This window comes from Stenotrophomonas sp. YJH_SMC_65, assembly GCF_059369475.1.
Genome location: NZ_JCAFSR010000004.1, coordinates 222,750 through 277,853, shown reverse-complemented (window position 1 = coordinate 277,853; position 55,104 = coordinate 222,750). Strand labels below are relative to the sequence as shown.

The 55,104-nt window shown below is 68.3% G+C and carries 51 protein-coding genes and 2 riboswitches (2 of these 53 running past the window's edge); of the genes, 28 read left to right on the top strand and 23 right to left on the bottom strand.

Going from position 1 to position 55,104, the window contains the following annotated elements; genetic code table 11:
* Positions 1-457, bottom strand: partial view of a transporter substrate-binding domain-containing protein gene (locus AC5P7A_RS09405; protein WP_014648602.1) — the 5' portion only. Its footprint begins 260 nt before the window's first position; the window shows 457 of its 717 coding nt (coding positions 1-457); it begins with the start codon at positions 455-457; its stop codon lies beyond the left edge, outside the window.
* An 82-nt stretch (positions 458-539) separates the two neighbouring features.
* On the opposite strand from AC5P7A_RS09405, the gene AC5P7A_RS09400 reads away from it, so the two are divergent.
* Positions 540-911 (top strand): VOC family protein, encoded by a 372-nt coding sequence (locus tag AC5P7A_RS09400; RefSeq protein WP_014648601.1) that lies wholly within the window; start codon positions 540-542, stop codon positions 909-911.
* 65 nt (positions 912-976) lie between these two features.
* Here AC5P7A_RS09400 and AC5P7A_RS09395 read toward each other — a convergent pair whose 3' ends face one another.
* Complete coding sequence (locus tag AC5P7A_RS09395) at positions 977-1,816, bottom strand: arylamine N-acetyltransferase (protein ID WP_164077591.1); 840 nt, start codon at positions 1,814-1,816, stop codon at positions 977-979.
* A 203-nt stretch (positions 1,817-2,019) separates the two neighbouring features.
* Between AC5P7A_RS09395 and AC5P7A_RS09390 the strand changes: the two genes are divergently transcribed.
* Positions 2,020-4,557 (top strand): methyl-accepting chemotaxis protein, encoded by a 2,538-nt coding sequence (locus AC5P7A_RS09390; RefSeq protein ID WP_262093637.1) that lies wholly within the window; start codon positions 2,020-2,022, stop codon positions 4,555-4,557.
* Between the two features lie 92 nt (positions 4,558-4,649).
* On the opposite strand, the gene AC5P7A_RS09385 is transcribed toward AC5P7A_RS09390, so the two are convergent.
* The 5 genes from AC5P7A_RS09385 to AC5P7A_RS09365 all read right to left on the bottom strand — a co-directional run bounded on the left by AC5P7A_RS09385 (position 4,650) and on the right by AC5P7A_RS09365 (position 12,946).
* Positions 4,650-7,172 (bottom strand): PepSY domain-containing protein, encoded by a 2,523-nt coding sequence (locus AC5P7A_RS09385; protein WP_495220081.1) that lies wholly within the window; start codon positions 7,170-7,172, stop codon positions 4,650-4,652.
* A gap of 638 nt (positions 7,173-7,810) precedes the next feature.
* The gene (locus tag AC5P7A_RS09380; protein ID WP_126411418.1) at positions 7,811-8,374 is read right to left on the bottom strand and encodes a TlpA family protein disulfide reductase; all 564 of its coding nucleotides are present in this window, start codon (positions 8,372-8,374) and stop codon (positions 7,811-7,813) included.
* On the bottom strand, positions 8,371-10,752 hold the full coding sequence (locus AC5P7A_RS09375) for a protein-disulfide reductase DsbD family protein (RefSeq protein ID WP_053494579.1): 2,382 nt from the start codon (positions 10,750-10,752) through the stop codon (positions 8,371-8,373). The genes AC5P7A_RS09380 and AC5P7A_RS09375 overlap by 4 nt, the downstream gene beginning before the upstream one ends.
* Positions 10,749-11,087 carry a divalent-cation tolerance protein CutA gene (gene cutA, locus AC5P7A_RS09370; protein ID WP_014648595.1) on the bottom strand — a complete coding sequence of 113 codons (339 nt, stop codon included), beginning with the start codon at positions 11,085-11,087 and terminating at the stop codon, positions 10,749-10,751. Before cutA ends, AC5P7A_RS09375 begins: the two co-directional genes overlap by 4 nt.
* A 68-nt stretch (positions 11,088-11,155) precedes the next feature.
* On the bottom strand, positions 11,156-12,946 hold the full coding sequence (locus tag AC5P7A_RS09365) for an endonuclease (protein WP_014648594.1): 1,791 nt from the start codon (positions 12,944-12,946) through the stop codon (positions 11,156-11,158).
* A gap of 311 nt (positions 12,947-13,257) precedes the next feature.
* On the opposite strand from AC5P7A_RS09365, the gene AC5P7A_RS09360 reads away from it, so the two are divergent.
* From AC5P7A_RS09360 to AC5P7A_RS09350, 3 genes are all read left to right on the top strand, one after another.
* Entirely contained in the window at positions 13,258-13,545 is a 288-nt protein-coding gene (locus AC5P7A_RS09360; RefSeq protein WP_005411227.1) for a co-chaperone GroES, read from the top strand.
* An 81-nt stretch (positions 13,546-13,626) separates the two neighbouring features.
* Positions 13,627-15,276, top strand: a complete 1,650-nt coding sequence (groL, locus tag AC5P7A_RS09355) for a chaperonin GroEL (RefSeq protein WP_005411226.1) — start codon at positions 13,627-13,629, stop codon at positions 15,274-15,276.
* 134 nt (positions 15,277-15,410) lie between these two features.
* A complete protein-coding gene (locus AC5P7A_RS09350) occupies positions 15,411-16,022 on the top strand; it encodes a DUF6445 family protein (protein ID WP_032958237.1) in 612 nt (203 codons plus the stop codon).
* 92 nt (positions 16,023-16,114) lie between these two features.
* On the opposite strand, the gene AC5P7A_RS09345 is transcribed toward AC5P7A_RS09350, so the two are convergent.
* A complete protein-coding gene (locus AC5P7A_RS09345) occupies positions 16,115-17,278 on the bottom strand; it encodes a serine hydrolase domain-containing protein (protein WP_069117774.1) in 1,164 nt (387 codons plus the stop codon).
* A 67-nt stretch (positions 17,279-17,345) separates the two neighbouring features.
* Positions 17,346-18,275, bottom strand: a complete 930-nt coding sequence (locus tag AC5P7A_RS09340) for a pepsin/retropepsin-like aspartic protease family protein (RefSeq protein ID WP_495220080.1) — start codon at positions 18,273-18,275, stop codon at positions 17,346-17,348.
* 106 nt (positions 18,276-18,381) lie between these two features.
* Here AC5P7A_RS09340 and AC5P7A_RS09335 point away from each other — a divergent pair, with 106 nt between their 5' ends.
* The 7 genes from AC5P7A_RS09335 to AC5P7A_RS09305 all read left to right on the top strand — a co-directional run bounded on the left by AC5P7A_RS09335 (position 18,382) and on the right by AC5P7A_RS09305 (position 23,833).
* Entirely contained in the window at positions 18,382-19,089 is a 708-nt protein-coding gene (locus tag AC5P7A_RS09335; protein WP_014648590.1) for a response regulator transcription factor, read from the top strand.
* A gap of 32 nt (positions 19,090-19,121) precedes the next feature.
* Positions 19,122-20,420 carry a sensor histidine kinase gene (locus AC5P7A_RS09330; RefSeq protein ID WP_014648589.1) on the top strand — a complete coding sequence of 433 codons (1,299 nt, stop codon included), beginning with the start codon at positions 19,122-19,124 and terminating at the stop codon, positions 20,418-20,420.
* Positions 20,421-20,492: 72 nt separating this feature from the next.
* Positions 20,493-20,993, top strand: coding sequence for a MarR family winged helix-turn-helix transcriptional regulator (locus AC5P7A_RS09325; RefSeq protein ID WP_111206766.1), 501 nt, complete (start codon positions 20,493-20,495; stop codon positions 20,991-20,993).
* A complete protein-coding gene (locus AC5P7A_RS09320) occupies positions 20,990-21,730 on the top strand; it encodes a DNA alkylation repair protein (RefSeq protein WP_180835833.1) in 741 nt (246 codons plus the stop codon). Before AC5P7A_RS09325 ends, AC5P7A_RS09320 begins: the two co-directional genes overlap by 4 nt.
* Positions 21,731-21,778: 48 nt before the next feature.
* Entirely contained in the window at positions 21,779-22,117 is a 339-nt protein-coding gene (locus tag AC5P7A_RS09315) for a DUF6616 family protein (RefSeq protein WP_014648586.1), read from the top strand.
* A 90-nt stretch (positions 22,118-22,207) separates the two neighbouring features.
* Entirely contained in the window at positions 22,208-22,465 is a 258-nt protein-coding gene (locus tag AC5P7A_RS09310) for a hypothetical protein (RefSeq protein ID WP_014648585.1), read from the top strand.
* Positions 22,466-22,759: 294 nt separating this feature from the next.
* A complete protein-coding gene (locus AC5P7A_RS09305) occupies positions 22,760-23,833 on the top strand; it encodes a 3-deoxy-7-phosphoheptulonate synthase (RefSeq protein WP_014648584.1) in 1,074 nt (357 codons plus the stop codon).
* 262 nt (positions 23,834-24,095) lie between these two features.
* Here the strand turns inward: AC5P7A_RS09305 and AC5P7A_RS09300 are convergent, their stop codons facing one another.
* Complete coding sequence (locus tag AC5P7A_RS09300) at positions 24,096-24,713, bottom strand: trimeric intracellular cation channel family protein (protein WP_005411215.1); 618 nt, start codon at positions 24,711-24,713, stop codon at positions 24,096-24,098.
* Between the two features lie 82 nt (positions 24,714-24,795).
* Positions 24,796-24,901: riboswitch (glycine riboswitch) on the bottom strand.
* Between the two features lie 13 nt (positions 24,902-24,914).
* Positions 24,915-25,004: riboswitch (glycine riboswitch) on the bottom strand.
* A gap of 40 nt (positions 25,005-25,044) precedes the next feature.
* On the opposite strand from AC5P7A_RS09300, the gene AC5P7A_RS09295 reads away from it, so the two are divergent.
* From AC5P7A_RS09295 to AC5P7A_RS09285, 3 genes are all read left to right on the top strand, one after another.
* A complete protein-coding gene (locus AC5P7A_RS09295; protein ID WP_495220079.1) occupies positions 25,045-25,320 on the top strand; it encodes a GIY-YIG nuclease family protein in 276 nt (91 codons plus the stop codon).
* Positions 25,321-25,464: 144 nt separating this feature from the next.
* Positions 25,465-25,896, top strand: coding sequence for a nuclear transport factor 2 family protein (locus AC5P7A_RS09290; RefSeq protein ID WP_227863671.1), 432 nt, complete (start codon positions 25,465-25,467; stop codon positions 25,894-25,896).
* Positions 25,897-25,899: 3 nt separating this feature from the next.
* Positions 25,900-26,316 carry a hypothetical protein gene (locus tag AC5P7A_RS09285; RefSeq protein ID WP_049408667.1) on the top strand — a complete coding sequence of 139 codons (417 nt, stop codon included), beginning with the start codon at positions 25,900-25,902 and terminating at the stop codon, positions 26,314-26,316.
* 87 nt (positions 26,317-26,403) lie between these two features.
* On the opposite strand, the gene AC5P7A_RS09280 is transcribed toward AC5P7A_RS09285, so the two are convergent.
* Positions 26,404-27,684, bottom strand: coding sequence for an NAD(P)/FAD-dependent oxidoreductase (locus AC5P7A_RS09280; protein WP_227863670.1), 1,281 nt, complete (start codon positions 27,682-27,684; stop codon positions 26,404-26,406).
* Between the two features lie 123 nt (positions 27,685-27,807).
* On the opposite strand from AC5P7A_RS09280, the gene AC5P7A_RS09275 reads away from it, so the two are divergent.
* Both AC5P7A_RS09275 and AC5P7A_RS09270 read left to right on the top strand, forming a co-directional pair.
* Positions 27,808-28,587 carry an NYN domain-containing protein gene (locus AC5P7A_RS09275; protein WP_014648580.1) on the top strand — a complete coding sequence of 260 codons (780 nt, stop codon included), beginning with the start codon at positions 27,808-27,810 and terminating at the stop codon, positions 28,585-28,587.
* Positions 28,588-28,699: 112 nt separating this feature from the next.
* Positions 28,700-29,320 (top strand): glutathione S-transferase family protein, encoded by a 621-nt coding sequence (locus tag AC5P7A_RS09270; RefSeq protein ID WP_014648579.1) that lies wholly within the window; start codon positions 28,700-28,702, stop codon positions 29,318-29,320.
* Positions 29,321-29,416: 96 nt separating this feature from the next.
* On the opposite strand, the gene AC5P7A_RS09265 is transcribed toward AC5P7A_RS09270, so the two are convergent.
* Positions 29,417-31,594: a primosomal protein N' gene (locus tag AC5P7A_RS09265; RefSeq protein WP_495220113.1), complete on the bottom strand. Its 2,178-nt coding sequence runs from the start codon at positions 31,592-31,594 to the stop codon at positions 29,417-29,419.
* A 412-nt stretch (positions 31,595-32,006) separates the two neighbouring features.
* On the opposite strand from AC5P7A_RS09265, the gene AC5P7A_RS09260 reads away from it, so the two are divergent.
* The 4 genes from AC5P7A_RS09260 to sppA all read left to right on the top strand — a co-directional run bounded on the left by AC5P7A_RS09260 (position 32,007) and on the right by sppA (position 37,194).
* Positions 32,007-33,011 (top strand): hypothetical protein, encoded by a 1,005-nt coding sequence (locus AC5P7A_RS09260; protein ID WP_014648577.1) that lies wholly within the window; start codon positions 32,007-32,009, stop codon positions 33,009-33,011.
* On the top strand, positions 33,004-33,585 hold the full coding sequence (locus AC5P7A_RS09255) for a DUF3106 domain-containing protein (RefSeq protein ID WP_134809344.1): 582 nt from the start codon (positions 33,004-33,006) through the stop codon (positions 33,583-33,585). The genes AC5P7A_RS09260 and AC5P7A_RS09255 overlap by 8 nt, the downstream gene beginning before the upstream one ends.
* Before the next feature lie 206 nt (positions 33,586-33,791).
* Positions 33,792-35,156, top strand: a complete 1,365-nt coding sequence (locus tag AC5P7A_RS09250; protein ID WP_046432753.1) for an MATE family efflux transporter — start codon at positions 33,792-33,794, stop codon at positions 35,154-35,156.
* A 115-nt stretch (positions 35,157-35,271) separates the two neighbouring features.
* Positions 35,272-37,194, top strand: coding sequence for a signal peptide peptidase SppA (sppA, locus tag AC5P7A_RS09245; protein ID WP_032958263.1), 1,923 nt, complete (start codon positions 35,272-35,274; stop codon positions 37,192-37,194).
* Between the two features lie 98 nt (positions 37,195-37,292).
* Here sppA and AC5P7A_RS09240 read toward each other — a convergent pair whose 3' ends face one another.
* Entirely contained in the window at positions 37,293-37,505 is a 213-nt protein-coding gene (locus AC5P7A_RS09240) for a hypothetical protein (protein WP_126411411.1), read from the bottom strand.
* 111 nt (positions 37,506-37,616) lie between these two features.
* Here AC5P7A_RS09240 and AC5P7A_RS09235 point away from each other — a divergent pair, with 111 nt between their 5' ends.
* Positions 37,617-38,393 carry an SDR family oxidoreductase gene (locus tag AC5P7A_RS09235; protein ID WP_014038643.1) on the top strand — a complete coding sequence of 259 codons (777 nt, stop codon included), beginning with the start codon at positions 37,617-37,619 and terminating at the stop codon, positions 38,391-38,393.
* Between the two features lie 94 nt (positions 38,394-38,487).
* Here AC5P7A_RS09235 and AC5P7A_RS09230 read toward each other — a convergent pair whose 3' ends face one another.
* The 9 genes from AC5P7A_RS09230 to AC5P7A_RS09190 form a co-directional block, all read right to left on the bottom strand.
* Positions 38,488-39,201, bottom strand: coding sequence for a hypothetical protein (locus AC5P7A_RS09230; RefSeq protein ID WP_041864295.1), 714 nt, complete (start codon positions 39,199-39,201; stop codon positions 38,488-38,490).
* Positions 39,202-39,235: 34 nt separating this feature from the next.
* On the bottom strand, positions 39,236-39,925 hold the full coding sequence (locus tag AC5P7A_RS09225; RefSeq protein ID WP_014648571.1) for a hypothetical protein: 690 nt from the start codon (positions 39,923-39,925) through the stop codon (positions 39,236-39,238).
* A gap of 43 nt (positions 39,926-39,968) precedes the next feature.
* Positions 39,969-40,559 (bottom strand): L-threonylcarbamoyladenylate synthase type 1 TsaC, encoded by a 591-nt coding sequence (gene tsaC / locus AC5P7A_RS09220; RefSeq protein WP_080053022.1) that lies wholly within the window; start codon positions 40,557-40,559, stop codon positions 39,969-39,971.
* A 127-nt stretch (positions 40,560-40,686) separates the two neighbouring features.
* Positions 40,687-43,179, bottom strand: a complete 2,493-nt coding sequence (locus tag AC5P7A_RS09215) for a DNA topoisomerase I (RefSeq protein ID WP_126411408.1) — start codon at positions 43,177-43,179, stop codon at positions 40,687-40,689.
* A gap of 193 nt (positions 43,180-43,372) precedes the next feature.
* Entirely contained in the window at positions 43,373-44,302 is a 930-nt protein-coding gene (locus tag AC5P7A_RS09210; protein WP_014648568.1) for an RDD family protein, read from the bottom strand.
* A gap of 49 nt (positions 44,303-44,351) precedes the next feature.
* On the bottom strand, positions 44,352-45,116 hold the full coding sequence (locus AC5P7A_RS09205; protein ID WP_014648567.1) for a pilin: 765 nt from the start codon (positions 45,114-45,116) through the stop codon (positions 44,352-44,354).
* 39 nt (positions 45,117-45,155) lie between these two features.
* Positions 45,156-45,629: a DUF494 family protein gene (locus AC5P7A_RS09200; RefSeq protein WP_005419622.1), complete on the bottom strand. Its 474-nt coding sequence runs from the start codon at positions 45,627-45,629 to the stop codon at positions 45,156-45,158.
* Positions 45,630-45,672: 43 nt separating this feature from the next.
* Entirely contained in the window at positions 45,673-46,800 is a 1,128-nt protein-coding gene (gene dprA, locus AC5P7A_RS09195; protein ID WP_227863667.1) for a DNA-processing protein DprA, read from the bottom strand.
* 129 nt (positions 46,801-46,929) lie between these two features.
* A complete protein-coding gene (locus AC5P7A_RS09190) occupies positions 46,930-48,060 on the bottom strand; it encodes a LysM peptidoglycan-binding domain-containing protein (protein ID WP_032958270.1) in 1,131 nt (376 codons plus the stop codon).
* Between the two features lie 126 nt (positions 48,061-48,186).
* Between AC5P7A_RS09190 and def the strand changes: the two genes are divergently transcribed.
* The 5 genes from def (at position 48,187) to AC5P7A_RS09165 (ending at position 54,220) form a co-directional block, all read left to right on the top strand.
* Positions 48,187-48,699 (top strand): peptide deformylase, encoded by a 513-nt coding sequence (gene def / locus AC5P7A_RS09185; protein ID WP_014648564.1) that lies wholly within the window; start codon positions 48,187-48,189, stop codon positions 48,697-48,699.
* A gap of 120 nt (positions 48,700-48,819) precedes the next feature.
* A complete protein-coding gene (fmt, locus tag AC5P7A_RS09180; RefSeq protein ID WP_053494589.1) occupies positions 48,820-49,743 on the top strand; it encodes a methionyl-tRNA formyltransferase in 924 nt (307 codons plus the stop codon).
* Between the two features lie 3 nt (positions 49,744-49,746).
* On the top strand, positions 49,747-51,078 hold the full coding sequence (rsmB, locus tag AC5P7A_RS09175; RefSeq protein ID WP_111206758.1) for a 16S rRNA (cytosine(967)-C(5))-methyltransferase RsmB: 1,332 nt from the start codon (positions 49,747-49,749) through the stop codon (positions 51,076-51,078).
* Between the two features lie 23 nt (positions 51,079-51,101).
* Positions 51,102-52,811, top strand: coding sequence for an ArnT family glycosyltransferase (locus AC5P7A_RS09170; RefSeq protein WP_049439261.1), 1,710 nt, complete (start codon positions 51,102-51,104; stop codon positions 52,809-52,811).
* 152 nt (positions 52,812-52,963) lie between these two features.
* A complete protein-coding gene (locus tag AC5P7A_RS09165) occupies positions 52,964-54,220 on the top strand; it encodes an O-antigen ligase family protein (protein ID WP_014648560.1) in 1,257 nt (418 codons plus the stop codon).
* A gap of 30 nt (positions 54,221-54,250) precedes the next feature.
* On the opposite strand, the gene AC5P7A_RS09160 is transcribed toward AC5P7A_RS09165, so the two are convergent.
* Positions 54,251-55,057, bottom strand: coding sequence for a glycosyltransferase family 2 protein (locus AC5P7A_RS09160; protein WP_014648559.1), 807 nt, complete (start codon positions 55,055-55,057; stop codon positions 54,251-54,253).
* Here AC5P7A_RS09160 and AC5P7A_RS09155 point away from each other — a divergent pair.
* Positions 55,056-55,104: the start of a CDP-glycerol glycerophosphotransferase family protein gene (locus tag AC5P7A_RS09155; RefSeq protein WP_495220078.1), read on the top strand. Its footprint extends 1,010 nt past the window's final position; only the first 49 of its 1,059 coding nucleotides appear in the window; the start codon lies at positions 55,056-55,058; the stop codon falls past the right edge of the window. The genes AC5P7A_RS09160 and AC5P7A_RS09155 overlap by 2 nt on opposite strands.

Below are 55,104 nucleotides of genomic sequence, written 5' to 3'. Positions count from 1 at the left end.
CAGCGGCCGACGTCTCGGCCCGCTCGATCATGGCGTGGCGCAGTTCGCGGCTGAGGAACAGGTCGTAGGCGGCGCCACGACCGACCGCGATGCGCAGGCCATCGCGGTCCAGGTCGGCCACCTGCTGCGCAGGGCTGTCCTCGCGCACCAGGTAGGTGCCTTCGATCTCCACATAGGGGGCGCTGAAGGCGATGCGGTCGGCGCGCGCCGGATCGATGGCCAGGAAGGCCAGGTCCCAGGCATCCTTGCTGGCTGCAGCGACCACCGCGGCCGCGGCGTCGTGGCAGGTGAAGCGTGCCTGCACGCCCATGCGCTGCGCCAATGCCGTGGCCAGTTCCAGTGACGGCCCGCGCGGTGAGCGCGCGTCCCCCTGCGCCAGTACTGGATTGCCCAGGTTGATGGCCACGCGCAGGAAGCCCAGCGGTGCCAGCGCACCACGATGATCGGCCAGGGACATGCAGGACTCCGCGGGGAAAGGGCGGTCCAGCATGCCAGTACGGACCTGCAAGGCAGTGTCAGCATCCGGTTATCCTGCGGACATGAACCCCATCCTGCACGTCGAGATACCGGTCACTGACCTGGGCCGGGCCATCACGTTCTACCAGCACTGGCTGCAGGTGGCGGTGGACGAACCGATCCTGCTGCACGACTGCAGGATGGCTTACCTGCCGTTTGCCGATGAGGCCACCGGTGCCAGCATGGCGCTGGTGCGGGGGGCCGACTATCTGCCCTCCGTCCACGGTGCGCGCATCTACATCGGGGTTGATGACCTGGATGCCAGCCTCGAGCGTGCGCTGCAGGCCGGGGCCGAGCTGCGCTTCGGCCCGGCCGATGCCGGTGACTGGCGCGTGGCCGAGATCGCCGACAGCGAAGGCAATCGCATTGCGCTGCAGGCGCGCGTGGTTCTTTAGGGCCGAGCCCATGCTCGGCTGCTGTTGACCCAGCCGCCAACGCTCATCCGAGCATCGGCCCGGCTCTACACCGTGGCCGCGCGCGAGCGCTGCAGCCAGTCGTTGATCGCCGGGTCCAGCCGTGGGTCGTCCGGCAGCTGCATGCCGAAGCGCTGCTGCAACACCTCGCGCACGTCGCCCACATCGCGCAGCGGACGCTTGTCCGGTGCCTGGCCGGGACGGTACTCGGTGTAGTTGCCACTGCCGATGGTGCGTCGCCAGTCCGGCCCGGTCAGGGATGCGCGCAGCTGGCCGGGGAAACTGGAATCGGGATGGGTGCACACGTACCAGTTGCCCACGACGTTGTCGATCGGTGCCGGCGCGTGCAGGTCGAAGCGATACATCGCCCGCCAGCCATCGCCGGACTCGGCGGACAGCACGAAATCCCCCTCGCCGGGCAGGCGCTGCAACAGGAAGCGCTCGTGGGGCGTGGCCTGCGGCTGCGGATCATGCAGCCGCAGCGGCACGGTCGGGGTCAGGCTGCCGAAACCGGCATCCACCAGCCAGTCATCGCCGTCCACCTGCACGCGCAGCAGCAGGTGGGTGCGTGCGGTCAGTTCGCCGTCCTGGGCGGCCAGCAGCACGCGCGCGCTCAACGGCTGTGCATCGAAGCCCAGCGCCTGCAGCAGTGCCAGCAGGCCGCCGTTGAGTTCGAAGCAGTAGCCGCCACGACGGTCGTCGAGCAGCTTGCGCTGCACGCTGTCCAGGTCGATCGGTACTGCATCGCGCAGCAGGCAGCTGAGGGTTTCGAACGGCAGCAGTGCGTTGTGGCGCTGCTGCAGCAGGGTCAGGCCCGCCAGCGTCAGCGGTGGCAGTGCATCCAGCTGCAGGCGTTGCAGGTAGCGGGGGACATCGAGCGTCGTCATGCGCGCGCCGGGCGGGGGAGGGAGATCTACTGTGCTCTCCCAACCGGGGTTGAGGTCAAGCATTGCGCGGGTGTCATCCCCCCGTCGCCTGTGCCGGGTACAAAGGCCGCGTCCGCCAGCAATCGGTGGGAGTGAACCAGGAGCGCCCTAAAGTTGCGCCATTTCCCGCCGATACAGGTGCGTCCTTCCGCCTGGAGCCTGTCATGTCGGCCGTCGTCCCCCACCTCCGGTCCCTGCGCATGCGGCTTGCCGCACTGCGCTCGGCGTCCCCCGGCCTGCTGCTGTGGCTGCAGCCGCATCGGCTCAGTGTGGCCAGCAAGCTCAAGGCGACCCTGTGGGTCTGTGGGCTGGGCCTGATCGCGATCGCCGCCGTCTACGCCTGGACCGGCCATGCCAGCACGCAGGCGGCGCGCAGCCAGGCCAGCTACCAGCACGGCAGCGATCTGGCCGCGAGCGTGGCCACGCAGGTGGCCGAGGCGCGTCGTCTGCAGACCCAGTATGCACGTAGTTTCGACGATGCCGACCGCGCGCAGCTGCTGGCGACGCAGAAGGCGCTCCAGGCCGATCTTCAGGCGCTGCGCGCGATGCCGATGGATCCCGGCCGGCGCGAGGCGCTGCAGGCACTGACCGAAGCCGCCGGCGCGTTCTCGCAGGGTGTGGCCGCCCTGTTCGAACGCGTCGATGAGATGGGTCGTGGCGATGCCGGCCTCGCCGCGCAATTGCAGCAGGCCGCCGACGCCCTGCAGGCGCAGGTGGATGCGTTGCAGCGGCCTTCGTTGGCGTTGTCCCTGCAGAAGATGCGCCGCCAGGAGGCACTGCTGCTGCTCGATGGCGACTCCACCCATGCCGACCGTGCGAGCGAAGAAAAGCTGCCGTTCGATCTCGCACTGGTGGGCCTGCCGACCGATGCGCAGGATGCCCTTCGTAACGGCATGGAGGCCTATCAGGCCGCATTGCTGGGCTATACCGCCGCCCGCGTGGGCCTGGATGTAGAGGCGCAATCGCTGCTGGATACCGCCGCCGGCGTGGCGCCGGCGCTGGCCGTCTTCCAGCAGGCCCAGGTGGCGGCGCTGGCCAAGGCACAGGCGCGCCAGCAGGCCGGCGCACGCACCATGAGCGTGCTGTTCGCGGTGACCCTGCTGCTGGTCGCCGGTGTGTTGATCACCAGCCTGGTGCTGGTGCGGCGTGCGGTGCGCCAGCCGATCCAGGACACCCTGCGCTTCGCCAGCGACGTCGCCGACGACCGACTCGACACCACCCTGCGCGTCTACAACGCCAACGATGAAATCGGCCAGCTGGCGCAGCGCCTGGTCGACATGCAGCAGCGCCTGCGCGCGCGCATCGAGGCCGAGCGTGCCGTGGCGCGCGGCAACACCCGTGTGCGGCAGGCATTGGACAGTGCGCAGACCGGGCTGATGGTGATCGATGCCGAGGGCCGGGTGGCCTACGTCAATCCGGCACTGCTGCAGCAACTCGAGCGCGAGGCCGAAGATCTGGTGGGCAGCGATGCCGTGGGCCTGCATCCGGCGCTGGCCAGCCTGGCCGGCGCGCGCCAGCGCGAGGAGCGCGAGATCGGCCATGCCGGCGTGCGCTACCAGCTGATTGCCAACCCCATCATCGACGAAGGGCAGTTCCTCGGCGTAGCGGTGGAATGGCGCAGTCGTGCGCTGGAGACGCTGCTGGAAACCGAGGTCGCTGCCCTGGTCGATGCTGCAGCACGCGGCGACCTGCATGGCCGTATCGTGCTGGAGGGCAAGCAGGGCTTCGTGCGCACCTTGTCGACCAGCATCAATCGCCTGCTGGCCACCTTTGAAACCAACCTTGGTGACCTGCAGGCACTGCTGGCTGCGCTGGCCCGCGGCGACCTCAGCGTGCGCATGGAGGGGGACCTGCAGGGCGTGTTCGCGCGCATGCGCGACGATGCCAATGCCACCGTCGCGCAGCTGGGCCGCATCGTCACCCGCATCCAGCAGGCCACCTCCAGCCTGGATACCGGCGTTGGCGAGATCGTCGCCGGCCATCACGATCTGTCGCAGCGCACCGAGCAGCAGGCCGCCAACCTGGAAGAGACCGCGGCGTCGATGCAGGAGCTGACCGATACCGTCGGCCGCAACGCCGATGCCGCAGGCCGCGCCGATGCACTGGTGCAGGGCGCGGCGGCGGTGGCCCAGCGGGGTGGCGAGGCGGTCGGCCAGGTGGTCGCGACCATGCATGGCATCAGCGAAGCCTCGCGACGGATCGGCGACATCACCCAGTTGATCGACGGCATCGCCTTCCAGACCAACATCCTTGCCCTCAATGCGGCGGTGGAAGCGGCGCGTGCCGGCGAGCAGGGCCGCAGCTTCGCCGTGGTGGCCGCCGAAGTGCGCCTGCTGGCGCAGCGCAGTGCCGAGGCGGCCAAGCAGATCAAGGGGCTGATCGAGGATTCGGTGGCGCGTGTCGGCCAGGGCAACCAGCAGGCCGCGCAGGCCGGCACCACGATGGGCGAGATCGTCGGCAGCGTGCAGCAGCTGGCCGAGCTGCTGGCAGGTATCCGCAGTGCGTCGCAGGACCAGCATGCGGGCATCGCTCAGGTGAACCAGACCATCGTGCAGATGGAAGCCAGCACCCAGCGCAACGCCAGCCTGGTGGAAGAGGCCGGTGCCTCCACGGCGCAGATGCAGGCGCAGGTGCGTGCCTTGGCAGAAGCCGTGGGCGCGTTCCGCTTGCAGTCGATGCCGCAGGCGCGCGCGGCGGCCTAGTCAGCCGAGCGTGGGCTCGGCGCTACATCGGCTGCACGAACACTGTAGAGCCGAGCCCATGCTCGGCTCACACCAGCGTTCGGCGGCAGGAATCAATACACGTCGCGGCGGTAGCGCCCGTTTTCCAGCAGCGTTTCCACCGCTTCATCACCCAGCGCGGTTCGCAGCACCTGGTCCACGCCTTCGGCCATGCCCTGCAACGACCCACAGACATGGATCACCGCACCGCGCTGCATCCAGTCGCGCAGCGCATCGACGGCCGCACGCAGGCGATCCTGCACGTAACCACCCTCGCCATCGCGCGAGAACGCCAGGTCCACCCGCGTGAGATGGCCATTGGCCTGCCAGGCTTCGATCTCGTCGGCGAACAGGAAGTCGTGTGCGCGCTGGCGTTCACCGAACAGCAGCCAGTGCCCGCGCTCGCCTGCGTGGGCAGCTTCGCGCAACAGGCTGCGCAGCCCGGCGATGCCGGTGCCGTTGCCGATCAGCACCATCGGCGCGCCGCTGACGCGATGGAAACCGGGGTTGCGATGCACGCGGGCGACGATGCCGGCACCGATCGGTGCATGCAACGACAGCCAGCCCGAGCCCAACCCGGCGCGACCGGAGGCGTCATGCACCAGCCGCACCACCAGCTCCACCACGCCGTCATCCGTGCAGGAGGCGATCGAATACTCGCGGCTGGGCAGCAGCGGCAGCCCGGCCAGCCACAGGCAGGCATCCTGCACCGCCAGCGCGGCATCGGCCTCGGGCAGCTCGCGTTCACTGGCCAGCGCCAGCAGCGTGCGCGGATGGCCATCGACCAGCAGGGGCTGCAGCGGATCCAGACCGTGTCCCTTCAGCACGGCACCGGCATGCCGCGCGTTGTGGCGGGGTGCGATGTGCAGGATGTCACCCGCCTGCCACTGCACGTCGGCCGGTGCGGCAAGACGGATACGCCAGATGGCTCCGCCGACGCTGCCCGGGTTGAGGTGGTCGCGGCCGAGCAGGCGCCACTCATGCATCTGCGTAGCCGCAGGCAGCACGCTGTCATCGGTGACGATGCCGGTGAGCGTACCCAGCTGCTGCTGCCATTGGCGCAATGCCGGCACCGAAGCGGCATCGACATCGATGCGCTCGAACAGCGGGCGCGCGCCGTTGCCGATCAGCCAGCCATCGAACTGGCGGCCGAAGCCGCAGTAATGCGGGTACTGGCGGTCGCCCAGCGCGAGCAGGCCGAACTGCAGGCGCGACAGGTCCAGGCGTTGTGCGAGCAGCAGCCGCGCCGCGCGGCGCGTGGCATCCGGTGGCTCGCCGTCGCCGAACGTGCTCAGCACGAGCAGCGCCTGGGAGGTGGCCTGCAGCGTCGCGGCATCGACGCGGGCCAGCGACTGCACCTGCACCGCATGACCGGACGCCTGCAGCTGCGCGGCCGCACGCCACGCCAGTTGTTCGCCCAGTCCGCTCTGGCTGGCATGCACCACCAGCCACGGCGGACCACGGCCATCGGTGGTCGTGGCCGGCAGCGCGCGGCGCAGCCCTCGCGCTGCACGCTGGCTGCGGCGGCGGTCCAGGTACAGCATCCAGCCGGTGATGAATAACAGGCTCATGCCCAGGCTGCTGAGCATCACCACCACGCGCCCGGGCACACCGAAGTAGCTGCCCGAATGCAGCGCGAACACGCTGGTGGCCAGCTGTCCGCCCGCGCCCTGGCGTGCGTACGGGCGGGCATCGAGAACCGCGCCGCTGGCCGGATCGAGCTGCAGCAGGTCATGCGCACGGTCGTGGTGGCCGCCGCGCTGCGACGGATCACCGGCCATCACCCGCACGTTCAGCGCCTGCCCCGGCTTCTCCGGCAGGCGCAGGTCGATGAAGCCGGTGCGCACGCCGGGTAGCGCGTACAGCGTGGCCTCGATGCGATGGACGTCCAGTGCCGCGTCGGCGGCAACCGTGTGCTTTGCCGCCGGCGCCACACCGAGCAGCGTGTTGGCCGCGTTGCGGTACCAGTCAAACGACCACCACAGGCCGGTCAGCGCACTCATCAGGTAGATCAGCAGCACCCAGGTGCCGACCACCGAGTGCAGGCTCCACAGGAAGCCTCGGCCGCTGCGCGTCCACTCCACCGCCAGCCAGCTGCGCCAGTGCCACCAGCGTCGTGGCCAGCGCAGGTAGAGACCGGACAGGGTGAAGAACAGCAGCGCGATTGCACAGCTGCCGGTGATCCACTTGCCGCGCTCACCGGCAGCGAGGTGGCGATGCAGGTCCTCGACGACGTCGAAGAATGCCTGCCCGCGCAGGGCGCTGAAGCGCTCGCCGCTGTACGGATCGAAGTACACCCAGTGTTCCTTGCCGCCGGCAAAGCGCGCGACCGACGGCCGCTGTCCGGTGGCATCCACGCGCAGGCGTTGCAGGGGGCGCTCGCTGCCAGCCTGCAGCAACGGCACCAGTTCGCTGAGTGCAAGGGGATGCTGGCCGTCCGCATGGTGCTCGGCGATCTCAGCGAAGCCAGGATTGGCCGCGCGCAGCAGCTCGTCCTCGAAGGACAGCATGGCACCGCTGAGGCCCATCAGGGCCAGGACGGCACCGGCGGTAATGCCCAGCAGCCAATGCAGTTGGAACAGGACGTTCTTGAACATCGAAGGAGAGGGGCCCGGGAGGCTGCCGCCCGCATCCTGCGCAACAGCAAATGAGAATTAGTCGCGGAATTCTCCGCGGCGCCCCGGCTGCGGTCAAGCAGGGGTTGCCGGCCGGGCTGCGCCCGGCACCCGCGGTAGTGCCGGCCTGGCCGGCAACCTCAGAAGCAACAGCCGAAGCAACAGCGGGTTTCCTGTGAGGAAGCGGGGCGGGTCCGGTTGCGGGGGACGGCGCAAGTACGTCCCTGTAGCCTTGGCCGCGGCATCCATGCCGCGGACACCCCCTCAACCGGACCCACCCCGCCTTCGACAGTTCCTGCGATCTGTCGGAACGAGGTTCTGCTTTGGTGGGTGCCGACCGTTGGTCGGCACGGGGTCTGATTCCGTTCTGAATATCGATATCTGACAGATGTGTCGACCAAGGTCGACACCTACCAACAGCCGCCGGAATCTGTCGAAGGTGGGGCGGTGTGGCTGTGCAGGACCGTTGGCGCCATGGATGGCGCCATCGAGCCCCCACGGACGGGTTTACGGCGTGTCCTGCACAGCCACAGCGCCCCGCCATCCCACGGAAAGCCCGCTTTGGCTGTTGCCGTTGCATTGAGCAGGGTGCAGGGCTCCAAGCCCTGCAAAAAACACCCTCACTTCACCCAGCCGTCGATCTCGCCGTGGGCGAACGGCCCCAGCTTTGCCTTCACCCGCCGCCCCTGTGCATCGAACAGCACGCTGTAGGGCAGCAGGCCCTGCGTATTGCCCAGTTGCACGCTGGCATCGCCTGGCCCCGGCGTCTCGACCACGATCGGGTAGTCCACCGGTACCCGCAGCAGGAAAGCGCGCACGTCGTCCGGGGCATCCAGCGCAATGCCCAGCACCTGCACACCGTTGTCGCCCTGGGCTTCGGCGAAGCGGGCCAGTTCGGGCATCTCTTCCACGCAGGGCGCACACCAGCTGGCCCAGACATTGATCAGCAGCGGCCGGCCGGCGAAGCGGGCGCGCAGGTCCAGCGGTTGTTCCGCCAGGTCCGGCAGGATCAGCGCCGGCAAGGGATCACCCACCTGCAGGGCAGGCTTCACGGCCGTCGCTGTGGAAGCCGTCGTTGGCGCGGCCGGTGCAGACGGGCCGGGTGAGAATCGATGCCCGGCCCACAGGCCGAGGCCGGCGGCCAGCACCGCTGTCCACAGCAGCGCTGGCCGTTGCCACTTCATCGTGCGGTGCGCAGCAGCGCTTCCTCGACCACCGCCTGGGTCAACAGGGTCGGCAGCACGGTCGGCGGCGCCCCCGGGCCGTACACCACGTACAGCGGCACGCCCACGGCCTTGTGCTCTTCAAGGAACGTGGTGATCTGCGGGTCGACGTTGGTGTAGTCACCGCGCATGTACACCGCGTTGGTGCGCTTGAGCAGTTCCTTGAACTCCGGCCGCGACAGCACGGCACGTTCATTGGCCTTGCAGCTCACGCACCAGTCGGCAGTCATGTTGACGAACACCACGCGGTTGTCCGCACGCAGGCGGTCCAGCAACTGCGGCGAATACTCGACCACGTTCTCGCTGGCGGCCTGTGCGGCCCGCGCCGGTGGTGCCAGCTGGGTCACGCCCCAGGCAGGAACCAGCGCGCCGATCGCCAGCAGCACGCCGAGCAGGGTCACCGCACGCGAGCCGGTCCAGCGATTGCGCTCGAACAGCCACAGGCCGAAGGCGAACAGCAGCAGGCCACCCAGCACCAGTGCCATGCCGTCCACGCCGCGCTGTTTGCCCAGCACCCACAGCAGCCACAGCGCGGTGGCATACATCGGGAAGGCCAGCACGTGCTTGAGCGTTTCCATCCACGGGCCGGGCTTGGGCAGGCGGCGTGCCAGCGCTGGCACGAAGCCGATCAGCAGGAACGGCAGCGCAAGGCCCAGGCCGAGGAACAGGAATACGGTCATCGCCTTCAGCGGCGGGGCAATGAACGCGTAGGCGATCGCCCCGCCCATGAACGGGCCGACGCAGGCGCTGCCGACCAGGCAGGCCAACGCACCGGTGAAGAAATCGCCGGCCGGCCCGCTGCGGCTGGCCAGCGACTGGCCGAGGTTGCCGATGCCACCGCCGAGGGTAAACACGCCGGACAGGCTCAGGCCCACCGCGAACATGATGTAGGCCAGCGCCGCCACCACGCCCGGGTGCTGCAGCTGGAAGCCGATGCCGACGGCGTTGCCGATCGCGCGCAGGCCCACCATCAGCGCGCCGATCACCGCGAACGCGACCAGCACGCCCAGCGTGTACCAGAGGGCATGGCTGCGTGCCCGCTCAGGGCTTTCGCCACTCTGCGCCAGGCTCAGCACCTTCAGCGACAGGATCGGCAGCACGCAGGGCATCAGGTTCAGCACCAGGCCACCGGCCAGCGCCAGCAGCAGCACCCACACGAACGAACGGTCCGGGTTCGGGGTTGTCGCCGGTGGGCGCGTGCGCAGTGCGTTGCCATCGCGCGCGTCGGCGGCGAACTCATTGCGCGCACCCTCACTGCCGCTGGCGGCGGGAGTGGCAATGCCGTCGTTGGGGACGGTCGGCAGCAGGCGCAACGGTGCGCCGTTGGCGGATTCACGTGGCACGCCGGCGGCGGGCAGCGGGCTGATCACCTCGTTGCGCGCTGGCGCCTGGTCAATGCTGGCGGACAGCTTGCCAGCGGGAATCGACAGCTTCACCCGGCGGGTCATCGGCGGGTAGCAGATGCCATCGGTCTGGCAGCCCTGGAAGGTCACCACCAAGGTGCTGTCGACGGCATCAGTGACAGTGCGGCGCAGCGGCAGCGGCACTTCCACCTGGTTGAAGTAGACCGAGACATCGCCGAAGTGCTCGTCGCGATGCGATTGCGCGGCCGGCCAGCGCGGCTTGCCGGCCAGCACGCCGGCGCTGCCTTCCAGCTTCAGCGAGGTGCGGTCGCGATACAGGTAATAGCCGGGCGCTGGGCTGAAGCGCAGCAGCAGGGTGTTGCCGTCACTGGCGATGGCATCGAAGCCGAACGCCTGTTCCGACGGCAGCGGCAGGGCCTGGCTGTTGTTGGCCGCGCCCGGCAGGCGCAGGCCACCGCTGTTGCCGGCACCGGCCAGCGGGTTGTTGAACGGGTTGGCCGCACCGGCACGCGCGGCAGGCACCGCCGCCGCCGCACCGGCGCCCGGCAGGGTGACCTGCACCACGCGCTTCTGCGGCGGGTAGCAGACACCGGCATCGGCGCAGCCCTGGTAACGCACTTCCAGGCTGATGGTGCCGGCAGCCTCGGACGGCGTGCCGGGCAGGGTGGCCTGCAGGCGCTCGCGATAGGTCTCGACTTCGCCGAAGAAATCGTCGTGGTGCTTGTCGCCCTTGGGCATCTGCAGCGCGCCGGCATTGAAGGCCGGGTCGGCCTTGACGCTGGTGCGGTGGCGATAAAGGTAATAGCCCGGTGCGATCTTGAACTGCAGTTGCACCTGGCCCCGTTCGGGGGCACTGGCGGTCAGCGCGAACGCCTGGTCCACCGGCAGCAGGTCCTTCTCATCCAGCGCGAAGGCCGGCAGCGAGAGCCACAACAGGGCGCACAAGGCGGCGCCGCGCGCAAACAGAGTCTTCAATCAGTGTCCTCCCGGGTCTGTGCCCGGATCCAGTCCAGATACGCCGGCAGGCCGGCCCGGGTTTCGACCGCGATGCACTCCGGGAGTTCATACGGATGCAGTGCGACGATCCGGGCAATTGCGTCATCGACGCGGCTCGCGGTGGTTTTCACCAGCAGCTGCAGTTCGGCGTCGGTGGTCACCTCCCCCTGCCAGCGGTAGGTCGACTGCGCGCCATCGAGGCGGGTCACGCATGCCGCCAGGCGCTCGCCGACCAGCGCGTGCGCGATGCGCTCGGCACTGGCCCGGTCCGGGCAGGTGGTCAACAGCAGCAGGACGGGATCGACGGTCGACATGACCGCCGAGTATAGGGCCGCCGCCGGGTCAGGGCCCGGCGGCGGCAGTGGACCGCTGCGTTGCGCGGTCAGTTGGCCAGCTGGCAGGTGGCCGGCTTGGCCGAGGTGAACAGGGCCGGGGTTGCCCACTCGGGGTGGTCGATGAACGGGTTGCGGTTGCCCTGGAAGCTGTAGATCACGTCATTGCGCGCACGCTCGGCATCATCCGGCGGATCGGACAGGTGCCAGTCGATCAGCGTGGACAGCAGGCCCATGTAGGCCGGCGAACTGCTGGTCTTGACGATTTTGCTGCGGTCGTCGGTCAGCTCCAGGTCCGGCTCGGACTGGCCGGTGGCCGCATCCTTGCCGCCCTCGTAACGGATCGCCATGTACATCACCGCACGCGCCATGTCGCCCTTGCGCTTGCCCCACACCTCGAAGGTGCCGGTGTTGCCGTCCGGCGTGCGCACCCAGTTGGAGTTGCCCGGATAGCCGCCGCTGCCGCCGCCCTGGCCGTTGTTGGCCTCGGTGGCGCGCTCGCCGCAGTTGGCGTCGCACTTGCCGAACGGCTTGTTGCCACGGTCGGCGTTCCACTGCGCGTCGGTCAGGTACAGCATGTGGGTGTCGGTATACGGCGCGTACGGCAGGCCCTTGTCACCGGTGGTGGTGGCAAAGCCCAGCGAGTTCGGCCAGGTGTGCTCGCGGTTGTACTTCAGGCCACTGCCACTGCCGGCGCGATCGGTCACCTTGGCGTAGCTGTGGTTGCGATATGCATCGAGGATCCTGCCGGAATTGTTCGGATCCTCGTCGGCGATTTCCAGAATGGTCCAGGTACTGGTGCCCGAGCCGCTGTAAGGGTAGGCGGTGTGGCCCTTGATGGTGGCATGCAGCGAGCAGCGCAGCTGGCTGGGGCTGCTGGTGTTGACCTTGGAGTAATAGCCGGCCGGCACGCCCGGGTTGCCCGGGTCCGGATTGCCGCCGGTGCTGGCCACGGTGAAGGCGATGCGGCTGTCGGCGGCCGGGTGCGCGCCCTGCAGGTCGGTGATGCGCGCGGCGCGGATGTCGAAGCGGCAGGCCTCACCGGCCACCAGCGCAGTGTTGGTGGACAGCTTCACGCTGCGGCCGCTGGCCGGGAAGGTCAACGGCACGCTGCCGGAGGTGCCGCAGCTCAGGGCGAAGGCGCCACTGGCCAGGTTCACCGTCTCGCTGAACACCACTTCCAGGTCGGCGGCGGCCGGGAAGGTGCTGCTGCCCTGCGCCGGGGTGGTGGTGGAGACCGACGGCGGTGTGTTCGGGCCCGGGGTTCCGCCGCCACTGAAGGTCTGGCCGTTGTTGCAGCTGCCGAAGGTCTGCCTGGCCGACTCGGCCCAGGTGAAGTGGGTGTACTGGCTGCCGCTGCCGGTCAGCTGCAGCGAGGTGCCCGCGGCCGTGCTGTTGGTCTCGGCCACCGGGATGTTCTGGCTGGTCATGCCGGCGGCAGGGCCACCGGAGGCGGTGATGGCGCCCTCGTAGCTGAGGAACTGGACCACCTTGCCGCTGGCATCGACCAGGGCGATGCCGTCGTTGGGGCCGTTCTGGATGCCGTTGGTCGGGTAGTTGACCACGGCGATGGTCGCGCTGCCGCAGCCGGCGGCGGTGCCGGCCGGGACCGGGTTGTTGGCGTAGACCGCGGCCGCCGAAGGATTGCTGCCGTTGTAGAGGTAGAGGCGGTAGCCGGACAGGTCCTCGCCGGCGGTGGCGACCACTTCGATGGCTTCGCCGACGTCACCGGCGGCGGTGCTGTCGTCGTAGTGCAGTTCGTTGATGAAAACCTCGGCCTGGGCCGGCGCGGCGGCCAGTGCCAGCAGGCAGGCGGCGGCAAGCGGGGACAGCAATCGCATCGACTACTCCTTGTGATTGGGAATGCCTGACCGAGCCTAAGGCCGATCCAGTGACACTTTGTCGTAAATGAACGTCAGATATCTGACAGTGCGACGCTTGTCACCGAAATTGTCCAAGACCGACGCCTTGGCCGAGGCGCGCGGGCGGAAAAATTTTTTCATTCCGCCCTTGAAAGGGGGCGGCGGGGCTCCATCTCTGCCCTGCTCCCGACGTTGTCGGGTTTCTTCACGTGCGGTTCTGGCACTCGCTTGGGGTGAGTGCTAACATCGCCGGACTTTTTTAGACCAATCAATCACTTAAGAGGTCTCCTATGAGCATCAAGCCGCTGCACGACCGCGTTGTGGTCAAGCCGATCGAAGCCGACGAAATCTCCGCCGGTGGCATCGTCATCCCCGACTCGGCCAAGGAAAAGTCCACCAAGGGTGAGGTCGTGGCCGTCGGCCCCGGCAAGCCGCTGGACAACGGCAACGTGCGCGCGCCGTCGCTGAAGGTCGGCGACAAGGTCATCTACGGCCAGTACGCCGGCAGCTCGTACAAGAGCGAAGGCGTCGAATACAAGGTCCTGCGCGAAGACGACGTGCTCGCCGTCATCGGCTGAGCCCCGGCGCGACCTGTTTCAACCTGATCCCAAACTCCCAGCCGCCGGGCATCGTCCGGCGCTACCAATGAGGTAAATGCAATGGCTGCCAAGGATATTCGTTTCGGTGAAGACGCCCGTTCGCGCATGGTGCGCGGCGTCAACGTTCTCGCCAATGCCGTCAAGGCCACCCTGGGCCCGAAGGGCCGCAACGTCGTGCTGGAAAAGAGCTTCGGCGCGCCGACCATCACCAAGGACGGCGTCTCCGTCGCCAAGGAGATCGAACTGGCTGACAAGTTCGAGAACATGGGCGCGCAGATGGTGAAGGAAGTTGCTTCGCGCACCAACGATGATGCCGGCGACGGCACCACCACCGCCACCGTGCTGGCCCAGGCCCTGATCCGCGAAGGCGCCAAGGCCGTTGCCGCCGGCATGAACCCGATGGACCTCAAGCGCGGTATCGACAAGGCCGTCTCGGCCGCCGTCGCCGAGCTGAAGAACATCTCCAAGCCGACCGCCGACGACAAGGCGATCGCCCAGGTCGGTACCATCTCGGCCAACTCGGACGAGTCGATCGGCCAGATCATCGCTGACGCGATGAAGGAAGTCGGCAAGGAAGGCGTCATCACCGTTGAAGAAGGCTCGGGCCTGGACAACGAGCTGGACGTGGTCAAGGGCATGCAGTTCGACCGCGGCTACCTGTCGCCGTACTTCATCAACAACCAGCAGTCGCAGACCGCTGACCTGGATGACCCGTTCATCCTGCTGCACGACAAGAAGATCTCCAACGTCCGTGACCTGCTGCCGGTGCTGGAAGGTGTCGCCAAGGCCGGCAAGCCGCTGCTGATCGTGGCCGAGGAAGTCGAAGGCGAAGCGCTGGCCACCCTGGTGGTCAACACCATCCGTGGCATCGTCAAGGTCGTGGCCGTCAAGGCCCCGGGCTTCGGCGACCGTCGCAAGGCGATGCTGGAAGACATGGCCGTGCTGACCGGCGGCACCGTGATCTCCGAAGAAGTCGGCCTGTCGCTGGAGAAGGCCACCATCAAGGACCTGGGCCGCGCCAAGAAGGTGCAGGTCTCCAAGGAGAACACCACCATCATCGACGGCGTCGGCGACAAGGCCAACGTTGATGCACGCGTGGCGCAGATCAAGACCCAGATCCAGGACACCTCCTCGGATTACGACCGCGAGAAGCTGCAGGAACGCGTGGCCAAGCTGGCCGGCGGTGTTGCCGTGATCAAGGTCGGCGCCTCGACCGAAATCGAAATGAAGGAAAAGAAGGATCGCGTCGACGACGCCCTGCACGCGACCCGTGCGGCCGTTGAAGAAGGCGTGGTTCCGGGCGGCGGTGTTGCCCTGGTCCGCGCGATCACCGCGCTGGCCGGCCTGAAGGGCGCCAACGAAGACCAGAACCACGGCATCCAGATCGCCCTGCGTGCGATGGAAGCCCCGCTGCGCGAGATCGTGGCCAACGCCGGTGACGAGCCGTCGGTCATCATCAACAAGGTCAAGGAAGGCACCGGCAGCTTCGGTTACAACGCCGCCACCGGCGAGTTCGGCGACATGCTGCAGTTCGGCATCCTGGACCCGACCAAGGTGACCCGTTCGGCGCTGCAGAACGCCGCCTCGATCGCTGGCCTGATGATCACCACCGAAGCCATGGTTGCCGAAGCTCCGAAGAAGGACGAGCCGGCCATGGGTGGCGCCGGTGGCATGGGCGGCATGGGTGGCATGGGCGGCATGGACTTCTAAGTCCACGTCCCCCGGGCGGTCGTTGCCGACCCTGGTCGGCACGCCCTCCCGATGCAAGGAAGAACCCCGCCGCAAGGCGGGGTTTTTCGTTGCCCGGTTGCCGCCGCAGCAGCGCATCGCTACGCTCGGTGGCCATGCCTACCTCCTTCATCGTCGTCGACGACTTCCTTTCTCCTGCCGATGCGCAGGGGCTGCGCCAGGCGGCGCTGGGCCTGACCTATCCGGTGCAGGAGGGTGCATTCCCCGGCCGCAATTCGCAGCAGCGGCTGGAACTGGATGGGCTGTCCGGCGCGGTCTCGCGGCTGGTCAACGAACCGCTGCGGCCGGTCAACCCACTGCAGTCGCATGGCAAGTTCCGCCTTACCCTGGCCGGTGACACCGGCCGCGCCAAGGTGCACGCCGATCACTCGCACTGGTCGGGCATCCTCTACCTGAGTGCACCGGAGCACTGCGAGGGCGGCACCGAGTTCTTCCGCCACCGCCGTACCGGCACCGAGCGCATGGCCCTGGATGCAGCGGAGCTGGCCGCATTGGGCTATGCCAACGGCGGCGACATGCATCGTGACATCATCGAGCGCGACAGCAACGACGACAGCCAGTGGGAAATGACCATGCGCATCCCGATGCGTTTCAACCGGCTGGTGCTGCTGCGGCCCTGGTTCTGGCATACCGCCGGGCCAGCGTTCGGCGACCGCCCGGAGAATGGCCGGCTGGTGTACCTGATGTTCTTCGAGCAGGCGCGCTGAGCGGAGCAGGCATCCACGCGTGAGGTGGATCCACACGCCATGCATGGTTGCTCCCATCCCTCCGCACTCCCCGCCCAGGGATCATCGCGCCTTCATTCGACGAAGGCCTTCGCCGCGCCGTACTCCCACTGCCATGGCACGCCGGTATCACCCAGCACGAACGCCACCAGTGCCGGGAAGGTGGCCTCGGCCCGTACATCGTTGCCCAGGATCACCACGCAGCGTTTGTGCCGCTCGATGCACACCAGGGTGTTGCCGACCGCATCGTCGTGGCCGCCCTTGTAGAAGCCTGCACCCTGGGGGCCACGGAAGGTCACCACGCCCAGGCCCGCGGCCAGATCCCGGTGCTGCTGCGCAACGGGCAGCTCCGGCTGCAGCGTTGGGAACTGGCTGGCGGTGGTGATCGGCAGCTGCGGCCGCACCAGTTCCCTGCGCATTGCCGCAGACAGCCCATCGCCGCGCACATAACCGGCGGCGAAGTGGGCCATGTCGGTGATGGTGGTATCCATCGATCCTGCCGCCCGCACACGGCTGCGTTGATCGTGCGGCTCTGTATTGCCTTCGACGGTCCAGCCATCGGCCAGGTTGCCGGCGAAATCCGCGCGCCACGACATGCTGGTGCGCGCCATGCCGAAGCGATCGAACACGCGCTGCTGCATCAACGCACCCACATCCTCGCCCAGTCGCCCACGTTCGATCACGAACTGCAGCAGGATCAGGCCCTCGCCGGAATAGCCGTAGCGGCTGCCGGGCTCGAAGTGGAACTTCAACCGGCCATCCGGTTCGAGAAAGCCGAAGTTGGCAAAGCCGCTGGCGTGATTCAGCAGCTTTCGGGGCGTGAGCCGGCGCCAGCGTGCATCACTCGCCAGCACGCTGTAGTCGGCGTACTTTTTCGGTTCGGGCGGGTAGTCTGGCAGCGGCACGTCCAGAGCTGTGGCGATGCTGGCATCCAGATCGATCACCCCGTCCTGCGCCAGCTGTGCGACCAGGTGGCCGAAGGCCATCTTGGTGAGCGATGCGGCATACATCACGGTGTCGGTGCGCAGCGGCTCGCCTGCGGCGTTGCGTTCACCGTAGGCGGCCACATGCACCACCTTGCCGTCATCGATCACCGCCAGCGCCATCCCGCGCGCATGGGCCGCCTGCATCAGCCGCCGTGCTTCGGCATCGATGCGAGTGGGCGAGGGCACGGGTGGCGGCGCGGCCAGTACCGCCAGCGGGAGTAGCGTCAGCAACATCAGGGTGGCACGGCACATGCGTGGAACTCCTGGTGGGGCGCACGGTGATGCTACGCCGGGCTGCCGCTGGCGTCATCGCCAGATGTCAGCCGGCCTGCGGCCGGCGCAGGCAGATCCGCGCCGCGCCGGCACCGATGTCCACCTGGCCGCCGCGCATTGCATCGGCACCGAGGATCAGCGCCGGCCGGCCCTCCAGGCCGATCGCCTTGAACACCGGCAGTTCGCTGATGCGGACCTCCATCGACGGGTGCTGCCAGCCGCCGCCGGTCATGCCGGGCAGGGTGTACAGCCAGGTTGCCTGCTTGCCGCCGCCCAGGCCTTCGGTGCCCTTTTCACGCACCCGCACCCGCGCGTCGCTGCCGTCGGTGCGCAGCCCCAGTGCGCGGGCGGCTTCGGCGTTGAGGACGGTCTGTGCGGCACCGGTGTCGACCACGGCGATGGCGTCCACCGCAGGCGCGCCCAGTGCAAGCGTGATGAAGCCGAACTGGCGCAGGCCGCCAGTGCGGCCGGGCAGCGCATTGGGCTGGCAACCCGGTCCTTCCAGATTCAATCCGCCGGGTGTCCACAGCGCTAGTTGATTGCGGCCGAAGTCCCAACGGGTGTCCCAGCGCCCGGTCAGATCGTTGCCGATCAAGCCGTCGATGGCTGGATCATCATCCTTCGGCAACGATGACAGATCGACGTTCATGGCTTGGGCCTGCAGCTGCCAGCTGCCCAGCTGCCAGGACGTGCTGCGCATGCGCTGCAACCGCGCCGAAGCTGCACTCGCCCCTTGCGCCTGTGATACCTCTGCATCCGCATCCTCCAGGCCATAACGCCGCACGACGCGGGCATCGACCAGCGTTGCCCCGGCGGCACTGTCGGCCACGAAGCGCAGCGGTTCGGCGCGCCCGTCCAGCGAGACGGCCACCGCCGGATGACCGCCCTGCATCCACATCGGCAGGATGTGCGCGGCGGCGTTGGAGGCGAGCGCAGGCAAGGGAGCGGCGAACAGGGGCAACAGGAAGAGGCGCAAGGGAAGACTCCGCAGTGATCGTGGGTAACCATTGGCGCACGGCCGCGTATCGCCGGAATATCGGCGTTGATACCGTCCTGATACACAGGTGCTGGATACTGTCCGAATGAGTACTCCCATCCGTGTCATCGTCGTCGACGACGATGCCAGCATCCGCGACGCCATCGCCGACCACCTGCTGCTGCACGGCTACCAGGTACGCCTGGCGGCGGATGCGGCGGCACTGGACGTGCTGCTGCAGGCCGAACGACCGGACCTGATCATCCTCGACTGGATGATGCCCGGTGAGGATGGGCTGTCGGTCTGCCGCAGGCTGCAGGCGAGGGCGATCCCGATCCTGATGCTGTCGGCGATGGGGGCTGCACCGGACCGCGTGATCGGCCTGGAGATGGGCGCGGACGACTACCTGGCCAAACCCTTTGATCCGCGTGAACTGCTGGCGCGGGTACGCGCACTGCTGCGCCGTCAGGACAAGCTGCGCACGCAGGTGGCCAGCGAGCTGCGGTTTGATGGCTGGCGATTGCTGCCCGACCAGCGTCGCCTGTTCGCACCGGACGGTGCCGAGCTGGTGCTGAGTCGTGGCGAGTTTTCCCTGTTGCTGGCGCTGGCCGAACGTCCCGGGCGGGTGCTGGGGCGTGAGCAGCTGCTGCAGTTGAGTCGCGGAGAAGCCAGTGACAGCGTGGACCGTGCCATTGACCTCGCGATCAGCCGCCTGCGCCGCAAGCTCGGGCAGGCCGCGTCCGGGGCAGAAGCCCTCGTGCAGACACTGCGCGGGGAAGGGTATCGCTTCGACGCTGAGGTACAGGTGCTGTGAGCAGCCGGTGGTCGACCACTCGCTGGATCGCGATGCTGGCGCTGGCCAGCCTGCTGCTGGCAACCCTGGCCAGCGTTGCAGTGGTGGGTTGGATGCCCCGGCCCGCGCCGCCACCGATGCGGCTGGACCATGCGATGCAGGTACTGCGTGGGGAACAGGCGCCGGCGTCACTGGGATTGCGCAGGGCGACGCAGGACGCGCCCCCCCAAGGTAGCGCCAGCGACTGGCTCGCGCAGCTGGCGGCCGCGCAGATGGGCATGCCGGCCGAGGATGTACGCCTGGCATGGACGGGGCAGGGCAGGGCGCCCGATGTGCAGGTCATCGAGGGTGGCGCGGTACTGGACGCCTCCGGTCGTGCTGGCGTGCTGAAATCACAGGCCGCGCTGCTGACCGCGATGCAGTGGCCGCCGTTTGAACTGGGGATGCGCCAGGCCGACGGCCGCTGGCGGGTGGTCGGCAGCGACCATAGTGACCTGGCGGCCTGGCGCCGCCAGGTGATGCTCGCCCTGTTGGGCGGTGCGATCCTGCTGGCGCCGTTGGCGGCGTGGGCGTCGATCCGGTTGGGGCGCCCGCTGCGGCGCCTGGCCGAAGCGAGCGCACGCGTCGACCTGCAGGCCGAGTCGCCATTGCCCGACGATGGCCCACGCGAAGTGCAGATGCTGGCCGCCGCGATCAGCACCGGTCGCGAACGCCTGCGGGTCCAGGCACAGGACATGACCCATATGCTGGCGGCAGTGGCGCATGACCTGCGCACGCCCCTGACCGGCCTGCGCCTGCGCGCCGAGTTCGCTCCCGCACCACAGGCCGCCCGGATGGTGGCGGACATCGAACGCATGGACGCGATGATCGAGCAGGTGCTGGACTATGCACGCGGCGAGCTGCAGCCCTTGCAGATGCGCTCGCTGGATCTGGCTGCCCTGCTGCAGGAATGCCTGCAAGGGGCGCTGCTGCGCGGGGTCGACATTTCGCTTCAGTGCCCGGATACGCTGCCGTGGCATGGCGATGCGCTGCTGCTCCGGCGCGCGGTCGACAATCTCATCGACAACGCCGAGCGTTACGCGGGCGCCGTGGAGCTGCATGTCGCCGTGTGGGGACATGGGGTGCAGCTGGATGTGATGGATCGCGGACCGGGCATCGCCGAAGCTGATCGTGTCCGCCTGCTGCAACCGTTCCAGCGCAGCGAAAGCTCGCGCAGTCGCGCTACCGGTGGGACCGGGCTGGGACTGGCCATGGCCGCCAACGTGGCCAGGCGTCACGCAGGCGAACTGCAGCTGCTGCACCGCGAGGGTGGCGGGCTGATCGCGCGCCTGCTGCTGGGAAAGCTCCCCTGATATCGGCTGTGATTTACAGGTAGCGGCTATCCGGTGATATGATTAGGCGCCTAACCATATCGCGTTCGTGAGATGATCGAAGCCAAGCATCAGGCCCTTCTGGAGGAATCGCAGCGACGCGGCCACGCCAACATCGCGCAACTGCGCCTGTGCTTCCAGCTGCTCTCGTTGTCCTCGTCGATCGATCGCGACTGCGCCGCGCGGCTGGCACCGCATGGGCTCAGCGAGGGCCGCTTCGTCGTGCTGTTCCTGCTGCACGGGGCCGGTGGCACGCTGCCGCCGCACCTGCTGGCCGAGCGTGCCGGCGTGACCCGTGCCACCATCAGCGGCCTGCTCGATGGCCTGCAGCGTGAAGGCCTGCTGCAGCGTCGCAGCGATGACGGGGATGGCCGCCGTCTGCAGATCGTATTGACCGCACCGGGAAAGCGCTTGGCCGAGTCGTTGTTCGAGCAGCACACGCAATGGATCAGCGGCCTGTTCGACGGCCTGGATGCGGGTGAACAGCAGCAGCTGTCGCAGCTGCTGCACAAGGTCTGGCAGCACACGGACGGCGGGCGGGAATCGGCAGCATGAGCACGCCCGTTCCTGCGCAAAGGCTGCATGCACTCAACAGTGGCAGCGCTGCTGCCACCCATCTGGCCGAATGCCTGGCCGTGGATTTCACCGCGCTGCTGCAGGTGGTGGCGCCTGCCCTTGAGCCGGAATCGCTGCAATGCATGCGCGATGCCTCAGGCAAGGGCATCACCCAGCGCATGGCGCTGGCGGCGCGGTTGCTGCACGAAGCCGGACAGGGGGAGCCTGCGCGCTGGCAGGCGCATGCGTCAGACACGGTGCGTGGCTGGGCCTGCTACCTGATCGGAAGCGACGCCAACGCGACGCTGCCGGCCAAGCTGCAGGCGATGCGACCACTGGCTGACGACCCGCACTTCGGCGTGCGCGAATGGGCGTGGCTGGCGCTGCGTGCCGACATTGTTGCCGCACCACTGCAGGCGCTGGAGTACCTGCAACCATGGACGCAGGAAGGATCGCCGTACCTGCGCCGCTTCGCCTGCGAAGCGCTGCGCCCGCGCGGCGTGTGGGCCACACATGTCGCGCTGTTCAAGCGGCAGCCGGAACTTGCAGAGGCGATGCTGGAAGCACTCGCCGACGACCCGGAGCGCTATGTGCAGGACTCGGTCGGCAACTGGCTCAATGATGCCGGCAAGACACAGCCGCAGTGGCTGCGTGCGCTGTGCGCGCGCTGGCAACAGCAGCACCCTGGTGATGCCAATGCCTACATCCGCAAACGCGCCATGCGCTCGCTCCGGTAGTGCCGGCCGCTGGCCGGCAACCCCCCAAACCTTCAAGGAAGAAGCAGCATGTCGCACACCTTCATCGAGCTCTATACCGCCACCCCCGCCTGGACCACGCTCCAGCCCGAGCAGCGGAATGCCTTCTTCGCCCGTATCGGTGCAGGCATGCAGCAGTTCGATCCGGTCCGCATCACACCGCTGGCGATGGGCCGCATTGCCAGGGGCGTACAGCACGGCAGCGATGAGCAGTTCTATGCGGTCTGGCGCTGTGCAAGCCGCGCGGACGCCGATGCGCTGGTGGCCGGCATTGCCGCCACCGGTTGGCATCAGTACTTCGCCACCATCAACGCCGTCGGCGCAGACGATGGGATGGGGCAGCACCTTGCCGACCTGGCCGCCTTGTAGCAGCGTCTCCGGACGCGCATGGCACATGCGCCTGTCACCCGGACGCGGTAAACAGGACATTGCCCATGTCCATCCGCAGGGAAGTTGATCATGCAGAGCACGCTCCAGGTCACGCTGTTCGGCCCGCTTGGCGACAGCCCGGCATTGCAGTTGCCGGGGCGGGAAGGGCCGTCGGTGGCCATCCCGGAGGCGGCCCTGCGGCGGTTGGTCTCCGACCTCTACACCACCCGTTCCCTGCTCAATCCCGAGCAGCTGGACGAGGCCAGGCAGGAGCTGGACCGCGTGCTGGAGCGCTGGGCCGACATCCACGAAGGCCTGTTGCTGGACGTGGAAGTGCATGGCAAATGAGCAGCTTTGCGTGGCTGCTGCCGCGTGGGCAGCGCCGGCGCGCGCCTCGCTGAACCGCACCCGCGGTTGCGGATGAAACATTTTGCACTGCGCAAAAGCTGTGCTATCAATACACCCCATGAACGCAGCCGCCACCCGCTTTTACTGGTATTACTTTCCGAAGCCACTGGCGGAGGAAGGACTGCGCTCACCCTGAAGAAAGCTTCAGACGCATTCCCGAAAGCCGCCAGCGAACCTGGCGGCTTTTTTCATGCCGCCACGCTGGGGACCCCAACGTTCCGGAGATCTCCTGCAATGCCCCCGCACACCGACGACCTGCGCATCCGCACCATCGAACCGCTGACACCGCCTGCCCAACTGCTGGCGATGCTGCCCTGTGACGATGAAGCCTCCGACACCGTCAGCGCCTCGCGCGCGGCCCTGCACCAGATCCTGCACGGCCGTGACGACCGCCTGGCAGTGGTGGTGGGCCCGTGCTCGATCCACGACCCGAAGGCCGCCATCGAATACGCCCAGCGCCTGAAGCCGCTGCACGACGCGCTGGCCGGCGAACTGGAAATCGTCATGCGTGTGTACTTCGAGAAGCCGCGCACCACGGTGGGCTGGAAGGGCCTGATCAACGACCCGGACCTGGACGGCAGCTTCAGGATCGACAAGGGCCTGCGCATTGCCCGCGGCCTGCTGCGCGACATCAACAAGCTCGGCCTGCCGGCCGGTGTCGAATTCCTCGATGTGATCTCGCCGCAGTACATCGCCGACCTGGTGGCGTGGGGCGCGATCGGCGCGCGTACCACCGAAAGCCAGGTGCATCGTGAGCTGGCCTCGGGGCTGTCGTGCCCGGTCGGCTTCAAGAACGGCACCGATGGCAACGTCAAGATCGCCGCTGACGCGGTGGGTGCGGCGTCCAATCCGCATCACTTCCTGTCGGTCACCAAGCAGGGCGGCACCGCCATCGTGTCGACCACCGGCAATCCGGATTGCCATGTGATCCTGCGTGGCGGCAAGCAGCCGAACTACGACGCCGGCAGCGTCGCCGACGCCTGCCAGGTGCTGGCCAAGGCCAAGCTGCCGACGCGCCTGATGATCGACGCCAGCCACGCCAACAGCCTGAAAAACCCCGAGAACCAGCCGAAGGTGATCGAGGACATCGCTGTTCAGCTGGAAGACGGCGAACAGCGCATCGTTGGCGTGATGATCGAGAGCCATCTGGTCGGTGGCCGCCAGGAACTGGTGGAAGGCCAGCCGCTGGTCTACGGCCAGAGCATCACCGATGGCTGCATCGACTGGGACACCACCGTGACGGTGCTGGAGCGTCTGGCTGCGGCCGTGCGCGCCCGTCGCGACGTGAAGGTGTCCGAAGCAGCCTGATCGAAGCCGCCTGAGTGCGGCACGTGTGTGGATGGCGGCCAGCGCCTGCGGGGGTGCGGCCGCGATCAGGGTCGGTCGGAGTTGGAGGCCGGCCCATCTGCACCGGCGATGCGCCTGGCGCTGCGCATGAGCGACAGCGCCAGGTACATCGCCGGGGTGGTGATACCGCTTCCTGTAGCGTCGAGCCATGCCCGACCTGCGCGCGAAGCGCGTTGGTTTGCTGCAAAGAGCAGTCGAGCATGGCTCGACTTTACGAAGAGGCTCAATGCACTTCGTCGTGGTACACGAACTTCGGCATTTCCCAGCGGTAGTGGATCGCCAGCAGGCGCAACGCGAAGCCGCCGCCGAGGCAGCACAGGATCGCGGTGGCATCGGCCACGCCCCAGTGCAGCAGCAACAGATAGGCCGCGCCGGTCAGCAGCGCGATGATCGCGTACAGCTCCTTCTGGAAGATGAGTGGCACCTCGTTGCAGAGGATGTCGCGCAGCACCCCGCCGAACGCGCCGGTCAGCATGCCGGCGATCAGCACGATCGGCATTGCATGGCCGGCTTCGCGCGCGATCGAGCAGCCGATCAGGGTGAAGGCGATCAGGCCCAGCCCGTCGAGCACCAGGAAGGTGCGGCGGAAGTGATGCATCCAGCGCGCCACCCAGGTGGCGATCAGCGCCGCGCATACGGTGAAGCCCAGGTACTCGGGATGCTTCACCCAGCCCAGCGGATAGTGGCCGAGCAGGATGTCGCGCAGCGAGCCGCCACCGAGGGCGGTGACGCAGGCGATCATGACCACGCCGAACAGGTCCATGCGGCGGCGGCCGGCGGACAGTGCGCCGGTCATGGCTTCGGCGGAAATGGCGATCAGGTAGATGATGGACAGCAGCATGGGACAGGCTCCGGGCGCGGTGGGGCCGGCCATGCGCGACCGCCGCCACTGCCTGCGCAATGACGGGATGACGATGACCGGTGCCGCTCCCGCTGTCCTTTTGCCTGAGAGTTCAGCGGCATGGGCCGCGTGCCCCTTCGGCGGATCGTCCCGGGCATGCCCGGTGACCTCTCTCCAGCTCGGCGAGTCGAATGCATGGTTGGTGGGATTCCAGCCCACCGGCCTGAGCGATCATGGGAGCCTGCGCCTTCGGCGGGCGCCAGCGCGGCGCCTCTCTCCTGCATTCGGGTGCCAGTATATCCGCTGCAGTGCAGCACGGCATAATCCAGGCATGGCCTCGTCCGTCCGCCCGTGGTTCCTGTACCTGCTCGAATGCCGCGATGGCAGCTATTACGCCGGCATCAGCACCGATGTGGAGGCGCGTTTCGCCGCCCACCAGGCCGGCAAGGGCGCGCGCTACACCCGGGCCCGGCCGCCGCTGCGCGTGCTGGCCGTGCGCAAATACCCGGACCGGGCCGCCGCCTCGCGGGCCGAGTGGCAACTCAAGCAGCAGCCCCGCGAACGCAAGCTGGCCTGGCTGCAGGCAACGGATCCTGCGCTTCTGTAGAGCCGAGCCCACGCTCGGCTGTTGTTCCGTCTGCCCGATGCGGGAGCCGAGCACGGGCTCGGCTCTACAGTAGATCCACGCCCTGCGTGGATGGGCTACCCGGCCCATGCGATGATCGCCCCGCGCCCAGAGCCGGAGACCCGGATGTCCACGATTGCCCTGCTGTTCGCGCTTTCCGCATCAACGAGCCCTGCCGCCGACGCCGCCACGATCGCGGCCATCGAAGCCACCTGCCACGACTACGTCGATGGCCAGCTGGAGGCCGACCCGCAGCGCGTCGCCCGTTCCCTGCATCCGGACCTGGCCAAGCGCGCTGTGCTCGGCGATACACCCGACGAGCGCCTGGGCCTGCGCCGGATGTCGAAGGAAGAGCTGGTCTCGTTGACGAAACAGGGCGCGCTGAAGACCCCGAAGGATCAATGGGATCGCCGCTGCACGGTGCTGGACGTGACCGGCAACGCGGCCTCGGTGCGGCTGGAAACCCCGTGGTTCGTCGACTACTTCCACATGGGGCGTTTCGACCAGCGCTGGGTCATCGTCAACGCACTGTGGTACCCGAAACCGAAGGCGCACTGAGCGATGCGTGCCGCCGGCAACGCATGGATCTCCGTCGTCGTGCTGGTCGCCGGCATCGCGCTGCTGCCTGGCCTGCTGTATCTGCTCGGGCTGGCATTGGTGGACGGTCGGCCGAAGCCGGCCGACCGCGCGCCCAGTGGCGTGGCTGCGTGCAGCGGTGAGCCACGGGCGGGATACCAGCCGATGAACCCCTGGCGCTTCACCGCCCAGTTCTTCGACAAGGACGGGATGAAGAACAAGGTGCCTGAAGTGGAGCGGGAGGCCTTCTGGATTGCCCGGCGCCACCTGTGGCGGCAACCTCGGCGCGGCATGCTGCGCTGGCATCTCAGCAGCACCGCGTTGGCGATCTGGATCACCCGGCATTGGAGTACCGCGCAGATTGCGGACACCGCGAGGAAGGAGGACTTCTGCCGGAAGTAGATCCACGTCATGCGCGGATGCGGTAGCCGGCGTCGGGTCCCATTCCGGCGGAAAGGGCCCTGACCCCTGGAAAGGCCCCGGGAAGCCCTAGCGCTTCGGCCGCCGGTCGTCCTGATCATCACCGAAGATGATGCGCGCGCTGCGCTGGTAGCTCCAGTACGCGACCGCCCAGTTCAGCAGCACCACGATGCGGTTGCGGAAGCCGATCAGGAAGAACACGTGCGCGGCCAGCCAGAACCACCAGGCCAGCACGCCGGAGAGCTGCAGCCGGCCCAGGTGCACGATCGCGGCCATGCGGCCAATGGTGGCCAGGTTGCCGTAGTCGGCGTACTTGAACGGACCGGGCTCGGGCTTGCCGTGCAGGCGTGCACGGACCACCTCGGCCACGTACTTGCCCATCTGCTTGGCTGCGGGCGCCACGCCGGGAACCGGCTTGCCGTCGGCCTGGCTCAGTGCGGCCAGGTCGCCGGCCACGAACAGCTCCGGGTGATCGGGCAGGGTCAGGTCCGGCTGCACCTGCACGCGGCCGGCGCGGTCCAGCGGCACGTCCAGCGTGCGCGCCAGTGGTGAAGCGGCCACGCCGGCGGCCCAGACCACGGTGCGGGCCGGCACGAACTGCTCACCGAGCTTGAAGCCCTGGCTGTCGATGTCGCTCACCGGGATACCGGTCAGCACTTCCACGCCCAGCTTTTCCAGCTGGCGGCGCGCCTTCAGCGAAAGCACTTCCGGGAACGAGGACAGCACGCGCGGCCCAGCCTCGACCAGCCGCACCTTGGCGCTGGCCGGATCGATGTGGCGGAATTCGTTGCGCAGCGTGTGGCGCGCGATCTCGGCCAGCGTGCCGGCCAGTTCGACGCCGGTGGGACCACCACCGACGATGGCGAAACTCAGCCACGCCGCCTTCCTGGCCGGGTCCGGTTCGGCCTCGGCGCGTTCGAACGCCAGCAGCAGCTTGCGGCGCAGTGCAATGGCATCGTCCAGCGTTTTCAGGCCAGGGGCATCATCGGCCCACTGGTCGTTGCCGAAGTAGGCGTGGGTAGCGCCGGTGGCCAGCAGCAGGCTGTCGTAGTCCAGCGTGCTGCCATCGGCCATGCCGATCTGCCGTGCCTGCTTGTCGATGGCGACCACTTCGCCGAGGCGGACTTCCACGTTGCGCTGGTGGCCGAGGATGTGGCGCAGCGGTGCGGCGATATCCGGCGCGGACAGGCCGGCGGTGGCCACCTGGTACAGCAGCGGCTGGAACAGGTGATGGTTGCGGCGGTCGACCAGGGTGATGCGTATGCGCTCGCGGGCCAGGGCACGGGTGGCCCAGAGACCGGCAAAACCGCCGCCGACAACGACCAGGTGGGGAACGCGCTCGCGACTCATCGACTCACTCCAGTGGGGGCATTGGGGGAAGCGCCTGGCATCTTCGCACGGCGGCCACCTGTCACGTCAGCGCCTGGGTGGATCGGCGATACTCGGGTTCAGGCAACCGCCCGCGAGGAATCCATGAGCGAACCGGAAAAGCGCATCGCCCTGTTGATCGATGCCGACAATGCGCCGGCCTCGAAGATCGACGAGGTCCTGGCCGAAGTCGCCCGCTATGGCGTGGCCAACGTGCGCCGTGCCTACGGCAACTGGAAGAGCCCGCGGTTGAAGGGCTGGGAAGCGGTGCTGCACGAATACGCGATCCGCCCGATCCAGCAGTTCGCCTACAGCAAGGGCAAGAATGCGTCGGACATGGCGATGGTGATCGATGCCATGGACCTGCTGTACGCGCGCAACCTTGATGGCTTCGCCATCGTGTCGAGCGATGCCGATTTCACCCCGATGGTGATGCGCCTGCTGACCGACGGCGTGAAGGTGTATGGCTTCGGCGAAAAGAAGACGCCGGAACCGTTCGTCAACGCGTGCTCGAAGTTCACCTACCTGGAAGCGCTGGGCCAGACCCACGCCAGCGTGCCGGATGCCGAGCAGGCATCGAGCGAACAGGCATCGAACGAGCCCGTCGCCAATGATGATGCACGCCCGCGCAAGAGCGGGGCGGAGATGCGCAGCGACACCCGGCTGGTGAAGATGCTGCGCCGCGCGGTGTCCTCGGCCGAGGGCGAGGATGGCTGGTCGCACCTGGGGCCGGTCGGCAGCCAGATCGGCAACCAGGCCTCGTTCGATCCGCGCAACTATGGCTACGGCAAACTCAGCGATCTGCTGGCGGCGATTGGCCTGTTCGAGCTGAAGAAGGACGGCAAGTCGTCCTACGTGCGCGCGCTGCCAAAAAAGAACCGGTAGTGCCGGCCGCCGGCCGGCAGCGCGCAGGCGCCCGATCCCGCATCCGGCACGCACATCTCCACTCCAATCAGGCGTATCGTTGCCGCTCGCATTGCCAGCAAGGAAAACCCGCATGTTGAAGATCTGGGGCCGCCGCAATTCCAGCAACGTCCGCAAGGTGCTGTGGTGTGCCGAGGAGATCGGCCTGCCGTACGAATCCATCGAAGTCGGCGGCAGCCATGGCGGCACGCAGACGCCGGAGTACCAGGCGATGAATCCCAACGGCCTGGTGCCGGTGATCGAGGACCACGGCCTGCCGCTGTGGGAATCGAACACCATCGTGCGTTACCTGAGCGCGCGCTATGCGCTGGGCACGCTGTACGCCGAGGACCCGATGGAGCGCGCGCAGGCCGAAAAGTGGATGGACTGGAGCACCTCGCGGATGGCGCCGCTGTACAGCGACCTGGTCTGGGGCATCATGCGCACCGCGCCGGCCGACCGTGACGAAGCGCGCATCAGCGCGGCCATCGTCCGTGCCGGTGACTACCTGGCGATGGCCGATGCCACCCTGGCCACGCAGCCATGGCTGTCGGGCGGGACGTTCGCGATGGGCGACATTCCGCTCGGCTCGCTGGTGTACGCCTGGTATGAACTGCCGATCCAGCGCCCGGACCTGCCGCACCTGGCCGAGTGGTATGCGCGCCTGCGTGAGCGACCGGCCTACCAGCGCGGCGTGATGTCGCCGCTGACGTAAGCGAAGGCGTCCGGGGTCAGAGCCCTTTTCTGCGAAAAGGGATCCGACCCCAGGGCATCGGGGTCGGATCCCACCCGACGGGTGGGCTCTGACCCCTCAATAAAGATCCGTTGGATCCACATCCAGCGACCAGCGCACCTTGCGTGCTTCCGGCAGCGCGTACAGCTGCGGAACCAGTTGCGAAAGCACGCCATGCAGCGGCGGCCGCTGCAGGGCAGACAGCAGCAGCTGCGTGCGCTGGTAACCGGCCCGCCGCGGCATCGGCGCCGGCATCGGCCCGTAGGCCTCGACCACGTTCTGTTCGCCCAGCAGGTGCCGGGCTGCCAGCAGGAATGCATTGGCATGCTCCACCTGCTGCGCTTCGGCGCGCATCAGCGCCAGATGCGCGAAGGGCGGGAATCCGGCCGCCTGGCGCTGGTTCAACTCGGCTTGCGCGAACGGATGGTAGCCACCGCTCACCAGGGTTTCCAGCAGCGGGTGCCCGGGGTGATGGGTCTGCAGCCAGACCTCGCCCGGGTCGCGCGCACGTCCCGCGCGGCCGGCCACCTGGATCAGCTGCTGCGCCAGTTTTTCGCTGGCGCGGAAGTCGGCCGAGAACAGGCCCTCATCGATACCCACCACCACCACCAGGGTCAGCTTGGGCAGGTCGTGGCCCTTGGCCAGGATCTGCGTGCCGACCAGGATGCCGGGCTGGTCGCCCAGTTTCGCCAGCTGCTGTTCCAGCGCGTCGCGCCGTGAGGTGGTGCCGCGGTCGATGCGCACCACCGGGAAGTCGGCGAAGGCCGCAGTGAGATGTTCTTCCAGGCGTTCGGTACCGATGCCCTGCGGTTGCAGTGCCAGGCTGCCGCAGGCCGGACATGCCAGCGGCGCCGGTTGCAGCGCGCCGCAGTGGTGGCACTGCAGGCGACGACCGCCACCATGCACGGTCATCGGCGCATCGCAGCGCTGGCATGGCGCGGTCCAGCCGCAGTCGTGGCACAGCAGCACCGGTGCGTAGCCGCGGCGGTTCTTGAACACCAGCACCTGCTGGCCACGCTGCAGATGCTCCCCGATGCCGGCCAGCACATCGGCCGAGAGGCCGTCATGCAGCGGGCGCTTGCGTACATCGAGGATGCGCACGCGCGGTGGCCGCGCATCGCCGGCGCGCTGTTTCAGGCGCAGGTGGGTGTAACGCCCGGCGTAGGCGTTGTGCAGGGTTTCCAGCGAGGGCGTGGCACTGCCCAGCAACACCGGAACGCCCAGCGACTTGGCCCGGACCAGGGCGAAATCGCGCGCGTGGTAACGGATGCCGTCCTGCTGCTTGTAGCTGCCGTCGTGTTCCTCGTCGACGATCAGCAGGCCGGCCTGGGGCAGCGGCGTGAACACCGCTGAGCGGGTGCCGACGATGACGCGCGCTTCGCCGCGTGAGGCCGCTGCCCAGACGCGCGCGCGCTCGTTGTCGTTCAACCCCGAGTGCAGCGCATGCACGGCGATGCCGAGGCGGCCACGGAAGCGTGCCAGGGTCTGCGGGGTCAGGCCGATTTCCGGCACCAGCACCAGCGCCTGCCTGCCCTGCGCCAGGCAATGGATGATCGCCTGCAGGTAGACCTCGGTCTTGCCGCTGCCGGTCACGCCATCCAGCAGGAACGGCCGGAAGCCGTCGGCGGCATTGATCGCGGCCACCGCCTCGGCCTGGTCCGGGTTGAGCGTGGGACCGGGCAGTGGCTGCGCGTGTTGGGGGGCCACGCTCAGCGCAACCCGCTCGGCCAGCCCGCGCTTGGCCAGGCTGCGCGCGGCGGTGCGCCAGTCCTGCATGCGTTCGCCCAGCACGTCCTCATCCACGATGGCTTCGGCCAGCAGCTCGGCCAGTTGCCGTGGACGGCTGCCGGCGCGCAGCTTTTCACGCTGGGCGTGGCCTTCGGTGGTCAGCTGCCAACCCCAGTGGTGTGTGTCGGGCAGGACCTCGCCATGGCGCAGCGGGCCGGGCAGGGCGGTGCTCAGCACCTCGCCCAGTGGCGCATGGGTGTAGCGCGCCAGCCATTGCAGGCTCTGCCACAGTTCCCCCTGCAGCAGCGGCTGCGGGTCGCACCAGGCCAGGGCCTGGCGCAGTCCCTGGCCGTCGTCGGTCTGGCCGTGCCCCACCACCACACCGACCAGCTCCCGGTTGCCGAACGGCACCTTCAGGCGGCAGCCGACCGCGACCGCCGGTGCATCGCCCTCCGGCGACAGGTAGTCGAACAGGCGGGGCAGGGGGACAGGCAGGGCGACCTGCAGGGTCGGAATCGGTGAAAGCATCGGGCCAGTGTAACGGGCCATGCGCGCGCGAGCGGCAGCAGCGGGAGCGGCGGGGCGGCGCCCGTTGAATCATAAATGTCACCTAAATATCGGTGTCCATTGGAGATTCAGTCTTATCCACATGTTCTGTGGATAACGTTGTGCGTTAACGGCCATCGGAAACGTAGAAGGCCGATGGCGACGGCCTCACGCTTGGGTTGGTCAAAAAATCGCCACACAACAAAAGGCAATAAAATCAATATCTTAAGTGTGAAACAATGCTGAAACAGAGTGAATTCAGCCCGAAGCCACAGTTTTCGCCGGAGGGGGCGTGGTGCTGTGCACAACCTGCAGCACGAAGTGCCTGTGGGCGCAAGTCCTACGGGCGTCGATGGCCTGCCGCTATCATGCCGGCAGACCTTTGGAGTGACCGATGACGGCTGTGCCCGCCCCTGTTTCCTCGACCGCGGCCGGCGCGCTGTCGGCGTTCCTGCGTGGCGTCGAGCGCCGTGCCCTGGTGGTCGCTGAACTGCAGTGCGGCGATGCCGCGCGTGCCGAGCAGACCCTGGTGGCGGTGATGCGCGCCTTTGCCGCAGTGGCCAGCGACCTGCCGATGGCGCAGTGGCCGACCCGCTTCTGGACCCTTCTGGGCCAGCGCCAGGCGCTGCGCGAGCCGGTGGGCGGGCAGTGGCTGCCGCCGTTGGCCGTGCTGGGCGCGATGCCGCCGCTGCCGCGCCTTGCGCTGCTGCTGCGGGTGGGTGGCAGCCTGGACGAGGGCATCGCCATGCGCGTGCTCGACCAGGACGAGGCCGGCTACCAGCACCTGCTGGCCGACGCCTGCCCGCGTGATGCCCACGGCCAGCCGGATGCCTCGGCCTGGCGCCAGTTGGCCGAACAGGTGCAGGCGCGTATCCGTGAGTTGCCGGCCGCGCGCCTGCAGCAGCTGCAGCAACCCGCCGCCGCGACCGCCCACAATGAAGCCCCGACCCCGAGCTGGCGCGCACCGCAGCGCGATGAGCGGGCGGCCGCCAATGGCAAGCGCCGTCGCACGAACGCCAAGCCACGTTGGCGCGGTCCGCTGATCCTGCTGGCGACCGTGGCGATACTGTTGGCCGCAGCGCTGGGCTGGCGCCACTGGCAGGGGCATTCCTTCGGCAGTGATGCACCGCTGCCGGAGGGGGTGGTGGGCGAAGCCGGTCCGGTGACGGTGGAAGCCCTGCCACCCAGCAAGGTCAACGCCACGCCGGATGCGACCACGGCCCAGGCCACGGACGACGCAGCGATGCTGGCCGATCGTGACTACCCGCTGGTTGCCGATGCCGACCTGTACGCGTGGACTGCCGCGGGCGGCCCGCTGCCGGTGGATGAATCGCAATCCAGGCCGAGCCGGCCGGAGCCGGCCAGTGCCACGCTGGAAACCGCTGCTGCCGATGAATAAGTCCGTGTTCGCCAGCCTGCTGCTGGCCCTGCCGTTGTCGCTGTCTGCCGCGCCGCAATCGTTGAACGTGCCGTTGCCGCCACCGACGTCGCCGACCACGCCGGTGGCTTCGCCAGCACCGTCGACGGCAGCACCCTCTGGCTTCGCCCAGCTCGATGCGCAGCAGCAGCGCCAGCGCCGCGCCGACTACGCCGCCTGGCGCGCGCTGCCGGAAGGAGAGCGCGAGCGCATCCGCCAGGCGGCTGCGCGATTCAATGCGCTGCCTGCGGACCAGCAGCAGCGCCTGCGCCAACAGTTCCGCGACCAGGACCAGGCGTTCCGCGACGGGTGGCGGCTGGGCCCGCAACTGGGCCTGGAATTCCCCAAGCTGCATGGCTTGTTCGGCTTCGTGCCGCCGGAACAGCGCGAGACCGCGCTGGCCGTACTGCGCCAGCTCAGCCCGGCGCAGCTGGCCCAGCTGACTCTGGTCGCGCAGCGAACGCCACCGCAGGAACGCGACGCAGTGCGCAGCGCTTTCCTCGCCGTGCCCGCCGCCGAGCGCGACAGCTGGCTCAAGCGCCAGGCCGGCCAGTAAAAAAGGGGACGGAGGGGATTAAGTCGCATCCGGCACTAGTGGGCCTGAAACGACTTAATCCCCTCCGTCCCCTTTTTGTGTGGGGCGGCTGAAACCCAGCATTCACGCCATGTCATGGGAATGCACGCGCCGCCCGCGTAAGATGGGCGCCCGCAACCCGGTGCCTGTGCCCTTCGCGCGCAACCGCAGTTCGCGTCAAGCACCTTATGTCTACTGCAACCTCCACGCCGCGCTTCAGCAAGGAAGTCGGCGCCACCGGTCTGCTCGCCCTGCCGCTTGTGCTGGGCCATGTGTCCACCGGTCTGATCTCCTTCGTCGACAACGTGATTGCCGGCCACCACGCCACGGCCACACTGGCCGCCGTCACCATCGGTACGGCGCTGCTGTGGCTGCCGATGCTGATTCCGATCGGCACCCTGATCTCGCTCACCGCCTCGGTGTCGCAGCTGCATGGCGCCGGCCGCGAGCGCGAGATCGGCCCGCTGTTCCGCCAGGCACTGTGGCTGGCCTTGGGGCTGGGCCTGATCATGTTCACCTTCCTCACCGTGGTGCCGCCGCTGCTGCCGTCGTTCGGCATCGCGCCGGACATCGTGCCGGGGGCGACCGCGTTCCTGCATGCGGTGCGCTGGGGCGGACCTGCGCTGACCCTGTACTTCTGCATGCGCTATCTCAGTGAAGGCATGCACTGGACGCTGCCGACGATGCTGCTCGGCTTCGGTGGCCTGCTGGTGCTGGCACCGATGGGCTATGTGCTGGCCAACGGCAAGCTCGGCTTCCCGGAAATGGGCGCCGAAGGCCTGGGCATCGCCTCGGCGGTGATGATGTGGCTGCAGGCGATCGCCTTCGCCACCTACCTGTGGTTCACCAGGCGCTTCGCCCATCTGCAGCTGTTCTCGCATTTCGAAGGGCCGCGCTGGAAGGCGATCTGGGACTTGCTGCGCACCGGCCTGCCGATCGGCATCACCGTGCTGATGGAGGGCGGCCTGTTCATCGTCACCGCGCTGCTGATCGGCCGCCTTGGTGCCAACGAAGCCGCTGCGCACCAGATCGCGATCAACGTCGCGCAGCTGTGCTTCATGATTCCGATGGGCGTGGCCGAGGCCACCACCGTGCGCGTCGGCCATGCGGTCGGCCGTGGTGACGGCTTCGGCGTGCGGCGTGCGGCCTGGGCCGGTTACGCGATCATCATGGGCACGCAGACGTTGTCGGCGGCGGTGCTGCTGTTCGGCCACGATGCCATCGTCGGTGTGTACACCAACGACCTGGCAGTGGCCGGCCTGGCCTCGACCCTGCTGCTGTACGCGGCCACCTTCCAGTTCCCGGACGGCATCCAGGTGCTGTCGGCCGGCGCGCTGCGCGGCCTGAAGGACACCCGCGTGCCGATGTTCATCGCCATGTTCGCGTACTGGGGCCTGGGCATGCCGCTCGGCGCCGGGCTCGGCCTGGGGCTGGGCATGGGCCCGCAGGGCATGTGGATCGGCCTGATCGTCGGCTTGACCGCCGCTGCCATCCTGATGGGCTGGCGCCTGCGCCGCAGCAGCCAGCGCATCGGGCAATCCGCGCTGTCCTGATCTTCCCGCCCGCCACGTTCACCCGTGACGGGCGATCCCCTGACTTGTGTCCGATGCTGCATCACGCGGCACCGGCTATGCTGGTACCACGGCAAGAAGCCATCCGGAGCGTTCCATGAATCAACCCGTGCCCCCGCTGCCCCCGGCGCGTCGCAACCCCGTCGCCAGTTTCTTCATCGGGCTGTGGGACGTCATGAACTTCACCCGCCGGTTGATCCTCAACCTGGTGTTCTTCGGCCTGCTGTTCCTGCTGCTGGTGATGTTCGTCATCGCCGCCGGCATGGGTGCCGGTGCCAGCAAGTCGCTGCAGGACCGCACGACGCTCGTGATCGCGCCGGAAGGCCGCCTGGTCGAGCAGTTCAGCGCCGACCCGGTCAGCCGCGCGCTGGCCAAGGCGGTGGGTGACAACGGCGCCGAGGAGATCCAGCTGCGCGATCTGCTGCGGGTGATCGAGTCGGCCAAGGAAGACAAGAAGATCGAGCGCGTGGTGCTGGAGCTGGACAAGCTGCAGCCGTCCGGTTTCGCCTCGCTGCGTGAGGTGGCCGCCGCGCTGCAGGACCTGCGCGCCTCCGGCAAGCAGCTGGTGGCCTACAGCGAGAGCATGGGCCAGTCGCAGTACCTGCTGGCCGCGCAGGCCGACGAGGTCTACCTGGACCCGATGGGTTCGGTCGTGCTCGAAGGCCTCGGCCGCTACCGCCAGTACTTCCGCACCGGCCTGCAGGACAAGCTGGGCGTGGACGTGCACCTGTTCAAGGTGGGCGAGTACAAGTCCGCGGCCGAGCCGTACGTGCTCGACGCGGCGTCGCCGGCCTCCAAGGAAGCCGACCTGTTCTGGATGAACGACGTGTGGCAGCGCTACCTGGGCGACATCGCCAAGGCCCGCCGCCTGGATCCGGCACAGCTGGCCGCCGGCATCGACACCCTGCCGGAAGGCATCGCTGCCGCCGGTGGTGACCTGGCCAAGTTCGCCCTGCAGCAGAAGCTGGTGACCGCGCTGAAGACCCGCGAGGAATTCGAGGATCTGATGATCGAGCGCGGCGTGGCCGACGAGGATGCCGACGGTGGTTTCCGCAACGTTGACTTCGGCCGCTACCTGGCCCTGCTCGACGCGCGCCGCAACCCGGTGGACTCGCGTCCGCAGGTGGCCGTGGTGGTGGCCGCCGGCGAAATCAGTGGCGGTGACCTGCCGGCCGGCCGCATCGGTGGCGAGTCGACCTCGGCGCTGCTGCGTGCCGCGCGCGACGACGACAACGTGAAGTCGGTGGTGCTGCGGGTGGATTCGCCGGGCGGTGAAGTGTTCGCCTCCGAGCAGATCCGTCGTGAAGTGGTAGCCCTGCAGGCCGCTGGCAAGCCGGTCGTGGTGTCGATGGGTGATCTGGCCGCTTCCGGTGGCTACTGGATCAGCATGAACGCCGATCGCATCTATGCCGATCCGTCGACCATCACCGGTTCGATCGGCATCTTCGGCATGGTGCCGAACTTCAGCCGCGCGCTGGACAAGATCGGTGTGCACACCGACGGTGTCGGCACCACCCGCTTCGCCGGCGCCTTCGATGTCACCCGCCCGATGGACCCCGCCGTCGGCCAGGTCATCCAGACGGTGATCAACAAGGGCTACGCGGACTTCACCGGCCGTGTCGCCGACGCCCGCAAGAAGCCGGTCGAGGCCGTGGACGAGGTCGCCCGTGGCCGCGTGTGGAGCGGTGCACAGGCCAAGGAACGCGGCCTGGTCGACGCCTTCGGTGGCCTGAAGGACGCGGTGGCCGATGCGGCCAGCCGCGCCAAGCTGGGCAAGGCCGATGCCTATCGCGTGCGCTACATCGAGAAGGCGGCCACGCCGTTCGCGCAGTTCGTCAGCGGTTTCGCCGGCAGCCGCGCCGGTGCCTGGATGCTGTCCGATTCGGGGATGGCGCGGATGATGCTGGCACGCACGATGCCGGAAGTGGACACTCAGTTGCGCTTCGTCGAGAACGCGGCCCGCGAGAAGGGCAATGGCGCTCCGGTGAAGGCGCTGGCGTACTGCTTCTGCGGATTCTGATCGGCAACGGTACCGAATGAAAACGCCCGGCTCTGGCCGGGCGTTTTCGTTCATGGGGTCGGATTCCTTGGCAGCACAAAGGTCTCTGACCCCACAGGTCATTGCGTCGCGTCGGCTTCGGCCTTGCGCTCACGCGCAGCGGCATCATCGACGGTTTTCTGCACGTCCTTGGCGCGGTCCAGCGGGTCGTTGATCGCACGCGACATCGCTCGTGGCACCGGTGGCTTCTCCGGGTTCGGCGTGGGCGGCCGCTGGCAGGCCGCCAGCAGCAGGCTGGCCAGCAGCGACGTGGACTGGATCAGGATGCGCATGGCGGCTCTCCGCGGTGGGCGTATGGCAAGTGTCGCATCCCCGGCCGAGCGCTGCCGTGAGCGCGTATCCTTGCGGCATCGAAACACAGCGGGCGCGGCCCCGGAGGACTCATGACCCAGCAACGGTGGCGCCTGGACGGCCAGACGGCCCTGATCACGGGTGCCAGCGCCGGTATTGGCCTGGCCATTGCGCACGAACTGGCTGGCCTCGGCGCCGACCTGATGATCGTCGGCCGCGACATCGACATGCTGGAAACGGCGCGCGACGAACTGCTGGATGTCTATCCGCAGCACCAGGTGCACGCGCTGGCGGCCGATGTCTCCGATGACGAGGACCGTCGGCAGATCCTGGACTGGGTGGAAGATCACAGCGATGGCCTGCACATCCTGGTCAACAATGCCGGTGGCAACGTCACCAAGGCGGCCACGGAATATTCCGAGGACGAATGGCGCAAGATCTTCGAGACCAACCTGTTCTCGGCCTTCGAGCTGTCGCGCTACGCGCATCCGCTGCTGGCCCGGCACGCGTCGTCGTCGATCGTCAATGTCGGCAGCGTGTCCGGGCTGACCCATGTGCGCAGTGGCGTGGTCTATGGCATGACCAAGGCGGCGATGCACCAGATGACCCGCAACCTGGCCGTCGAGTGGGCGGAGGATGGCATCCGGGTCAACGCGGTGGCGCCCTGGTACATCCGCACGCGGCGCACGTCCGGTCCGTTGTCGGACCCGGACTACTACGAGGAAGTGATCAACCGCACGCCGATGCGCCGCATCGGCGAGCCGGAGGAAGTGGCCGCAGCCGTTGGCTTCCTGTGCCTGCCGGCGGCCAGCTATGTCACCGGCGAATGCATCGCGGTGGATGGCGGCTTCCTGCGCTACGGGTTCTGATCTTCCAAAGGGTAGTGCCGGCCGCTGGCCGGCAACTGGAATCACTTGAAGATACTGCGATTGCCGGCCAGCGGCCGGCACTACCGGGTGGCTGTCACCCCGGTACCGGGCAGTTGCTGGCCTCCAGCACGCCCTGCAGCCGTTCGCGTTCCCCACGGGCGTTGTCGCGGTTTTCCGGCGAGGCGAACCGCTCACGGCCACGTGCGTCGCGGAAGCGTTGCTGCCAGCTGCTGCAGCGCTGCGCGTCCGGCAGTTCCTCGCAGCGGTCGCGCACCACTTCGCAGCCGGCGGCATTGACCGGCGTGGCGCCGCCCAGTCCCTGCACGGTCATCAGTTCGCAGCGCCCGGGGGCGGCTTCGTATTCGTGCAGGTAGCCACCGCCCTGGCTGTCGGTGCACTGGAAGATCGGTGGCAGCGGCGGCTTCGGCGGCGCATTGCTGTCCGGCGCGGCATCGGCCTGGCGTGGCAGCGATGCACTGTCGAGTATCAGATCGCCGCCTTCGCGTTCGACCATGCCAGCTTCCATGATCGTGCGTCCTTCCCCGGGGCGACGAGGCGCGGGTGCGGGAACGGACGGCGCAGTGGCCGCGGCCGGTCCGGGCGCGGCCGGCACGGGTGCCGCTGAGGCCGGCGCCGGCGGAGCACTGGCCGGCACCCTCACCACCTGCTGCTTGCTGCCGGCAGGGCAGGGCGTGCGTTGCAGGGTGGGCACATCGCTGCTGCTGGAGGTACAACGGTAGATCACCCCGTCGTCGGCCAACGCGTTGCCGGCGAACAGGCCCAGGGCCAGCCAGATCAGGTTCTTCATGCGCACAGCGTACATGCCCCGGCAGGCATCGCGCTCAGCGTTCGCAGTCCCGCGACAGGCGCGCGTCGATGCCACGCTGTTCATTGCTGATGGCGGTGCGCTCACTCTGCAGCGCGCTGTTGTAACGGCGGTCCAGTTCCCAGCGGCGGTCACGCAGGCGCGCACAGACGTCCTGCGGCGGCAGCGCATGGCAGCTGTCACGGACCAGCACGCTGCCGGCCGGCACCTGCACGCCGACGCCCACCGCAGGCGGCCGGTAGCCTGTGCCTTCGCCGATCGGCGCACCGACCGGCGTGCCGAAGCCCGGGCGTGGACCGGGATGGACCGCGCCGTGGTGCCCGTGCGGGAGCCACACGCTGGTCCACAACGGGACCCAGCGCGGATTGCCCTCGTTGCTGTCGCTGGTGTAGCGGCGACCGTCGTCGCTCACGCACTCGTACAACGGTTGTGGCGGCTGGATGTAGACGTGGCGGACTTCGCGATCGCGCATCACCGGAACCTCGCTGGGCGCCGCGGGAGGGGCGTCACTGCGCACCACCCGGGGTGCCGGATCGCGCGGGCGCTGCAGGTCACGCACCTCCTGCCGGCCGCTGCTGCAGGGCCTGTCCTGCAGGGCCACGGCGCCATTGCTGGCGACGCAGCGGTAGACGCGCACGTCCTCGGCGGCCGGTGCGGTCCATGGCAGCAGCAGGCACAGGCCCAGGGCGGTGCGCAGCAGGTTCATGGCGGCAGGGTGCGTGATTGTGCGTGGCAGTGCAATCGTCCGCTCAGGAGCGCAGCACGTTGCCGCTGAGCGCGTCGCGGATCGGGGTGGGCTGGGCCAGGCCGCCGGTTTCGCCATCGAGGATGCCATCGAGCAGGCGCAGCAGGCGTGGATCCAGCTCGGCACGGCTGCGTGCCGGTGGTTCACCAGCCAGGTTGGCGCTGGTGGAGACGAGGGGCCCCCCCCAGGCGCGGCACAGGGCGGCGACCAGCGGGTGCGCGCTGATGCGCACGGCGATGCCGCTGTGCTCGCCGGTAATCCAGGGCTGGGCGCGCGGACCGGCCGGCAGGATCCAGGTGTTGGCACCCGGCCAGCTGGCCAGCACCGCGCGCTGGCGGGCATCGGGCAACGCCTGCAGGCGCACCCAGCCCTCCAGCTGCGACAACTCGGCGGCGACCAGGATCATGCCTTTCTCGATCGGGCGCTGCTTCAGCCGCAGCACCATGTGCACCGCCGCCTCATGCGAGGGATCACAGCCCAGGCCCCAGACCGCTTCGGTCGGATAGGCGATCACGCCGCCGGCGCGGAGCGTGGCGACAGCAGAGTCCAGGGTGAGTTCTTTCATGGCGGCGACCGGCCCGACGTGGGCCCCCATTATCCCCCTGCGGCGTGCAGAAGGGGTGGACCTGGCCCGGTAGTGCCGGCCGCTGGCCGGCATCGGGTGCTTCTGGATGTTGCCGGCCAGCGGCCGGCACTACCCCTTATCCACGCATGGCGTGAATCTACTTCGCGGCTTTCTTGACGGCCTTCTTCGCCGGTGCCTTCTTTGCAGCGGCCTTCTTTACCACGGCCTTCTTCGCCGCCTTCTTGGCAGGCGCTTTCTTGGCTGCGGCCTTCTTCGGCGCCGCTTCCTTCTTCACCGCCGCCTTCTTGGCCGGTGCCTTCTTCGCGGCAGCCTTCTTGGCGCCGAAGCCCTTGCGCACGGGCTTGCCGGTTTCTTCCATCAGCTGCTGCACTTCGGCCAGGGTCAGCGATGCCGGCTCGCGATCCTTGGGGATCTTGCCGTTCATCCTGCCGTCGCTGATGTACGGGCCGAAGCGGCCGTTCAGCACCTGGATGTCGCTGCCCTCGAACTCCTTGATGATCCGGTTGCGCGCGATCTCTTCCTTCTCTTCGATCAGGAACACGGCGCGGGCCAGGTCGATGGTGTACGGGTCGTCTTCCTTCTTCAGCGAGGCATAGGTGCTGCCGCGCTTGGCGAACGGGCCGAAGCGGCCGATGCCGACGCTGACCGGCTCGCCGTTGTCCTCGCCCAGCGCGCGTGGCATCAGGAACAGTTCCAGCGCGTCTTCCAAGGATATGGTGTGCATCGACTGGCCGGGGCGCAGCGAGGCGAATTTCGGCTTCTCCTCGGCGTCCTCGGCGGTGCTGCCGATGGCGGCGTAAGGCCCGAAGCGGCCGAGGCGCACGCTGACCGGCTTGCCGGTCTTCGGGTCGGTGCCGAGCTCGCGCGCGCCACTGGCCTCGGCGCGGTCCACCGATTCCTTCTTGTCTTCCACCAGCTCCTTGAACGGCTCCCAGAAGCGGGCCATCAGCGGGATCCACTCTTCTTCGCCACGCGAGACGGCGTCGAGCTCGTCTTCGAGCTTGGCGGTGAAGTCGTAGTCCACGTACTGGGTGAAGTGGCTGGACAGGAACTTGGACACCGCGCGGCCGACGTCGGATGGGCGGAAGCTGCGGCCTTCCATTTCCACGTACTTGCGGAACAGCAGGGTCTGGATGATCGAGGCGTAGGTCGACGGACGGCCGATGCCGTACTCTTCCAGCGCCTTCACCAGCGCCGCTTCGGTGTAGCGCGGCGGCGGCTGGGTGAAATGCTGCTCGGCCTGGATGCGTTCCAGCGGCACGCGGTCGCCCGGCTTCATCGCCGGCAGCTTGCGGCCTTCGTCCTCGTCTTCGGCGCTCTTGTTGTCCTTGCCTTCCTCGTACACGGCCAGGAAGCCGGGCACCACCACGGTGGTACCGCTGGCACGGAACACGTGCTCGCTGCCAGCGGACAGGTCGACGCTGACGGTATTGAGCGTGGCCGGGATCATCTGGCAGGCGACGGCGCGCTTCCAGATCAGTTCGTACAGGCGGCGCTCGTCGTCGGTCAGGAAGCGCGCCACCTGGGCCGGGGTGCGCAGGGCCGAGGTCGGGCGCACCGCCTCGTGCGCTTCCTGGGCGTTCTTGGACTTGGTCTGGTAGGTGTTCGGCTGGTCGGGCAGCGAGGCGATGCCGTAATCACGGGCGATCACGTCGCGGATTTCGGCCAGCGCGTCCTGCGACAGGTTCACCGAGTCGGTACGCATGTACGAGATGAGGCCGACGGTGCCTTCGTCACCGATCGCCACGCCTTCATACAGCTTCTGCGCCACCTGCATGGTCTTGCGGGTGGTGAAACCGAGCTTGCGCGAGGCTTCCTGCTGCAGGGTGGAGGTGGTGAACGGCGGCGCCGGGCGGCGCTTGCGCTCCTTGCTGGCCACGTCGGTGACATGCAGCGAGCCCTGCGCGGCCTGCTGGATGCGCAGGCGGGCGGCTTCGGCGGTGTCGCCGTCGGTGATGGTGAACTGCTCGAATTTCTGCCCGTCCAGCTTGATCAGCTTGGCGTTGAAGTGCTGCGACGGGTGTGCGCACTCGGCGGCGATCGACCAGTACTCGCGGGCGATGAAGGCTTCGATCTCTTCCTCGCGCTCGACGATCATGCGCAGCGCCGGGCTCTGCACGCGGCCGGCGGACAGGCCGCGCTGGACCTTGCGCCACAGCACCGGCGACAGGTTGAAGCCGACCAGGTAGTCCAGCGCGCGGCGCGCCTGCTGGGCATCGACCAGGTCGCTGGCGATCGCGCGTGGCTGGCTGATCGCTTCCTTGATGGCGCGCGGGGTGATCTCGGTGAACACCACGCGCTGCATCGGCTTGTCCTTGACCAGCCCGCGTTCCTTCAGGATCTCGGCGATATGCCAGCTGATCGCTTCACCTTCGCGATCCGGGTCGGTCGCCAGCAGGATGTCGTCGGCGCCCTTGGCGGCCTTGGCGATCGCGTCGACATGTTTTTCGTTCTTGTCGATCACGTCGTAGTGCATGGCGAACCCGTTGTCCGGGTCGACCGCGCCTTCCTTCGGAATCAGGTCACGCACATGCCCATACGAGGCCAGGACGGTGTAGTCCTTGCCGAGGTATTTGTTGATCGTCTTGGCCTTGGCCGGCGATTCGACGATGAGCAGGTGCTTGGGCATGGCAGCAGTGTCTGTGGGGCGAGCCGCAGGGGAGGGGCCGCTAGGGTGGAGCAAACGGCCGCATTAGTGAAGCGGCCACGGACAAATCAATACGCTGAACGCCCGGTAGTGTGCCGGGCGTTCAGGTTTCACCTTATTAGAGGAATCACGCCCGGCCAGCCCCTGTCAAGCAGCCAGACGTGAGGATGGCCGTTCATGAGGCCATCTTGGCGATGAAGCCGACCGCGGCCACCAGCAGCACCAGGCCCGCCAGCACCAGCAGGCCGGTGAGCACCAGGATCACGATGGTGACCGTGCCCAGCTCATGGCGCTGCAGGTGCGGCTGGTCGGTGTAGGCCCAGCGGTCGACCACCAGGGTGTCGCAGATCATGTCGTGCAGGCCCTGCTTGCGCTCGGTGAAGGCGGCCATCAGGAAGCCGATGCCGAGGGTGAAGCTGCTCAGCAGCATGGCCCAGTAGCGGCCGAAGGCGCGGCCCTTGGTCAGGCGATCGCCGTTGCTGCGCACGACCTTGATGCCGACCGCCATCTTGCCCAGCGTGGCGCCACCCTGCGAGGAATGGAACCAGGTGTAGTAGGCAACGCCGATGGCCATGTTGATCAGCGCGCTGGCCACCTGCGCGACGATTTCGATGGAGGTCTCGCCGCTGCCCACCGCGCCCATGCTGGCGCCAAGCACCACGCCGATGATGGCGCCGATGATGCCGCCCGGAATGGCCAGCACGAAGTAGTCGATCATGTACGCCGCTACGCGCTTCCAGAAGCCTGCGTAGACCACCTCGCCGCCGATCACCGGCTGCGGGCCACCGGCACCGGAAGCGGCCGGGGCGCTGTAGGGCGAGCTGCTGAGCGCACCCGTGCCAGGCAGCGGTGCAGTGCCGTTGTCGATGGCGGCGTAGTCGCCGCGCAGGTCGAAGCCGCCGCTGGCGGTGGCCGTGCTGGCATCGGCCAGCGTCTGCAGGCCGAGCTCATCGACCACCTGGCGCAGTGCAGCCCACTGGGCCATGCCTTCGCGCCAGACCAGGGTGTCCAGGTTCAGTTCGCCCCGCTGGAAGCGCTGGCGGATTTCCTGGACCGGCAGCGGGCCCTGGCGTTGCTGTCCTTCGGCGTAGTACCACTCGGTCATTGCATGTTCCCTGTTGGATCGTCCTTGGAGGTGCTGCCGTGCACGTGGCTCAGCCGCGGCACGACGGCGGCAGGTACTTGTCGTCGCTTTCACCGCTGCATTCCCAGCGGCCGCTGTCGCGATCATATTCCAGCCACAGCAGGTCGCCATCGAGGCTCTTGCCGGGCACGGCCAGCGTTGCTTCGATGCCGCAGTGGCCGTTGTTGAAGCGGCCGATGTTCACCGCCGACAGGCCGGCCTGGGTGAAATCACCCGGCGCCGGGAAACCGGCATCGTTGGCACCGGGGCAGCGGCCTTCGTCGTCGGCGAAGTGCTGCACCTGCTGTTTCAGCGGCTGCAGGGCATTGACCGCGGTGGCAACCTTGGCACGCACGGTGTAGTCGTTGTAGGCAGGCAGGGCGATCGCCGCGAGGATGGCCATGACCGGCACCAGCACCAGCAGCAGGCCGCCGCCGATGATCGCGGTCAGGGCGCAGCCGGAGAGCTTCTTTTTCGGCGGCGGCAGCACCCCGGCCGGGGTCTGCGTGGCATAGGGCGTGGACGGTGGCAGCACCGGTGGTTGCGGCGGCGGCGGCGCAACCGGTTCCGGTTCGGGCTCCGGCTCGGGTTCCACGGCCGGTGCGGCGACGTCCAGCGCCGGCACGATCAGGCCCAGCTCATCGACCACGCTGCGCAACGGCTGCCATTGCGGCAGGCCGTCGCGCCAGACCAGGGTGTCCAGGGAGATCTGGTTGTTGCGGAACAACTCGACCAACTGTTCCGCCGGCAGCGGGCCTTGCTGCCGGTTGCCTTCTGCGTGGAACCACTCGCTCACGGGGACGCTCCTGAATGCGCTATGCCCCCAAGTGTACGGTCAGTGCAGGGGTTCTGGCTCGTCCATGAACATCTGCGTCTCCATCCAGGCGTAGGCCGCTTCGGAGCCGGGCTGGTTGAACAGCACCATCAGCACGACCCACTTCAGGTCGTCCAGGTCCAGTTCGTCCTGGTCCAGGGCCATCGCCCGGTCCAGCACCAGCTCGCGCTGGTCGGCGTCGAGGATGCCGTGCTGTTCCAGGTACAGCAGGAAGCCGCGGCATTCCACGTCCAGCTTGTCCAGCTCGGGGCCGTGGTAGATGCGCACGGGGCCATCGACCCGCGCCTGGGCCACGCTCGGCCGCTGCGCGGCCAGGGCATCGAGCCAGTCGAACGCCTTGTTGATCTCGGTGGGGCTGAAACCGGCCTGGATCAGGCCGTTCTGGAGCGAATCGCGGTCACGGATCAGGTCCGCATCTTCGCTGAAATAGTGTTCAAACAGGTACAGCAGTACATCCAGGATGCTCTCTTTCATTGCCCCTCGGCCTGCGTCGCGCGACGCTGTGGAGGTGAAGAAACTAGGGAGTTCGACAGTAGCGGCCGTGTACGCACACCACGATTCCCGCCAGTTCCATGGCCAGCAGCATGGAGGACACCTGTGACGCCGTCAATCCACAACGCGTGATCAGTGAATCCATACCGCTTGGGTTGTGGTCCAGCGCCCGCCACAAGCACTGGTAGTCAGGGTCGTCGGCCCAGCGCGCCGGCAGGAGCGCCGGCGGTGCCTGTTCAGTGGGGGTGGCCAACCGCGATTGCAAGCCCGGCAGCTGCTGGCGAAGGGCGGGGGCGAGCAGTTCCAGGACCTCCTCGGGGCGCTCGACCAGCGCCGCGCCCTCGCGGATCAGGCGATGGCAGCCGGTCGCGCGTGGGTTGAGCACCGACCCGGGCAGGGCACAGACCTCGCGGCCTGCCTCGGCGGCCAGGCGCGCGGTGATCAGCGCGCCCGAGCGCTGCGCGGCCTCGACCACCACGGTGGCCAGCGCCAGTCCGGCCACCAGCCGGTTGCGCGCAGGGAAGTGGCTGGGACGGGCAGCCGTGCCCGGCAGGTACTCGCTGAGCACCACGCCTTCGGCGGCGATCCGCGCCTGCAGCCGCGCGTGGCTGTCCGGATAGGCCCGGTCAGGGCCGGTGCCGATCACTGCCATGGTGCAGCCGCCGGCCTCCAGCGCAGCCTGGTGCGCGGCCGCATCGATGCCTGCGGCCAGGCCGCTGGTCACCGCCAGGCCGGCCTCGACGAAGCAGCCGGCAAAACGCGCGGCCAGTGCACGCCCGCCCGGGGTGGGCGTGCGGCTGCCGACCAGCGCCACCGAAGGGCGCCAGGCCAGGCAGGGATCACCGGCCACGAATAGCGCCAGCGGCGGGTTGGGTACCTCCAGCAGTGATGGCGGAAAGGCCGGATCGGTACACGGCAGCAGGTGATGGTTGTCCTGTTCCAGCCAGCGCCGGGCGGATGTCCAGGCCCGGGTATCGGGGCGTTCCAGGGCGGCGCACTGCTCCGGCGTGCAACCGTGCGCACGCCAGGTCGCAGTGCCTTGCGCGATGGCGGTTTCCGCATCGCCCGCGGCCTGCAGCAGGGCCCGTCGGGACGCCAGTGCGCCTCCCGCCATCAACAGGCGCAGCAGCGCCTCGTATGCATGTGTGGTCATCCCCCACTATCGGCCGCACACAACAAAGGCGCCCTAGGGCGCCTTCGCATGTGGCTGTCAGGTTTTGCCGGAGGTGCCTGCCGGCCCGCGGCCGGCACTCCAGTGGTGGCCGGGGCAGTCCGGCAACCGTTACTTCGCGTCCGGGTGCAGCGCGTTGTAACCCACCTGCACCGGCTTCACGCCCTGCATCACCAGCGCGTAGCTGACGTTGTCGAAGGTGCGGAACACCATCGCATGCGCGGCATATTCATCCGGCAGCGAGACCCGGCCTGCGCCGGTGCTGAGCGAGTCGTCCATGCGCGAGGAGGTCGGGTACTTCATGCGGTGCGCTACATGGCGGCCCGGGCGCCACAGCGAGAACACGGTGCCGTTGTCCACGCCCTGGGCACGGCCGGCCGAAATCGCGATCACGTCGCGTGGGCCACCGGCGGTGAACATGTCGGTGACCGCCAGCACGCGCACGTCCACGCCCTCGACACCCGCAGCGGGTACGTGGGGCACGAACTGCAGGTCGTACGGCCGGGCTTCGACCGGCACCAGGCGGTCGCCGGCGCGCACTTCGCGGCCGCCGACGTTCTTGTCCAGCACCAGCGTGGAGGCCTCGACCTTGCCGCCGGCGATCTGGGTGATGGTGCCGGTGGCGACCTGGGCCAGTTCGTAGCCGAGCACGCCACGACGTGCGTTGGGTGCGTTGTAGGCCTTCCACAGGTTGCCGCTGCCCGGGGTGACGTCGCCATTGGCGGTCAGGTCCTCGGTCGGCTTGGGCTGGGCGTAACGCACGGTCGGGCGTACCACGGCCCAGCGCTGGCCCACCTGGGCATCCGCCAGGCGCACGTAGACGGTGTCGCCACCGGACACGCGCAGGCGGCTGTCCTCCAGGCCGACGACGTAGGGCAGCTGCTTGACGCTGTCGACAACGCTCAGCTGCTTCAGGAACGGCTCGACCTGGGCCAGCGGAATGGCGTCGATCGGGGCCTCCTGGCGCGGACCGGCCTGGGACACGGTCACCCGGTCCAGGTAGGCCAGGCTCAGCACGTCACCTGGATAGATCAGGTGCGGGTTGGCGATCTGCGGATTGGCTTGCCAGATCTCCGGCCACAGCCAAGGCTTCTGCAGGAAACGTGCGGCGATATCCCACAACGTATCCCCTTTTCGGACCACATAGGTGTCCGGGTGCCCGCCATTCACTTCCACGGCGGTAGCATAGGCAGCCACGGTCAGCATCGCCGCGGCGACGACCGTACGAAAACGAAGCAACATAGGTGTGAAGCCCTGATTCCCCAACAGGTCCACGCACTATAGTCCAGAAACCGGGGCGCAAGGCAAGCGTTGGAGCTAGAATCTGCGACGTATGCCGGCGTGCCGGCCCCCTATCCGGAAACAGCCATGGCCCTTCTCCCCATTCTCGAGTTCCCCGATCCGCGCCTGCGTACCAAGGCTGCGTTGATCGACGCCGCCGAAGTCACCACGCCGGCCTTCCAGGAACTGATCGACAACATGTTCCTGACCATGTACGACGCCCCGGGCATCGGCCTGGCCGCCACCCAGGTGGACGTGCACAAGCGCTTCATGGTCATCGATGTCAGCGAAGAGAAGAATGAACCGCATGTGTTCATCAACCCGGAAATCGTCGCCAAGGACGGGGGCCGGGTGTACCAGGAGGGCTGCCTGTCGGTCCCGGGCATCTTCGCCGACGTGACCCGCGCTGACACCATCACCGTGAAGTACCTGGACCGCAACGGCCAGGAGCAGCAGCTGGAGGCCGGTGAAGTGCTGGCCACCTGCATCCAGCACGAGATGGACCACCTGGACGGCAAGCTGTTCATCGACTATCTGTCGCCGCTCAAGCGCGAGATGGTCCGCAAGAAGCTGGCCAAGCAGCGCAAGCACGTGGCGTGATCGCCAATCCGGGCCGCCCTCCGGGTGGCCCGTGCCTGCGCGACGCGCGCGGGCTGTACGGCGCCGGCCGACGGCGCCGTTTTCTTTCCTGCACGAATCCATCCTGCAAGTGGGGTAGCCATGAGGATTGTCTTTGCCGGTACGCCGGAATTCGCGGTGTCGTCGCTGCGCGCCGCGGCGCGCCACCACGAGGTCGTGGCCGTCTATACCCAGCCTGATCGCCCGGCCGGGCGCGGCCGTGGCCTGGCACCGTCGCCGGTCAAGCTCGAAGCCGTGGCCCGTGGCATTCCGGTCTACCAGCCCGAATCACTGAAGGATGAAGCTGCCCAGCGGCAGCTGCGCGACCTGCAGCCGGACCTGATGGTGGTGGTCGCCTACGGCCTGATCCTGCCCAGGGCGGTACTGGCGATCCCGACCCACGGCTGCTGGAACGTGCATGCCTCGCTGCTGCCGCGCTGGCGCGGTGCCGCGCCGATCCAGCGCGCGATCCAGGCCGGTGACGCAAAGACCGGCGTGTGCCTGATGCAGATGGAAGCCGGCCTGGATACCGGCCCGGTGCTGCTGCACCAGGAGCTGCCGATCGCGGCCACCGATACCGGCGGCCAGCTGCATGACAAGCTGGCCGAACTGGGCGCACAGGTGCTGTCCGACGGCCTGGGCCTGCTGCGTGCCGGCATCAAGCCGATCGCGCGGCCGCAGCCCGAGCAGGGCGTGACCTACGCGCACAAGCTGGACAAGGCCGAAGCCCGCCTGGACTGGGCGCAGGACGCCGATGCACTGGCGCGCACCGTGCGCGCCTTCAATCCGTGGCCGATCGCCGAGGCCACGCTGGCCGGCGAGCGCGTGCGCATCCACGGCGCGATCGCTCTTGACCTGGCCCACGGCCAGGCGCCGGGAGCGGTGCTGGCGGCCGGCCGCGATGGTATCGACATCGCCTGCGGCCAGGGCGCGCTGCGCCTGCGCACGCTGCAGCGCGAAGGCGGCAAGGCGATCACCGCCGCCGACTACCTCAATGCCCGCCGCGACCTGCACGTGGGGGCATAAGCGGTGTCGAAGCAGAATGATTTCTCCGTCGCCAAGGCGGCGCCGGGCGCGGCCACCCGCATGCTGGCCGCACGCGTACTGGCGCAGGTGTTCACCCGTGGCCGCTCGCTGAAGGCGGAACTGGCCTGGGCACTGCCCAAGCTGGCCGACAGTCGTGATCGGGCCTTGCTGGAAGCGCTGTGCTTTGCAGTCCTGCGCCGCCGCAGTACCTACGACGCTGCCTTGCAGTCGTGGATGCAGAAGCCGCTGTCGGCGCGTGATGCCGACCTGCGCACGTTGCTGATGGTGGGCTTCGCGCAGCTGGACGTGCTGGAACTGCCGGCGCATGCGGCCCTGTCGGCCACGGTCGACGCCGCCCGCGCGCTGGGCCGTGAGCGCCAGGCCGGGCTGGTCAACGCGATCCTGCGCCGCGCGCAGCGCGAGGGGTTCCCGGAGCAGCCTGCGCGTGACGCCTTTCCGGCGTGGCTGGCCGATGCCGTCGAGCGCGACTGGCCGTCCCAGGCCCAGGCGATCTTTGCTGCCAGCCTGCAGCCGGCGCCGCTGTGGCTGCGTGCCAACCGCCAGCAGGGGGGGCGTGACAAGGCGCTGGCCACGCTGGCCGAGGCCGGCATTGCTGCCGAAGCCAGCCCGCTCAGCGCCGACGCGCTGCGCCTGGTGGCGCCCATCGCGGTGAACCAGTTGCCGGGGTTCGCCGACGGTGCGCTGTCGGTGCAGGACCTGTCGGCGCAATGTGCGGCGGACGCGCTGGCACCGGCGTCCGGCGCCCGCGTTCTGGACGCCTGCGCGGCACCGGGTGGCAAGTCGGCGCACCTGCTGGAGCGTGACCCGAGCCTGCGCCTGCTGGCGCTGGATATCGATGCGCGTCGCCTGGCGCGTGCCCGCGATACCTACACCCGCACCGGTGTAGGTGAGGGCGCGCAGACCCGGGTGGCCGATGCCAGCGACCCCGCTGCGTGGTGGGATGGCACCCCGTTCGACGCCATCCTGCTGGATGCGCCGTGTTCGGCCACCGGCGTGATCCGCCGCCAGCCGGACGTGATGTTCCACCGCCGCGCCGAGGATATCGATGCGCTGGTCGGCGTGCAGGCCCGCCTGCTGGAGGCCTGCTGGTCGATGCTGCGCCCGGGCGGCGTGCTGCTGTACGCCACCTGTTCGATCCTGCGCGCCGAGAACATCGATCAGGTGCGGGCCTTCCTGAAGTGGCATCCGGACGCGGTGGCACAGCCGCTGGATGACAGATTCGGCCTGGACTGCGAGGGGATCGCGCGCCAGCGACTGCCGGGTGACAGCGATGCTGACGGTTTCTTTTACGCGCGTCTGCTAAAAACGGCCTGACCCCCGCTGACGTTGCGAGTCCCATGCTGAAATCCCGCGCGTCGCGCGAGACGTGGTTGTTCGTGGTGATGGCCCTGCTGGTGCTGGGGGCCGGGCTGGGCCTTCGTGATCCGTGGCCGTCGGACGAGCCGCGCTTCGCGCTGGTGGCCAAGCAGATGTTCGACAGCGGCCACTGGCTGTTCCCGCACCGCGGGACCGAGCTGTACTCGGACAAGCCGCCGATGCTGATGTGGTGGCAGGCCACGCTGTACAGCCTGGTCGGGCAGTGGCGCGTGGCCTTCCTGCTGCCGTCGCTGCTGGCGGCACTGGGCACGCTGTGGTGCGTGGTCGACCTGGGCCGGCGGCTGTGGACGCGGCGGGTGGGGCTGTATGCCGGCTGGGCGCTGCTGTTCGCGCTGCAGTTCACCTTCCAGGCGAAGAAGGCGCAGATCGATCCCCTGCTGCTGCTGTTCATCACCCTGGCCAACTACGGCCTGCTGCGCCACCTGCTGCTGGGGCCGGCCTGGCGCTGGTGGTGGCTGGGCTGGTTCTTCGCCGGCATCGGCGTGATCACCAAGGGCGTGGGCATGCTGGCGCTGCTGATGATCGTGCCCGCGGCAATCGCCACGGCGCTGCGGTGGCCACGGGTGGGCCTGCACGCGCGCGACGCGCGCTTCTGGCTGGCGCCGCTGGCCTTCCTGCTGGCGGTGTCGTTGTGGCTGGCGCCGATGCTGCTGGCCGGCTTTGCCACCGGCTCGGACGAATATCGCGCCTACATGGACGATATCCTGTTCCAGCAGACGGCGCGGCGCTACACCCATTCCTGGGATCACCACCAGCCCGCCTGGTACTTCCTGGCGACGATGCCGCTGATGTGGATCCCGGCATTCCTGGCCCTGCCCTGGGCGATTCCGGCCTGGCGCCGCCGGCTGCAACGCCGCGACGCGCGCTATCTGCTGCCGCTGGCCTGGTGGCTGATGGTGGTGCTGTTCTTCTCGATTCCCGCCGGCAAGCGCGACGTCTACATCCTGCCGGCGCTGCCGATGTTCTGCCTGGTGCTGGCACCGCTGTTGCCGGGGTTGCTGAAGCGACGCGATGTGCAGGCCGTGGTGGGGCTGTTCACCGGCCTGCTGTCATTGGGCCTGGCCGTGGCTGGCGTGATGGCGGTGCTGGGTGACCCGGCCTTCGAGCTGCGCCTGACCCATAGCCGCGGGCTCGCCCCCGGGGCCGTCGACGCGCTGGCGTGGACGATCCTGGCGATGGGCCTGTGGGGCGGATTGAGCCTGCTGGCCTGTGGCCGTCGCCGGCAGCTTGCGCTGGTGTCGACCCTGGCGGTGGTCTGGGTGCTGTACAGCCTGGTCGGCTACCCGCTGCTGAACGATTCCAGTTCGGCCCGTGGCCTGATGCGCGCGGTCGGTACCCGCCTGGGCCCCGATGCCGAGCTGGGGCTGGTGGCCTGGAAGGAACAGCACCTGCTGCTGGCCGACCGTCCCGCAGCGACCTTCGGTTTCGAGACTGACTGGGACGAGCAGCTGGTGGCGGCCACGCGCTGGCAGCGGCTGGCACCCGGACGTCGTTGGCTGCTGGTCCACGAGTACGCGATGCTGTCGTGCGTCGACCGCAACCGCTCCGAACTGGCCGGCGTGGCCAACCGGCGGCGCTGGTGGCTGGTGCCGGCAGCGGCGGTGACGGTGCCGTGCGTGGTCACTGCCGAGGAGCGGGAACGTGAACGGCGTTTGCAGGAACATGACTAGCCAGCACGATTTCCGCTTGTCCAGTCTGCCCAAGCGGGTCCAAAGGCAGTAAAACAGCAGGCTGGGACGGCCCGCGTTGGCCCGTCCCATTCTTCCAGCAGATTGCAGCGATACTTCCCGACGTGCCAGCTTCACCGGACAACCTGAACCTCATGGCCGGCGACCCGCTGGGCGTTCCCGTCGGTGGGCGTCACGGGGTTGCACACGGGCTGGCCCAGCTGGGGCTGTTCTGCCTGCCGGCACTGGTGCTGACCGTGCCGATCAACCTGTTGCCGTATGGTCTTCTGCTGCTGCTCAGCACCCTGCTGGCGCCGGAGCTGCTGTGGCGCGCGCGGGGCATGGCCGGCCAGCCGGTGAAAGTGCTGGTCTGGCTGATGCTGGCGGTGCTGGCGCTCGGCGTACTGTCGGTGGTGCTGTTCGAACAGGGCCTGCGTGACGTCGACAACCGTTCGCGATTCGTGGTGATCCCATGGATCGCGCTGTGGATCTGCGCGCTGCGTCCCAGCCTGCGGTGGCTCTGGTACGGCTCGTTGACCGGCCTGCTCGCCACCTTCGTGATGTCGCTGTGGCAGGTGCTGGGCGGCGCCCCGCGCGCGGAGCTGTTCACCAACGCCATCGTGCTGGCCGACATCGTGATGGTGTTGATGGTGCTGCTGGTGTTCTGCCGCCCGTCGCGGCGCTGGTCGCTGGTGATCCTCGGCATGGCCGCCGGCTGCGGCACCATCGTGCTGACCGGCAGCCGCGGTGTGTTCGCCGCCTTGCTGGCGCTGCTGGTGGTGCTGGCGCTGAGCCTGCGCTGGCGTACCGGTGCGGCGCGCCTGTCGGTGCTGGCCGGGATGCTGGCGATCGGTGCGACGCTGCTGCTGTCGGTGCCGGAGCTGCGCCACCAGGTCCGCCTGAGCGAGCTGCACAGCGACGTGCAGCGGATGGAGCTGGGCGACAGTGATTCTTCCGCCGGTGCCCGCGTCGAGCGCCTGCAGGTAGCCTGGCAGACCTTCCTCGATCATCCGCTGGTGGGTGTTGGCATCGGTCATTTCGACAGCGCGATGCAGCGCGTGCCGGTCTGCCGGGAGAACCCGGAAGAGTTGCGCTGCCACCTGGGGCATGCCCACAACGACGTGGCCGAATGGGCGGCGACCCAGGGTGTACCGGGCCTGCTGCTGTTGCTGGCGGTGTATGGCATCCCGCTGTGGTTGTTCGTGCGCCTGCATCGCCGCAGCGGACGGGCGACCTTCCGCGGGCCGGCCGCTGCCGGCGTCATGCTGGTGATCACCTACGCGTTGTGCGGGCTGACCCAGTCGATGTTCGCGCACCAGATGACGGCCAGTTTCTACGTGACCCTGGTCGGCCTGCTGACCGGCCTGTCGATCGTCGAAGGCGCGCGCCACCGGGCGATCACCGGCTCGTGATGCGTCGGCGCGCCGGGCGGGCCCCGGCGATCAGGGGTTCGGCGGGTCGGCCACGGGCTGGCCGTTGCCCAGCATCCACAGCATGATGGTCTTCTGCCGCACGTAGTTGGCGCGCACGTAGGCGTAGACCAGGCCGTGCCAGCCGTCGCGGAAGCCGCCACGGAACACGAAGCCGCGCCAGAACCGCCAGGCCGGCGCCAGTACCAGCTTGCCCAGCGTGGCCCGCTTGCCGCGTGCGAACTCGTGCTCGGCCATCATCCGCGCGTACTTCTCGGTCTTGGCCAGCTGCTGCTGCAGGGAGCGGTACGGGTAATGGACCAGGTCGCCGCGCAAGGTGCCGACGCTGCCGTCGACGCTGGCCGCCTCGTGGATCTCGCGCTTGCCGCGCCAGCCGCCGCGGCGGCGGTCGAACAGGCGCATCACCCGGTCCGGGTAGGCGTTGCCATGGCGCAGGAACCTGCCGAAGTACTCCGACAGGCGCGCGAAGCGATAGCCGGCATGGCCGGCGAAGCCACCGTCGCGGGCCCGTTCGATGGCTGCGCGCAGTTCCGGGCTGATCCGCTCATCGGCGTCCAGGCACAGCACCCAGTCGTGGCTTGCCTGCTCGACGCAGTAGGCCTTCTGGCTACGGAAGCCATCGAACGCGCGCTGCAGCACGCGGGCGCCTGCGGCCTCGGCGATGGCCAGGGTGGCATCGGTGGAGTACGAGTCCACGACGATGATTTCGTCGCAGAAGGCCAGCGAGGCCAGGCAGTCACCGATGCGGCCGGCCTCGTTGAACGCGATAATGCAGGCCGAGATGCGAGGCCGTTCGATGGGAGCGGTCGTGGAGGACATGATGGCCGGGTACCTGTTGTTTGCGACGGAGCGCTATGCGCTGCCTA

What these genes read in the sequence shown, in the direction of transcription:
- AC5P7A_RS09400 (WP_014648601.1), top strand. Translation starts at nt 540, where the DNA reads ATGAACCCCATCCTGCACGTCGAGATACCGGTCACTGACCTGGGCCGG.
- AC5P7A_RS09395 (WP_164077591.1), bottom strand. Translation starts at nt 1,816, where the DNA reads ATGACGACGCTCGATGTCCCCCGCTACCTGCAACGCCTGCAGCTGGAT.
- AC5P7A_RS09390 (WP_262093637.1), top strand. Translation starts at nt 2,020, where the DNA reads ATGTCGGCCGTCGTCCCCCACCTCCGGTCCCTGCGCATGCGGCTTGCC.
- AC5P7A_RS09385 (WP_495220081.1), bottom strand. Translation starts at nt 7,172, where the DNA reads ATGTTCAAGAACGTCCTGTTCCAACTGCATTGGCTGCTGGGCATTACC.
- AC5P7A_RS09380 (WP_126411418.1), bottom strand. Translation starts at nt 8,374, where the DNA reads ATGAAGTGGCAACGGCCAGCGCTGCTGTGGACAGCGGTGCTGGCCGCC.
- cutA (WP_014648595.1), bottom strand. Translation starts at nt 11,087, where the DNA reads ATGTCGACCGTCGATCCCGTCCTGCTGCTGTTGACCACCTGCCCGGAC.
- AC5P7A_RS09365 (WP_014648594.1), bottom strand. Translation starts at nt 12,946, where the DNA reads ATGCGATTGCTGTCCCCGCTTGCCGCCGCCTGCCTGCTGGCACTGGCC.
- AC5P7A_RS09360 (WP_005411227.1), top strand. Translation starts at nt 13,258, where the DNA reads ATGAGCATCAAGCCGCTGCACGACCGCGTTGTGGTCAAGCCGATCGAA.
- groL (WP_005411226.1), top strand. Translation starts at nt 13,627, where the DNA reads ATGGCTGCCAAGGATATTCGTTTCGGTGAAGACGCCCGTTCGCGCATG.
- AC5P7A_RS09350 (WP_032958237.1), top strand. Translation starts at nt 15,411, where the DNA reads ATGCCTACCTCCTTCATCGTCGTCGACGACTTCCTTTCTCCTGCCGAT.
- AC5P7A_RS09345 (WP_069117774.1), bottom strand. Translation starts at nt 17,278, where the DNA reads ATGTGCCGTGCCACCCTGATGTTGCTGACGCTACTCCCGCTGGCGGTA.
- AC5P7A_RS09335 (WP_014648590.1), top strand. Translation starts at nt 18,382, where the DNA reads ATGAGTACTCCCATCCGTGTCATCGTCGTCGACGACGATGCCAGCATC.
- AC5P7A_RS09330 (WP_014648589.1), top strand. Translation starts at nt 19,122, where the DNA reads ATGCTGGCGCTGGCCAGCCTGCTGCTGGCAACCCTGGCCAGCGTTGCA.
- AC5P7A_RS09325 (WP_111206766.1), top strand. Translation starts at nt 20,493, where the DNA reads ATGATCGAAGCCAAGCATCAGGCCCTTCTGGAGGAATCGCAGCGACGC.
- AC5P7A_RS09320 (WP_180835833.1), top strand. Translation starts at nt 20,990, where the DNA reads ATGAGCACGCCCGTTCCTGCGCAAAGGCTGCATGCACTCAACAGTGGC.
- AC5P7A_RS09315 (WP_014648586.1), top strand. Translation starts at nt 21,779, where the DNA reads ATGTCGCACACCTTCATCGAGCTCTATACCGCCACCCCCGCCTGGACC.
- AC5P7A_RS09310 (WP_014648585.1), top strand. Translation starts at nt 22,208, where the DNA reads ATGCAGAGCACGCTCCAGGTCACGCTGTTCGGCCCGCTTGGCGACAGC.
- AC5P7A_RS09305 (WP_014648584.1), top strand. Translation starts at nt 22,760, where the DNA reads ATGCCCCCGCACACCGACGACCTGCGCATCCGCACCATCGAACCGCTG.
- AC5P7A_RS09300 (WP_005411215.1), bottom strand. Translation starts at nt 24,713, where the DNA reads ATGCTGCTGTCCATCATCTACCTGATCGCCATTTCCGCCGAAGCCATG.
- AC5P7A_RS09295 (WP_495220079.1), top strand. Translation starts at nt 25,045, where the DNA reads ATGGCCTCGTCCGTCCGCCCGTGGTTCCTGTACCTGCTCGAATGCCGC.
- AC5P7A_RS09290 (WP_227863671.1), top strand. Translation starts at nt 25,465, where the DNA reads ATGTCCACGATTGCCCTGCTGTTCGCGCTTTCCGCATCAACGAGCCCT.
- AC5P7A_RS09285 (WP_049408667.1), top strand. Translation starts at nt 25,900, where the DNA reads ATGCGTGCCGCCGGCAACGCATGGATCTCCGTCGTCGTGCTGGTCGCC.
- AC5P7A_RS09280 (WP_227863670.1), bottom strand. Translation starts at nt 27,684, where the DNA reads ATGAGTCGCGAGCGCGTTCCCCACCTGGTCGTTGTCGGCGGCGGTTTT.
- AC5P7A_RS09275 (WP_014648580.1), top strand. Translation starts at nt 27,808, where the DNA reads ATGAGCGAACCGGAAAAGCGCATCGCCCTGTTGATCGATGCCGACAAT.
- AC5P7A_RS09270 (WP_014648579.1), top strand. Translation starts at nt 28,700, where the DNA reads ATGTTGAAGATCTGGGGCCGCCGCAATTCCAGCAACGTCCGCAAGGTG.
- AC5P7A_RS09265 (WP_495220113.1), bottom strand. Translation starts at nt 31,594, where the DNA reads ATGCTTTCACCGATTCCGACCCTGCAGGTCGCCCTGCCTGTCCCCCTG.
- AC5P7A_RS09260 (WP_014648577.1), top strand. Translation starts at nt 32,007, where the DNA reads ATGACGGCTGTGCCCGCCCCTGTTTCCTCGACCGCGGCCGGCGCGCTG.
- AC5P7A_RS09255 (WP_134809344.1), top strand. Translation starts at nt 33,004, where the DNA reads ATGAATAAGTCCGTGTTCGCCAGCCTGCTGCTGGCCCTGCCGTTGTCG.
- AC5P7A_RS09250 (WP_046432753.1), top strand. Translation starts at nt 33,792, where the DNA reads ATGTCTACTGCAACCTCCACGCCGCGCTTCAGCAAGGAAGTCGGCGCC.
- sppA (WP_032958263.1), top strand. Translation starts at nt 35,272, where the DNA reads ATGAATCAACCCGTGCCCCCGCTGCCCCCGGCGCGTCGCAACCCCGTC.
- AC5P7A_RS09240 (WP_126411411.1), bottom strand. Translation starts at nt 37,505, where the DNA reads ATGCGCATCCTGATCCAGTCCACGTCGCTGCTGGCCAGCCTGCTGCTG.
- AC5P7A_RS09235 (WP_014038643.1), top strand. Translation starts at nt 37,617, where the DNA reads ATGACCCAGCAACGGTGGCGCCTGGACGGCCAGACGGCCCTGATCACG.
- AC5P7A_RS09230 (WP_041864295.1), bottom strand. Translation starts at nt 39,201, where the DNA reads ATGAAGAACCTGATCTGGCTGGCCCTGGGCCTGTTCGCCGGCAACGCG.
- AC5P7A_RS09225 (WP_014648571.1), bottom strand. Translation starts at nt 39,925, where the DNA reads ATGAACCTGCTGCGCACCGCCCTGGGCCTGTGCCTGCTGCTGCCATGG.
- tsaC (WP_080053022.1), bottom strand. Translation starts at nt 40,559, where the DNA reads ATGGGGGCCCACGTCGGGCCGGTCGCCGCCATGAAAGAACTCACCCTG.
- AC5P7A_RS09215 (WP_126411408.1), bottom strand. Translation starts at nt 43,179, where the DNA reads ATGCCCAAGCACCTGCTCATCGTCGAATCGCCGGCCAAGGCCAAGACG.
- AC5P7A_RS09210 (WP_014648568.1), bottom strand. Translation starts at nt 44,302, where the DNA reads ATGACCGAGTGGTACTACGCCGAAGGACAGCAACGCCAGGGCCCGCTG.
- AC5P7A_RS09200 (WP_005419622.1), bottom strand. Translation starts at nt 45,629, where the DNA reads ATGAAAGAGAGCATCCTGGATGTACTGCTGTACCTGTTTGAACACTAT.
- dprA (WP_227863667.1), bottom strand. Translation starts at nt 46,800, where the DNA reads ATGACCACACATGCATACGAGGCGCTGCTGCGCCTGTTGATGGCGGGA.
- AC5P7A_RS09190 (WP_032958270.1), bottom strand. Translation starts at nt 48,060, where the DNA reads ATGTTGCTTCGTTTTCGTACGGTCGTCGCCGCGGCGATGCTGACCGTG.
- def (WP_014648564.1), top strand. Translation starts at nt 48,187, where the DNA reads ATGGCCCTTCTCCCCATTCTCGAGTTCCCCGATCCGCGCCTGCGTACC.
- fmt (WP_053494589.1), top strand. Translation starts at nt 48,820, where the DNA reads ATGAGGATTGTCTTTGCCGGTACGCCGGAATTCGCGGTGTCGTCGCTG.
- AC5P7A_RS09170 (WP_049439261.1), top strand. Translation starts at nt 51,102, where the DNA reads ATGCTGAAATCCCGCGCGTCGCGCGAGACGTGGTTGTTCGTGGTGATG.
- AC5P7A_RS09165 (WP_014648560.1), top strand. Translation starts at nt 52,964, where the DNA reads ATGGCCGGCGACCCGCTGGGCGTTCCCGTCGGTGGGCGTCACGGGGTT.
- AC5P7A_RS09160 (WP_014648559.1), bottom strand. Translation starts at nt 55,057, where the DNA reads ATGTCCTCCACGACCGCTCCCATCGAACGGCCTCGCATCTCGGCCTGC.